The organism is Neobacillus sp. C211 (assembly GCF_051842875.1).
Taxonomy (GTDB): domain Bacteria; phylum Bacillota; class Bacilli; order Bacillales; family Cytobacillaceae; genus Neobacillus.
This window is the reverse complement of record NZ_JBPXRO010000016.1, coordinates 57672-115342: the sequence shown is the minus strand read 5'-3', so window position 1 is coordinate 115342 and position 57671 is coordinate 57672. Positions and strand designations below refer to the sequence as shown.

General features: G+C 38.4%; 57 protein-coding genes and 1 tRNA gene (2 of these 58 cut by a window edge). 44 read left to right on the top strand and 14 right to left on the bottom strand.

What is annotated here, in order from left to right:
- Positions 1 to 1451, top strand: partial view of a glutamate synthase large subunit gene (gene gltB, locus ACSU6B_RS16525; protein WP_410886838.1) — the 3' end only. It extends 3100 nt beyond the left edge of the window; 1451 of the gene's 4551 nt are visible here — the last part of the coding sequence; its start codon lies beyond the left edge, outside the window; the stop codon is at positions 1449 to 1451.
- Positions 1452 to 1467: 16 nt separating this feature from the next.
- Positions 1468 to 2952, top strand: a complete 1485-nt coding sequence (gene gltD / locus ACSU6B_RS16520) for a glutamate synthase small subunit (RefSeq protein WP_410886836.1) — start codon at positions 1468 to 1470, stop codon at positions 2950 to 2952.
- A gap of 236 nt (positions 2953 to 3188) precedes the next feature.
- On the opposite strand, the gene ACSU6B_RS16515 is transcribed toward gltD, so the two are convergent.
- The gene (locus ACSU6B_RS16515; protein ID WP_410886834.1) at positions 3189 to 4193 is read right to left on the bottom strand and encodes a DUF3231 family protein; all 1005 of its coding nucleotides are present in this window, start codon (positions 4191 to 4193) and stop codon (positions 3189 to 3191) included.
- Positions 4194 to 4443: 250 nt separating this feature from the next.
- Between ACSU6B_RS16515 and ACSU6B_RS16510 the strand changes: the two genes are divergently transcribed.
- The 8 genes from ACSU6B_RS16510 to ACSU6B_RS16475 all read left to right on the top strand — a co-directional run bounded on the left by ACSU6B_RS16510 (position 4444) and on the right by ACSU6B_RS16475 (position 8459).
- Positions 4444 to 4863 carry an RrF2 family transcriptional regulator gene (locus tag ACSU6B_RS16510; protein ID WP_215004494.1) on the top strand — a complete coding sequence of 140 codons (420 nt, stop codon included), beginning with the start codon at positions 4444 to 4446 and terminating at the stop codon, positions 4861 to 4863.
- Between the two features lie 119 nt (positions 4864 to 4982).
- On the top strand, positions 4983 to 5375 hold the full coding sequence (locus ACSU6B_RS16505; RefSeq protein WP_410886832.1) for an IDEAL domain-containing protein: 393 nt from the start codon (positions 4983 to 4985) through the stop codon (positions 5373 to 5375).
- Positions 5376 to 5447: 72 nt separating this feature from the next.
- Positions 5448 to 5762 (top strand): thioredoxin, encoded by a 315-nt coding sequence (trxA, locus tag ACSU6B_RS16500; RefSeq protein WP_410886830.1) that lies wholly within the window; start codon positions 5448 to 5450, stop codon positions 5760 to 5762.
- 108 nt (positions 5763 to 5870) lie between these two features.
- Positions 5871 to 6995, top strand: a complete 1125-nt coding sequence (locus ACSU6B_RS16495; RefSeq protein WP_410886828.1) for an NADH-dependent flavin oxidoreductase — start codon at positions 5871 to 5873, stop codon at positions 6993 to 6995.
- A 144-nt stretch (positions 6996 to 7139) separates the two neighbouring features.
- Complete coding sequence (locus ACSU6B_RS16490; RefSeq protein WP_410886826.1) at positions 7140 to 7460, top strand: ribonuclease E inhibitor RraB; 321 nt, start codon at positions 7140 to 7142, stop codon at positions 7458 to 7460.
- Positions 7461 to 7583: 123 nt separating this feature from the next.
- On the top strand, positions 7584 to 8117 hold the full coding sequence (locus tag ACSU6B_RS16485) for a hypothetical protein (protein ID WP_410886824.1): 534 nt from the start codon (positions 7584 to 7586) through the stop codon (positions 8115 to 8117).
- A complete protein-coding gene (locus ACSU6B_RS16480; protein WP_410886822.1) occupies positions 8101 to 8286 on the top strand; it encodes a hypothetical protein in 186 nt (61 codons plus the stop codon). The genes ACSU6B_RS16485 and ACSU6B_RS16480 overlap by 17 nt, the downstream gene beginning before the upstream one ends.
- Before the next feature lie 17 nt (positions 8287 to 8303).
- Positions 8304 to 8459: an ABC transporter substrate binding protein gene (locus ACSU6B_RS16475; RefSeq protein WP_410886820.1), complete on the top strand. Its 156-nt coding sequence runs from the start codon at positions 8304 to 8306 to the stop codon at positions 8457 to 8459.
- Positions 8460 to 8641: 182 nt separating this feature from the next.
- On the opposite strand, the gene ACSU6B_RS16470 is transcribed toward ACSU6B_RS16475, so the two are convergent.
- Positions 8642 to 8884, bottom strand: coding sequence for a glutaredoxin family protein (locus ACSU6B_RS16470; RefSeq protein WP_410886818.1), 243 nt, complete (start codon positions 8882 to 8884; stop codon positions 8642 to 8644).
- 562 nt (positions 8885 to 9446) lie between these two features.
- Here ACSU6B_RS16470 and sstT point away from each other — a divergent pair.
- Complete coding sequence (sstT, locus tag ACSU6B_RS16465; RefSeq protein ID WP_410886878.1) at positions 9447 to 10673, top strand: serine/threonine transporter SstT; 1227 nt, start codon at positions 9447 to 9449, stop codon at positions 10671 to 10673.
- Between the two features lie 341 nt (positions 10674 to 11014).
- A complete protein-coding gene (gene glnA, locus ACSU6B_RS16460; protein ID WP_410886816.1) occupies positions 11015 to 12379 on the top strand; it encodes a type I glutamate--ammonia ligase in 1365 nt (454 codons plus the stop codon).
- A 161-nt stretch (positions 12380 to 12540) separates the two neighbouring features.
- Here the strand turns inward: glnA and ACSU6B_RS16455 are convergent, their stop codons facing one another.
- Positions 12541 to 12774: an ABC transporter gene (locus ACSU6B_RS16455; RefSeq protein WP_410886814.1), complete on the bottom strand. Its 234-nt coding sequence runs from the start codon at positions 12772 to 12774 to the stop codon at positions 12541 to 12543.
- A gap of 244 nt (positions 12775 to 13018) precedes the next feature.
- Here ACSU6B_RS16455 and ACSU6B_RS16450 point away from each other — a divergent pair, with 244 nt between their 5' ends.
- From ACSU6B_RS16450 to ACSU6B_RS16430, 5 genes are all read left to right on the top strand, one after another.
- Positions 13019 to 14092: an NAD(P)H-dependent flavin oxidoreductase gene (locus tag ACSU6B_RS16450; protein WP_410886812.1), complete on the top strand. Its 1074-nt coding sequence runs from the start codon at positions 13019 to 13021 to the stop codon at positions 14090 to 14092.
- 143 nt (positions 14093 to 14235) lie between these two features.
- Positions 14236 to 15186: a ribose-phosphate diphosphokinase gene (locus ACSU6B_RS16445; protein ID WP_215006749.1), complete on the top strand. Its 951-nt coding sequence runs from the start codon at positions 14236 to 14238 to the stop codon at positions 15184 to 15186.
- Between the two features lie 272 nt (positions 15187 to 15458).
- Positions 15459 to 17021 carry an acyl-CoA synthetase gene (locus ACSU6B_RS16440; RefSeq protein ID WP_410886809.1) on the top strand — a complete coding sequence of 521 codons (1563 nt, stop codon included), beginning with the start codon at positions 15459 to 15461 and terminating at the stop codon, positions 17019 to 17021.
- Positions 17022 to 17172: 151 nt separating this feature from the next.
- On the top strand, positions 17173 to 18567 hold the full coding sequence (locus tag ACSU6B_RS16435) for an MATE family efflux transporter (RefSeq protein ID WP_410886807.1): 1395 nt from the start codon (positions 17173 to 17175) through the stop codon (positions 18565 to 18567).
- 85 nt (positions 18568 to 18652) lie between these two features.
- Entirely contained in the window at positions 18653 to 19573 is a 921-nt protein-coding gene (locus tag ACSU6B_RS16430) for a carbohydrate kinase family protein (protein ID WP_410886805.1), read from the top strand.
- Positions 19574 to 20018: 445 nt separating this feature from the next.
- On the opposite strand, the gene ACSU6B_RS16425 is transcribed toward ACSU6B_RS16430, so the two are convergent.
- Positions 20019 to 20105, bottom strand: a tRNA-OTHER gene (locus ACSU6B_RS16425).
- 162 nt (positions 20106 to 20267) lie between these two features.
- Here ACSU6B_RS16425 and purU point away from each other — a divergent pair.
- The 3 genes from purU (at position 20268) to ACSU6B_RS16410 (ending at position 22240) form a co-directional block, all read left to right on the top strand.
- Positions 20268 to 21167 (top strand): formyltetrahydrofolate deformylase, encoded by a 900-nt coding sequence (gene purU, locus ACSU6B_RS16420; RefSeq protein ID WP_410886803.1) that lies wholly within the window; start codon positions 20268 to 20270, stop codon positions 21165 to 21167.
- Between the two features lie 158 nt (positions 21168 to 21325).
- On the top strand, positions 21326 to 21532 hold the full coding sequence (locus ACSU6B_RS16415; protein ID WP_410886801.1) for a CDGSH iron-sulfur domain-containing protein: 207 nt from the start codon (positions 21326 to 21328) through the stop codon (positions 21530 to 21532).
- 285 nt (positions 21533 to 21817) lie between these two features.
- Positions 21818 to 22240 (top strand): SRPBCC family protein, encoded by a 423-nt coding sequence (locus tag ACSU6B_RS16410; protein ID WP_215006768.1) that lies wholly within the window; start codon positions 21818 to 21820, stop codon positions 22238 to 22240.
- 436 nt (positions 22241 to 22676) lie between these two features.
- Here ACSU6B_RS16410 and ACSU6B_RS16405 read toward each other — a convergent pair whose 3' ends face one another.
- Entirely contained in the window at positions 22677 to 23369 is a 693-nt protein-coding gene (locus ACSU6B_RS16405) for a diphthine--ammonia ligase (RefSeq protein ID WP_410886799.1), read from the bottom strand.
- A gap of 270 nt (positions 23370 to 23639) precedes the next feature.
- Between ACSU6B_RS16405 and ACSU6B_RS16400 the strand changes: the two genes are divergently transcribed.
- From ACSU6B_RS16400 to ACSU6B_RS16370, 7 genes are all read left to right on the top strand, one after another.
- Positions 23640 to 25019, top strand: a complete 1380-nt coding sequence (locus ACSU6B_RS16400; RefSeq protein ID WP_410886797.1) for a sigma-54 interaction domain-containing protein — start codon at positions 23640 to 23642, stop codon at positions 25017 to 25019.
- A 307-nt stretch (positions 25020 to 25326) separates the two neighbouring features.
- Positions 25327 to 26436 carry an iron-containing alcohol dehydrogenase family protein gene (locus ACSU6B_RS16395; protein WP_410886795.1) on the top strand — a complete coding sequence of 370 codons (1110 nt, stop codon included), beginning with the start codon at positions 25327 to 25329 and terminating at the stop codon, positions 26434 to 26436.
- A 122-nt stretch (positions 26437 to 26558) separates the two neighbouring features.
- A complete protein-coding gene (locus ACSU6B_RS16390; protein ID WP_410886793.1) occupies positions 26559 to 27551 on the top strand; it encodes an aliphatic sulfonate ABC transporter substrate-binding protein in 993 nt (330 codons plus the stop codon).
- 124 nt (positions 27552 to 27675) lie between these two features.
- Positions 27676 to 28473 carry an ABC transporter permease gene (locus ACSU6B_RS16385; RefSeq protein WP_098934136.1) on the top strand — a complete coding sequence of 266 codons (798 nt, stop codon included), beginning with the start codon at positions 27676 to 27678 and terminating at the stop codon, positions 28471 to 28473.
- Entirely contained in the window at positions 28474 to 29331 is an 858-nt protein-coding gene (locus tag ACSU6B_RS16380; RefSeq protein WP_410886791.1) for an ABC transporter ATP-binding protein, read from the top strand.
- A 78-nt stretch (positions 29332 to 29409) separates the two neighbouring features.
- Positions 29410 to 30732 (top strand): aspartate aminotransferase family protein, encoded by a 1323-nt coding sequence (locus tag ACSU6B_RS16375; protein WP_410886789.1) that lies wholly within the window; start codon positions 29410 to 29412, stop codon positions 30730 to 30732.
- A 241-nt stretch (positions 30733 to 30973) separates the two neighbouring features.
- Positions 30974 to 31573, top strand: a complete 600-nt coding sequence (locus tag ACSU6B_RS16370; RefSeq protein ID WP_410886787.1) for a class I SAM-dependent methyltransferase — start codon at positions 30974 to 30976, stop codon at positions 31571 to 31573.
- 124 nt (positions 31574 to 31697) lie between these two features.
- On the opposite strand, the gene ACSU6B_RS16365 is transcribed toward ACSU6B_RS16370, so the two are convergent.
- Positions 31698 to 31991, bottom strand: a complete 294-nt coding sequence (locus tag ACSU6B_RS16365) for a hypothetical protein (protein ID WP_410886785.1) — start codon at positions 31989 to 31991, stop codon at positions 31698 to 31700.
- Between the two features lie 207 nt (positions 31992 to 32198).
- Between ACSU6B_RS16365 and ACSU6B_RS16360 the strand changes: the two genes are divergently transcribed.
- A complete protein-coding gene (locus ACSU6B_RS16360) occupies positions 32199 to 32702 on the top strand; it encodes a hypothetical protein (protein ID WP_410886783.1) in 504 nt (167 codons plus the stop codon).
- Between the two features lie 69 nt (positions 32703 to 32771).
- Here the strand turns inward: ACSU6B_RS16360 and ACSU6B_RS16355 are convergent, their stop codons facing one another.
- The gene (locus tag ACSU6B_RS16355; protein WP_410886781.1) at positions 32772 to 33284 is read right to left on the bottom strand and encodes a CBO0543 family protein; all 513 of its coding nucleotides are present in this window, start codon (positions 33282 to 33284) and stop codon (positions 32772 to 32774) included.
- A gap of 217 nt (positions 33285 to 33501) precedes the next feature.
- Between ACSU6B_RS16355 and ACSU6B_RS16350 the strand changes: the two genes are divergently transcribed.
- Positions 33502 to 34224: a DUF2161 domain-containing phosphodiesterase gene (locus tag ACSU6B_RS16350; protein WP_410886779.1), complete on the top strand. Its 723-nt coding sequence runs from the start codon at positions 33502 to 33504 to the stop codon at positions 34222 to 34224.
- A 49-nt stretch (positions 34225 to 34273) separates the two neighbouring features.
- Here ACSU6B_RS16350 and ACSU6B_RS16345 read toward each other — a convergent pair whose 3' ends face one another.
- Together ACSU6B_RS16345 and ACSU6B_RS16340 are read right to left on the bottom strand one after the other, a co-directional pair.
- Positions 34274 to 35089: a cytochrome c oxidase assembly protein gene (locus ACSU6B_RS16345; protein ID WP_410886777.1), complete on the bottom strand. Its 816-nt coding sequence runs from the start codon at positions 35087 to 35089 to the stop codon at positions 34274 to 34276.
- Positions 35076 to 35585: a DUF2243 domain-containing protein gene (locus tag ACSU6B_RS16340; RefSeq protein ID WP_215006814.1), complete on the bottom strand. Its 510-nt coding sequence runs from the start codon at positions 35583 to 35585 to the stop codon at positions 35076 to 35078. The genes ACSU6B_RS16345 and ACSU6B_RS16340 overlap by 14 nt, the downstream gene beginning before the upstream one ends.
- Before the next feature lie 212 nt (positions 35586 to 35797).
- Here ACSU6B_RS16340 and ACSU6B_RS16335 point away from each other — a divergent pair, with 212 nt between their 5' ends.
- From ACSU6B_RS16335 to ACSU6B_RS16315, 5 genes are all read left to right on the top strand, one after another.
- A complete protein-coding gene (locus ACSU6B_RS16335) occupies positions 35798 to 35971 on the top strand; it encodes a hypothetical protein (RefSeq protein ID WP_410886775.1) in 174 nt (57 codons plus the stop codon).
- Between the two features lie 282 nt (positions 35972 to 36253).
- Complete coding sequence (locus ACSU6B_RS16330) at positions 36254 to 38437, top strand: malate synthase G (protein ID WP_410886876.1); 2184 nt, start codon at positions 36254 to 36256, stop codon at positions 38435 to 38437.
- A 174-nt stretch (positions 38438 to 38611) separates the two neighbouring features.
- Positions 38612 to 40552 carry an FUSC family protein gene (locus ACSU6B_RS16325; RefSeq protein ID WP_410886773.1) on the top strand — a complete coding sequence of 647 codons (1941 nt, stop codon included), beginning with the start codon at positions 38612 to 38614 and terminating at the stop codon, positions 40550 to 40552.
- Between the two features lie 186 nt (positions 40553 to 40738).
- Positions 40739 to 41797 carry a tartrate dehydrogenase gene (locus ACSU6B_RS16320; protein WP_410886771.1) on the top strand — a complete coding sequence of 353 codons (1059 nt, stop codon included), beginning with the start codon at positions 40739 to 40741 and terminating at the stop codon, positions 41795 to 41797.
- A 103-nt stretch (positions 41798 to 41900) separates the two neighbouring features.
- Positions 41901 to 42461 (top strand): hypothetical protein, encoded by a 561-nt coding sequence (locus ACSU6B_RS16315; protein ID WP_410886769.1) that lies wholly within the window; start codon positions 41901 to 41903, stop codon positions 42459 to 42461.
- Between the two features lie 138 nt (positions 42462 to 42599).
- Here ACSU6B_RS16315 and ACSU6B_RS16310 read toward each other — a convergent pair whose 3' ends face one another.
- Entirely contained in the window at positions 42600 to 44195 is a 1596-nt protein-coding gene (locus ACSU6B_RS16310; RefSeq protein ID WP_410886767.1) for an acetolactate synthase large subunit, read from the bottom strand.
- Between the two features lie 169 nt (positions 44196 to 44364).
- Here ACSU6B_RS16310 and ACSU6B_RS16305 point away from each other — a divergent pair, with 169 nt between their 5' ends.
- The gene (locus ACSU6B_RS16305) at positions 44365 to 45003 is read left to right on the top strand and encodes a hypothetical protein (RefSeq protein WP_410886765.1); all 639 of its coding nucleotides are present in this window, start codon (positions 44365 to 44367) and stop codon (positions 45001 to 45003) included.
- 247 nt (positions 45004 to 45250) lie between these two features.
- Positions 45251 to 45823 (top strand): DUF2062 domain-containing protein, encoded by a 573-nt coding sequence (locus tag ACSU6B_RS16300; RefSeq protein ID WP_410886763.1) that lies wholly within the window; start codon positions 45251 to 45253, stop codon positions 45821 to 45823.
- On the opposite strand, the gene ACSU6B_RS16295 is transcribed toward ACSU6B_RS16300, so the two are convergent.
- On the bottom strand, positions 45820 to 46656 hold the full coding sequence (locus ACSU6B_RS16295) for an SDR family oxidoreductase (protein WP_410886761.1): 837 nt from the start codon (positions 46654 to 46656) through the stop codon (positions 45820 to 45822). The two genes, ACSU6B_RS16300 and ACSU6B_RS16295, sit on opposite strands and share 4 nt — an antisense overlap.
- 117 nt (positions 46657 to 46773) lie before the next feature.
- Complete coding sequence (locus ACSU6B_RS16290) at positions 46774 to 46968, bottom strand: alpha/beta-type small acid-soluble spore protein (RefSeq protein ID WP_088087953.1); 195 nt, start codon at positions 46966 to 46968, stop codon at positions 46774 to 46776.
- Positions 46969 to 47355: 387 nt separating this feature from the next.
- Here ACSU6B_RS16290 and ACSU6B_RS16285 point away from each other — a divergent pair, with 387 nt between their 5' ends.
- Positions 47356 to 48474, top strand: a complete 1119-nt coding sequence (locus tag ACSU6B_RS16285) for an NAD(P)/FAD-dependent oxidoreductase (protein ID WP_410886758.1) — start codon at positions 47356 to 47358, stop codon at positions 48472 to 48474.
- Positions 48475 to 48565: 91 nt separating this feature from the next.
- On the opposite strand, the gene ACSU6B_RS16280 is transcribed toward ACSU6B_RS16285, so the two are convergent.
- Positions 48566 to 49261 (bottom strand): response regulator transcription factor, encoded by a 696-nt coding sequence (locus ACSU6B_RS16280; protein ID WP_410886756.1) that lies wholly within the window; start codon positions 49259 to 49261, stop codon positions 48566 to 48568.
- A gap of 145 nt (positions 49262 to 49406) precedes the next feature.
- Here ACSU6B_RS16280 and ACSU6B_RS16275 point away from each other — a divergent pair, with 145 nt between their 5' ends.
- From ACSU6B_RS16275 to ACSU6B_RS16250, 6 genes are all read left to right on the top strand, one after another.
- Positions 49407 to 50354 (top strand): alpha/beta hydrolase, encoded by a 948-nt coding sequence (locus ACSU6B_RS16275; protein ID WP_410886754.1) that lies wholly within the window; start codon positions 49407 to 49409, stop codon positions 50352 to 50354.
- Between the two features lie 30 nt (positions 50355 to 50384).
- Positions 50385 to 52028: a flavin-containing monooxygenase gene (locus tag ACSU6B_RS16270; RefSeq protein WP_410886752.1), complete on the top strand. Its 1644-nt coding sequence runs from the start codon at positions 50385 to 50387 to the stop codon at positions 52026 to 52028.
- 264 nt (positions 52029 to 52292) lie between these two features.
- Positions 52293 to 53375: an inorganic phosphate transporter gene (locus ACSU6B_RS16265; protein ID WP_410886750.1), complete on the top strand. Its 1083-nt coding sequence runs from the start codon at positions 52293 to 52295 to the stop codon at positions 53373 to 53375.
- A gap of 186 nt (positions 53376 to 53561) precedes the next feature.
- On the top strand, positions 53562 to 54476 hold the full coding sequence (locus ACSU6B_RS16260; RefSeq protein ID WP_215006866.1) for a ketopantoate reductase family protein: 915 nt from the start codon (positions 53562 to 53564) through the stop codon (positions 54474 to 54476).
- A 183-nt stretch (positions 54477 to 54659) separates the two neighbouring features.
- On the top strand, positions 54660 to 55286 hold the full coding sequence (gene yyaC, locus ACSU6B_RS16255; protein WP_410886748.1) for a spore protease YyaC: 627 nt from the start codon (positions 54660 to 54662) through the stop codon (positions 55284 to 55286).
- 112 nt (positions 55287 to 55398) lie between these two features.
- Entirely contained in the window at positions 55399 to 56076 is a 678-nt protein-coding gene (locus ACSU6B_RS16250; RefSeq protein ID WP_215006853.1) for a GntR family transcriptional regulator, read from the top strand.
- Between the two features lie 60 nt (positions 56077 to 56136).
- On the opposite strand, the gene ACSU6B_RS16245 is transcribed toward ACSU6B_RS16250, so the two are convergent.
- Positions 56137 to 56943: an aspartate dehydrogenase gene (locus ACSU6B_RS16245; RefSeq protein ID WP_410886746.1), complete on the bottom strand. Its 807-nt coding sequence runs from the start codon at positions 56941 to 56943 to the stop codon at positions 56137 to 56139.
- Positions 56944 to 57606: 663 nt separating this feature from the next.
- Between ACSU6B_RS16245 and ACSU6B_RS16240 the strand changes: the two genes are divergently transcribed.
- On the top strand, positions 57607 to 57671 hold the 5' end (the start) of the coding sequence (locus tag ACSU6B_RS16240) for a hypothetical protein (RefSeq protein WP_410886744.1). 1378 nt of this gene lie beyond the right edge of the window; only the first 65 of its 1443 coding nucleotides appear in the window; the start codon lies at positions 57607 to 57609; its stop codon lies beyond the right edge, outside the window.

Genomic DNA, 57671 nt, shown 5'->3' with positions numbered 1-57671 from the left:
GTGGTTATGACGGCGGAACAGGAGCATCACCAAAAACCAGTATCCAACATACGGGATTACCATGGGAGCTTGGACTTGCCGAAGCACACCAAACATTAATGCTTAATGGCTTGCGTGAACGTGTCGTCCTTGAGACAGATGGTAAATTAATGACTGGGAAAGATGTCGTAATGGCTGCCTTATTTGGGGCAGAAGAGTTTGGTTTTGCGACTGCACCGCTTGTCGTGCTTGGATGTGTCATGATGCGTGTATGTCACTTAGATACTTGCCCGGTTGGAATTGCTACACAAAATCCGGAGCTTCGTAAAAAGTTCACAGGAGAAGCTGATTACATCGTTAACTATATGCGTTTTGTTGCCCAAGAAGTACGTGAACTAATGGCTGAGCTTGGCTTTAGAACCGTTGACGAAATGGTGGGTCGTACAGATGTTCTGAAAATGAGTGACCGTGCAAAAGCACACTGGAAAGCAAAGGATCTAGATTTAACTCCATTGCTGCATCAACCTGAAGGAGTTCGTACGTTCAAGACTCCACAAAATCATAAAATTGAAGATTCACTTGATATTCAAAAAATCTTGCCGGCGGTTCAACAAGCATTAAAAGATCGAATTCCAGTGGATGCGAGCTTCCCGATTTCGAATGTGAATCGTGTCGTTGGAACAATCGTCGGTAGTGAAGTATCGAAGCGATACGGTGAAGAGGGGCTTCCTGAAAATACGATTACTCTAAGATTTACTGGGTCTGCAGGTCAAAGCTTCGGTGCCTTTGTTCCGAAAGGCGTGACATTAGAGATTTCGGGTGACGTAAACGATTTCCTTGGAAAAGGCTTATCGGGCGGAAAGTTGATTGTGAAAGCAGACGAATCTTCTAAACTATCGGCAGGCGAAAATGTAATCGCTGGGAATGTTGCCTTATATGGTGCGACAAGCGGCGAAGCGTATATTAATGGACGTTCAGGTGAACGTTTTGCAGTCCGTAATAGTGGTGTGAACGTTGTGGTCGAAGGAATTGGTGACCATGGCTGCGAATATATGACGGGCGGACGCGTTGTTATTTTAGGTGATGTTGGTAAAAACTTTGCTGCCGGGATGTCTGGCGGAATTGCGTACGTATTAGCTGACGATCAAGATGCCTTTAAGAAGTTATGTAACCAAGAGATGATTGAGATTGAATCTTTAACGAAAAACGATGCGAATGAACTTAGGCAAATGATTCAAAATCATTTCAATTATACGAACAGTGTAAAAGCAGGCTGTGTTCTAGAGAACTGGGAAAATCATGTGAGAAAATTTAACAAGGTCATTCCTAAGGACTATAAACGCATGTTGGACCAAATTCAGCAGCAAAAGGAAAAAGGCCTAACTGAAGAAGAAGCGATTATGAGTGCGTTTTTAGCCAATTCTTCCAAACAGAAAAATACACCTAAACAGCCAGAAGCTGTACTACGCTAAGAAAGGGGAGAGGAAGATGGGAAAAGCAACAGGATTTATGGAATACAATCGAGAAAAAGGAAAAGAACGAAATCCCCTTACGCGTTTAAGCGACTGGAAAGAGTATTCAGTTCCTTTCTCAGATGAAACATTAAGCAGACAAGGAGCACGGTGCATGGATTGTGCCACTCCTTTCTGCCATATAGGAATGGAAATTCAAGGAGCAACAACAGGCTGTCCGATTCATAATCTTATTCCAGAGTGGAATGATTTGGTTTATCGCGGCCGTTGGAAGGAAGCACTCGGCCGTTTGCTAAAAACGAATAATTTCCCTGAGTTCACAGGGCGAGTTTGTCCAGCTCCGTGTGAAGGTTCATGTACGTTGGCTATTACTGATCCAGCGGTAACGATTAAAAACATTGAGCAGGCAATTATCGATAAAGGTTTTGAAAGTGGCTGGATTACGCCTCGTATTCCAGTTTCACGGACCGGGAAGAAAGTAGCGATTATCGGTTCCGGCCCTGCAGGATTGGCCAGTGCAGATCAACTTAACCAAGCAGGTCACTCGGTAACGGTTTTTGAACGTTCAGACCGTCCAGGTGGATTACTTATGTACGGCATTCCAAATATGAAGCTTGATAAAGAAGTGGTAGAGCGCAGAATTAGCTTGTTACGTCAAGAAGGTATTGATTTTGTCACTAATACTGAGGTTGGAAAGGATATTACTGCCGAAGATTTGCAAGCACAATTCGATACTGTAATTCTTTGCACAGGCGCTCAGAAACAGCGTGACCTTGTAATTGAAGGCCGATCTGCGAAGGGAATCCATTTTGCGATGGAGTACCTGAGCAAATCGACAAAGAGTCTTTTGGATTCTAACTTTGAAGATGGCCAGTTTATTACTACTAAAGGCAAGGACGTCATTGTCATTGGCGGAGGCGACACCGGAGCTGACTGCGTGGCAACAGCCCTGCGCCAAAACTGCCGAAGTGTGGTTCAGTTTGGTAAACACCCTCAGTTACCTGAGACTCGTAATTCTGGAAATATGTGGCCAGCCTACCCTAATGTTTTTACTATGGACTATGCCTATAAAGAGGCAGAAGCAAAGTTTGGTGAAGATCCACGTCAGTATTCTATCCAAACCAAGAAAATTGTTGCGGATGAAAACGGCAACCTAAAAGAACTTCATACCATCCAAATGGAAAAATTGAGAGACGATGAAGGTCGGTTCTATTTTAAAGAAATACCAGGTACTGAAAAAGTATGGCCCGCTCAATTTGTGTTTATTGCGATTGGATTTGAGGGAACGGAGCAGCCGCTTTTAAGCCAATTTGGTGTAAAAGCTGCCAATCAAAAGATTGATGCAGCATACGGTGAGTACAGAACAAACGTAGAAGGTGTATTTGCTGCGGGAGATGCAAGAAGAGGGCAAAGCCTAATTGTCTGGGCTATCAACGAAGGCCGTCAGGTCGCACATGAAGTGGACCGTTATTTGATGGGAAAATCCTTATTACCTAAATAAATGTCGAGTTCGATCAAAGACCTGATTCATATCATTATTGAATCAGGTCTCTTTTTTATGAATTAAAGTATAAGTTCCTGCGGAATAGATGTTTATTAATTGACAATGTATATTATTTAAAAATAAAGGAGAAGTAGGAGATTTTTAAATTAATTAATCCAAAAAATAAAGAATGCACTTTAGAAAGAAAAAAACTAGCCTTTTTTAAGGTTAGTTTTGCTTTTCTAAAAAAATAATTATTTGGTTAATTGATTTCGATCCTCAATCTGTGGTGGCTCTTCCATCCAGCCATTTTTGATCAAAATCTTTCCCCCATCTTGAGCAAAAGTGAAAATATTTTTTGCATTTAAAGACATTTTAGCCGGCAAGTCACTCCGTAAACAAAATCCAGTGCCTAATGCATTACTTCCGAGCCCAAATGAAGCTAACAAATTGGTATTGTACATCATCAATTTGTCAGAAAATGGCGCAGTTTTTGACGTTGTTGCTTTTCCAGCATGAGTAGCTGGGGGCTCAATATAACTTTGGCGTAAGAATTCACCTAAATCTATTTCGATTTTTTTGGACAATTCCATTCCTTTGGTAAGATATTTTCGAACCTCTTTATCAGAAGCAACTTGAGCGAATCCAATCATTAATTGCATCCCTACAAGGTTAGTTTCAATTGCATGATGGATAAGAGAAACTTCAACAGTATTCAGGGATCTATTTTCACTAAACCAATTAAACCCATCCATATAATTTTTATCCTGTACAAAATTTACCTGTTTTGGCATTGATACAAAAGGTGGACGTACCAGTACCCCTTTTTCTAAAAGGAATTGAGTTGCTTGGCTGTTCATTGATTGTGATTCAGCTGTCATTCCGATAAATAAATCTTCAATATCCTTTCGATAGGACATGCCTGTGAATAGTGCATAAAGGCTCATTTCCACTTTAGTCATCAAATGTAAATACATAATATCGTACATAAAATCAAATAACTTTGGAACGCTTTTATATACATCGTTTTCTGTAAAACCAATTGGAATTACTGAGCCTTCTTGTTGAAAAATACTTTTAATCATCTCAATGTTTTTGGCGGCACCAGTATAATACGACTGTAACAGTTGTTTTCCTTCATGATCGGAGTGCTCGATAAAATGTTCCAATACTCTAAGCATCATGGTTTTTTCTTGATAAGCCATCCACAAATTTGCTAATTCTGATGATGTAATAGGTGCTTGGCTCGAAGTCGTCATGCTAAACCCCCCTAGTTTTATTATTATAATGTAACCATTAGGAAATTATTTTATGAAATGCTACAGTGTGCTTCTTCTAAATATTGAATAAAATTTATCCTGCATAAACTAAATTTTTTGATTTCAAAAAACTATTTTCGCGAATTTAATAGGTTATAGTGGAAATTATTAATATGGAGTTATTTTTTGTTGACTTTATAAACTGTAAATATTAAAATTACATTAATCTTCTTGAGGAGGAAGCATTAAAGTGAATAGTGATTTTACGATAGCCGTCCATAGTTTAGTCTATTTAGCTTATTTACCAGATCATATGGCTAGCAGTGAGTCAATCGCTACCAATGTTTGTACAAACGCCGCACGGATTCGGAAGATCATGAGCTGTTTGCGAAATCATGGATTTGTTAAGACAAAAGAAGGTATCGGCGGCGGCTATATTCTCGACTGTAACTCTCAAGAGGTATCATTGGCAGATATTTATCGTATAGTTTCACGCGGAAGCCTAAAACCAAACTGGTGCACAGGTGATCCGGAGCAAAAATGTGTGATATCGTCTAATACCCAGGTGGTTATGGATCAAATTTTCAATGATGCTGAATTGTATTTTGAAAAATATTTAGAGAATATAACCCTTAGTACTGTTTTAGAAAAAATTAAACATTGCACATGATTTAGTTTTTTCTTTTCTTTATACTGTATATTATTTTATTACAGTATGATGCGATAAAGATGATATACTTTTTTAAAAAACCAAACTGTAACTTTTTTTATAACATTTAAGGGGTGTAGATGACGATGGCCGATAACAATCGATTTGAAAATGGGGATTGGGTACATGGAAGGTCAAAAGATGGAGAACTGATTCAAGGGTATGTTGAAACCGTAGACTCTCACAAAGAAATGCTACAAATAAATGTGGTCGACAGTGACAATGAAAAAGCGATTGGAAAATCGATTTGGATCCTAAATAAACGAGCTGAAAAGCTGCCAGAGTTAACAGGTAGAAATGAAAGTGAGCTTTTAGCTTTAATAGATTTAGCTTTACTTTTTAAAGATGAGCAGTGGTTTATGGAATTATCGGCGAAATTAGCATCTAGTAAAAAAAATCAAGAAGTGCCTTTCAAGAAAACTGAATATCTAATCAGTGGAAACAGAATTAGGAATTTTGATGCAAAAAGGTAATTTTCATCTATTTGTCTGAGAGAACAACAATAAGTTTTTAAAAATATAAAAATTATATTGGAGGAAAAAATAATGGCTATTTCACACGTAACAGATCAAACTTTTGCTTCAGAAATGAAAGAGGGATTGGTGTTAGTAGATTTTTGGGCTCCGTGGTGCGGCCCTTGTAAAATGATTGCACCTGTGTTGGAGGAAATTGATGCTGAAATAGGTGATAAAGTTGGGATTATCAAACTGAATGTAGATGAGAACCCAGAAACAACACGAGCATTTGGCGTCATGAGCATTCCAACGTTGATTCTTTTCAAAGACGGTGTTGAAGTAGAAAAGGTTATCGGATTCCAACCAAAAGACGCTTTGACAGAATTAATTGTGAAGCACACTTAATATGGTAGGAATTTGCTTTGAACGAAACGGTAAACTATAGGATGAAGTTGTAGATTGGGCAAAGTAATTTCCAATTTAACATTAATGAACAAGGTGGAGGAGTAAAGCATGATGAATTTAAAATATGCACCATTATTTGAGTCATTTACGATAGGAAAGGGGATTCAATTAAAAAATCGCATGGTCATGGCACCCATGACCAATTTCTCATCAAATCCTGACGGGACCGTCTCAGATGCGGAGGTCAAGTATTATGAAAGACGATCCAATGGCGTCGGAATGGTCATTACAGCATGTACCTATGTGACAATGAATGGTAAAGGATTTCATGGTGAATTTGGTGGAGACCGAGATGAGATGATCCCAAGTTTGCGTCGTGTGGCATCAGCGATTAAAGAGAAGGGGGCAAAAGCGATTTTGCAAATCTTCCATGGCGGACGCCAGGTTCCACCTGAATTAGTAGATGGTGATGTGGTAAGTGCTAGTGCAGTTCCTTCAGAAGGTGCAGGAAAACCTGTACCCCGGGCATTGACTGAAACAGAGATCGAATCCATTATACACGATTTTGGAGAAACCACTCGACGAGCCATTGAAGCAGGTTATGATGGTGTTGAATTACATGGTGCTAATGGATACCTGATTCAGCAATTCTTTTCTCCTCATTCTAATCGTCGTGTAGACCGATGGGGTGGGACTCTTGAAAAACGTCTAACTTTTCCGTTAGCAGTAATTGATGAAGTAAAAAGAGTTGTTGCTGAATATGGGAAAGAGCCTTTCTTGGTTGGCTATCGTTTTTCCCCTGAGGAACCTGAAACACCTGGGATCACTATGGCTGACACACTCGCACTAATAGATACACTTGCAGAAAAAGACCTTGATTACCTTCATGTTTCATTGCAGGATTTCAGATCAACACCTAAACGGGGAGTTGAGGATACACGTTCACGTCTTGAAATCATTCAGGAGCGTGTAGGTGACCGAGTTCCAGTAATCGGTGTCGGTTCGATTTATACAGCTGATGATGCCTTAAAAGCATACGAAACAGGAGTCCCTTTAATTGCACTGGCACGCGAACTGATTATTGATCCTGAGTGGGTGCAGAAAGTGGAACAAGGTAGAGAATCTGAAATTGTCACCAAAATAAATAAGAATCATCAGCACGAACTGGAAGTACCAGATCCCCTTTGGCAGGCCATTATTCATTCTCCTGGATGGTTTCCGGGAGTAGAATAGAGCAGTTGATTACTTGCTAAACGAATAAAAGTAGCTTATCTAATTTGGATAAAATAAGTATCCGGTCAGCTTTCTGGTTTGTCGAAAAGAAATAAGTGAATTATAATGACAACAGTGAATGTACTAGAATTTGGAGGAAAAAGAATGAAATTTCCTAATGATGCTGATGGAGATGCTTTACGAAGTCTATATAAAGAGGAATTAGATTTTAAAAAACAACAATCAGTGGAATTTTTTGTGGCTGTGCCTGATCAAACAACAGGAGAAAAATTAACACAAGTACTAAAAGAAGAAGGATTCAATTGTTTCTTAGATCAAGACGACGAAACTGACGAGTGGGCATGTTGTTGCTCTAAAAGAATGTTATTAAATTATAATGAAATAATTAAAATCCAGAATAATTTAAATAACTTAAGCAAGCCACATGGTGGTTATTCTGACGGTTGGGGAGTTTTTGTAGATTAAAGGATTGAGTGAAGTCATCTTGGGTTTAGCGACGGGTGCGACCCATCTTGATGGAAATATTATTTAAAAAGACCTGACATGTTGCTGCATGTTCGGTCTTTTTAATTTTAGGATTTAATTTTTGTGAAATATTTCACAAAATGTTCAATAATAAGGCGGATAGGTCATGTTAGTAGCACTTATATTTTAGTATTGACGTGGATTACCATTGGATTATTATTGATTCCGCATCATATCTTGACAAAAATTGGTGCTTCGATTTTATTAGGATTATTTATTTATGTTACCATCCATCATGGCATTTTTTATATGTTAGACTACGGATTTTATGTAGCTATCATTGGTGTTTTATTAGTAGGAAATACAAAGCTGGAGCAGGCAGGGTTTCCATTTCTTTATCTAGGAAAAGGACTATCGCTGAGCTGGGTAGCTGTTGAAAAATGGGTTTACCCAGGTATGGCATTAGATATAATCACAAACCATCATGTACCTACATTTTGCTTTGAACCAGGATTATTTGTTGTGATTGCCGCATTTATAGAGTTTGTCGTTGGTTATTTATTGGTTGTCGGTATTTTAAATCGAGTGCTTGGTTTTGTAGTAACAGGGATTTTTCTCTCAACTACGTGGGGTATTATTGTTGCTTTCGGCATGTGAAGGGGGAAGTAAGGAAACTGGCAGACAGACAAAGGACAAAAACGAGAAAGTGTTGAAAATAGGCATTACGCAAATTGTCGAGCATCCGTCACTTGAATCTGCACGAGAGGGTTTTATCGCGGCTCTAGTGGAACATTCTCATCTTATGGATGTGACTATCACGATCTAGGCTACTCTACCGGTAAAATGGCTGTGGAAATTCTCAAAGGAAAGAAACCTAAAGAAATTCCAGTTGGCTTCCCGGAAAACCTTGAGCTGTTTATCAACAAAAAAGCAGCTAAGGAGGAAGGAATCACCTTAACAGAGGAGATGCTGAAGAACGCGAAGATAGTAGGAGAATAAAATCTATATTTCTTTATAACTGAGAGGTTCCTTTGAAAGGAAATATATTTCTCAAAAAGCACTTGCTCGTGTTAGTTAAAGGTTACCGTTTTGAAGTGCACGAATACAAATTGACTCACGAAATGGCATGCGAATTGACGCATGCCATTTTTTTGTTATATAACTTTAACTTATTACAGACATTAAACCCCAAATAATTCAGCGAATTTAGCTTGATCAAATCCTAGGATGAACTCTTCATTATCTTCGTCTTTGATAACAGTTACTGGTGTAGCAGAAGCACCTAGTTCAATAAGTTCTTGCAGATATTGCTCGTTTTTACGAATATCTTTTTCTTCAAACTCAATCCCATTTTCTTTTAACCATAGTTTTTCCGCATGACAAGGTGGGCACGTCTCTTGGGAATAAATAATTACTTTTTTCATTTTACGACCTCCACTTCATAATAGTCATTCTACACTGAATTCTCTTTTCGTGTGTAATTTATATTCTTTAGTTCAATATTCAGCTGAATATATATTTAATTAAACTCGAACATTTTTTAATATTTTTTTATTAACGTTCGTGTTTTATCTTAAAAAATTACTTGATTCATAGAAAATAATAAGTTAATATAGTCAAATAACAAACAATGTTAATGAGGTGGAAAAATCTTAATCTCAAGAAAAGAAGTGCGGCAGGATATTTAGTGAAAAATCACAGCAGTACAATTAAACTCATTACTATTACTCTATTTATTCTAGATAGATCAATTGAAAACCAGTTCATCAGATGTCACCCACATTTGGGAACAGTTGCTAATTTTTATTTTATACTGCATTTAACAAAAAATAATACTATTGTAATATATCTAAAAATTCATTATAATACTATTAATTAGAAAATAGTTTAGTTGATTAAGTGGAGGGTGACAATGCACATCTAAACAGACAATGAATGTTGCAATATTATCTTAAACAAGTGGGGGAATATATCTTGAAAAATCTAATGAAGAAGTGGAATCAGTTTAGTCTGGTAAAACAAATAATTGTAGGTTTAATTATTGGTATTATACTTGCTGTAACGATCCCAGAAGTAGCAAAACCCGTTGTGATATTAGGTTCTTTGTTTGTAGGGGCATTAAAAGCAATAGCACCAGTTCTGGTACTTTTCTTAGTTATGTCAGCCATCGCTCAACACAAGAGTGGTCACCAAACGAATATGAAGTCCATCATTTTCTTGTACCTTCTAGGAACCTTTTTAGCTGGATTAGTTGCTGTTATTATTAGCTTTATTTTTCCTGTAGGCTTAACACTTGCAAAGGGTGCTGAGGAGTTGGCGGCTCCTGGTGGTGTGGTAGAGGTACTCAAAACATTACTGATGAACGTTGTGGATAACCCAGTGAAAGCCATTTTTAATGGGAACTATATCGGTATTCTAGCTTGGGCTATAGTCCTTGGTGTGGCTTTGAAAAATGCCTCGGATACGACTAAAACAATGATTTCTAATTTTTCAGATGCAGTATCCAAAGTAGTTACATGGGTCATAAAGTTTGCACCATTTGGAATCATGGGCTTAGTAATAGAATCTATTACGACAAATGGAATTGAATCTTTACTAAGTTATGGAAAATTACTTTTAGTTTTGATTGGCTGCATGATCTTTGTGGCATTAGTTGTTAATCCAATCATTGTGTTTGTTGCCATTCGTCAGAACCCATACCCGCTTGTTTTTAAGTGCATAAGGGAAAGTGGTATTACAGCATTCTTTACACGCAGCTCGGCTGCAAACATTCCAGTCAATATGAGATTATGTGAAAAACTAGGATTAGATAAGGATACCTATTCTGTATCAATTCCACTAGGCGCCACCGTCAATATGGCTGGTGCAGCAGTTACGATTTCTGTTTTGACACTTGCAGCAGTCCATACATTAGGAATTCAAGTGGATATACCTACAGCAATCATCCTCAGCGTACTCTCAGCTGTTTGTGCTTGCGGTGCTTCAGGGGTTGCTGGGGGTTCTTTATTACTTATTCCTCTAGCATGCAGCTTATTCGGAATTCCAGCAGATGTGGCTATGCAAGTAGTTGGGGTAGGATTTATCATCGGAGTTTTACAAGACTCTTTTGAAACGGCGCTGAACTCATCTACAGACGTCCTATTCACAGCGACTGCTGAATTTAATAAAATGCGTAAAGAAGGAAAAAACATAGATATCCAAAAAGCATCATAATAAAGTGAAAACCCTCTATCAGCGGATAGAGGGTTTTTGCTTTATTATATGACTTATTTCTTATCCAAGAAAAATGGTCAAACTATTACATACTCTAATAGCCCGTGTTAAACATCTTTTTGTAATGAACATTATACATTTTTTTGTATATTTATAAATTGAAAAACCTATATTGATTGAAAAAACTTCCTTCTAATGCCTAAAATATGAAAACGCTTACTAAAAAAACAGCATAAATATTCAAAAAATTTACTAAAAAGGATTGTCAAACTATGTTTTTTCAAATATAATCTATTTATTGATGTAACAAAATATAACATGAAATTGCGAGGTAATATAACATGACAAAAACATTCATTTCAAACGCACCTGCAGTTGCAACAACTTTAGAACAAATTAAAGAAACGATTAACGAAAAAAGTGTTGAACTATTACACTTGCAATTTGTCGATATAGAAGGGATCTTAAAGCACGTTACGGTAACAGTTGAACAACTAGAAGATGTCGTAGAGGGTAAAATGATGTTTGATGGTTCTTCGATTAAAGGTTTTTCACCAATTAATAAATCGGACCTTTATCTACAACCAGATTTAACTACTTTTGCGGTTCTTCCTTGGACAGTTGAAGAGGGGTATGCGGAAGCACGTTTCTTATGTTCTGTTAAGAACCCAGACGGTACACTGTTTGAAGGAGATACAAGAAATGTGCTGAAGAAAACTGTGGATCGTGCTGCCGATCATGGTTACACCATTTCAGTTGGTCCTGAGTTAGAGTTTTTCCTTTTTAAAACGGATGAAAATGGGTATGCAACGCAAGAACTTAGTGATAAAGCAGGCTATTTCGAGCCATCTCCACATGATCTTGGCGAGCGCGTTCGTTTAGAAATTTACCGTGCCTTAAAAGCAATGGGCTTTACGATTGAAGCATCTCACCACGAAGTTGCAGAAGGACAACATGAAATTAACTTTAAGTATGCTGATGTATTAACGGCAGCTGACCTATCAACTACCTATAAATGGGTCGTCAAGACGGTTGCGAAGAAATTCGGATTGCACGCTACATTTATGCCGAAACCAGTATTTGGAATCAACGGTTCTGGAATGCATGTCAACATGTCTTTCTTTGAAGGAAGCGAAAATGCCTTCTTCGATCCTTCAGATGAGTTACAATTGTCGGAAAAAGCCTACCAATTTATTGCTGGTGTGCTAGAAAACGTGAAGAGCTTTACAGCTGTAACAAACCCGCTAGTCAACTCTTACAAGCGTTTAGTGCCAGGCTATGAAGCACCTTGTTATATCGCTTGGTCTGCTTCTAACCGTTCAGCGCTAATTCGTATTCCAGCCAAGAAAGGTTTGGCGACACGTGTGGAATTACGCTGTCCAGATCCATCCGCAAACCCTTACTTAACGTTTGCTGTTATTGCTGCAGCAGGTTTAGATGGAATCGAACAAGGATTAGAAGCGCCAGCTCCAATTAATGAGGATATTTTCCATATGACGGAAGAGGAAAGAGCCTTCCTGGGTATTGATAACCTGCCTGGTAGCTTAGCAGAGTCAATCAAAGCATTAGAATCAGGTGAGATTGCTGCTAAAACACTAGGAGAGCATGTATACAGTGAGTATGTCTCATTGAAGAAATCAGAATGGGATAGCTACCGTACAGCGGTTCACACATGGGAAATCGATAACTATCATACAAAATTCTAATTTAAAAAGCGGGACAACAGGCTGATTAAAGCCCTAGTTGCCCGCTTTTTTTATTTGTATACAAATAATGAAAAGAACATCCTCTAATAAGAGACTGTTATCCAGTACTGGTTTCTTGCACAAATTTATTATTCCAAAATGGATTAATCCTGAATGCTATTTCACTTACAGTGATGCCACGCTTTCTTGAATATGCATAATCCGCAGATAAGGAATGCAAGCAAGCCAATTAGAGCAATAAGGAAGTTTAGAACGGTAACAAATAAACCGCTTAGGCCGATTACTCCAAGCAAGATAGTCACCCAGCCCAATACTACAAACAATAACCAAATAACACCTGTTAAAAATCCAAGAAAAATCCCAAAAATGCCACAGGAACAATGGTTATGACCCATCTGATTTCACCTCCTGTCTATTTATGGTTGTTCGATATTAATGTATGCAGTTGCTTGACAACTTGTTTAAGCAAACACGAAAACGGGCTCAAAAAAGGCGCTAATAAAAAGTTTCTGACACTTTTGCACTAATTGTGTTTATATAGTAGTAGAGGAAAACGTTATTGGGATTGGGCCGAAAGAATACTATCCCTTCATACATAACGAATAATAAAATGGTATGTTAGGAGAAAGGAAGATTTCTATGCATTTAAACACAAAACTATGTGACCTACTGGATATTGCCTATCCAATTATCCAAGCCGGAATGGCTGGAGGTCCAACAACCGTGGATCTTGTTGCTAGTGTATCTAACGCTGGTGGGTTAGGAACTTTGGGTGCTGCCTATATGAAACCGGAGGAAATAAGAAAAGCTATCAGGGAAATTAAGGATCGGACAACAAAGCCATTTGCCGTGAACTTGTTTTGTACAAATTTGAAAGATCAAAATGAAGGAGTCGAAGAGTCACAGAAGGTACTTAATTACATTAGAGGGAAATTAGGGATCGAATTCACTGAACAACAAGTCGTAACGAACGACTTTTTTGAGGAACAGTTTGAAGTATTAATCGATGAAAACGTACCTATCATTTCAACTGCATTCGGTGTCCTTCCCAAAGATAAAATGACAGTCGCAAAGAAACATAAAATCATCATTACTACCATGGTAACAACCGTTCGTGAAGCGAAACTTGCTGAGGATAGTGGGGTAGATATCATTATTGCCCAAGGGAGTGACGCTGGTGGTCATCGAGGAACTTTTGAAATTGAAAAAAACACCCATGGTGCAGCAATCGGAACCTTTTCACTTGTTCCTCAGATCGTGGATGCTGTTACGGTGCCGGTTGTTGCTGCAGGGGGAATTATGGATAGTCGCGGCCTAGTTGCCTCATTAGCTTTAGGTGCGCAGGGGGTGCAAATGGGGACCGCTTTCTTAACGACCCTTGAGTCGGGAGCACATCCTGTATATAAACAATCACTAATCAACAGTACAGAAGAAAGTACGGTTATCACGAAAGTATTTTCCGGCCGTCCAGCGAGGGGAATCAACAATGCTTTTATTCAAACGTACCATGACGCCAATATCTATCCAGCTGATTTCCCAACCCAAAATACCCTGACAAATGATATTCGTAGAGAAGCAGCTTTGCAAAATAATCCCGAATATATGTCATTATGGGCAGGTCAGGCAACAAGACTATTACAAAATGAAGTATTCGCTGGTAAAATTATCCATGATTTAGTTACAGGTGCCACACGTTTACTATCTTTCAAATAGTTTGGGACAAACCATGCTTCTAAAACTCGTTGAAAAAAGAGTATGGATATTTCGAATTCCTACCATTGTAGCGTTGAATATAGTAAAATAAGTGAGGATTAAAAAATTAACTACAGAAATTGAAATAGTGTGGAGGATCTAAGGTGACATACCAACAAAACAAAAGATTTAAACTTTTTTCATTGAATTCAAATCAAAAGCTAGCAGCAGAGATGGCAGAGCTATTGGGCTGTGAGTTAGGCAAAAGTTCAGTATCTCATTTTAGTGATGGAGAGATTCAAATCCATATAGAAGAAAGTGTTCGAGGCAGTGAAGTATATATCGTTCAATCTACTTCCTACCCCGTTAATGATAATATTTTGGAACTCCTCATTATGATTGATGCCTTAAAAAGAGCATCAGTTGGAGTAATCAATGTTGTCATTCCATACTATGGGTATGGACGGCAAGACAGAAAGGCACGTTCGCGGGAGCCAATTACGGCAAAACTAGTCGCTAACCTTTTAGAAACTACAGGAGCAACTAGAATTCTTACAATGGACCTCCACACATCACAAATTCAAGGTTTCTTTGATATCCCTGTTGAACATCTATATGGTGTTCCAATCCTTGGACAGTATTTTCAGGAAAAGGGATTGGAAGATATTGTTATTGTGGCGCCTCATAACGGCAGTATCGGCAGAGCGAGGAAAGTGGCCAACCTATTACATGCTCCAATTGCTCTGATCGATAAAAGAAGATTTGAAGAAAATAGTGTCGAAACCACTAATGTAGTTGGTAATGTAGAAGGAAAAAATGTGATTATTATTGACGATTTAATTGATACAGGAGAAACTATTGCGTTAGCAGCTAAGGCACTAGCAGAAAATGGGGCTAAAGCGATCTATGCAGGATGTACTCATCCTGTTTTTACAGACAAGGCGATTGAAAAAATTGAAGCATCACCAATTAAGGAATTAGTGGTGACGAATACAATTCAGTTACCTGAAGATAAAGTCATTAGCAAAATCAAAACGATATCTGTTGCTCCATTGCTTGTAGAGGCAATCGATCGGATTCATAATGAAAAAGCAGTAAGTCCGTTATTTGAATAAGTTTATTGTTTGAAGCCAACTATATATTTTGTTGGCTTTTTTATTTGTTAGAGAATCTAGAAAAAGTTTATGACCAGATAATAAACCCTGGTATTGGGCAGGAGTTATAAATCTAAATAATTTACAATGATTTTTAAAATGATATTATTGTAAGAGTGAATATTATTTTAATAGCTTGTTTTAATACCAGATACTAATATCTTTGGGTATTTCTTACAGGCAGAGTTCCATAGGGAACCCACTAATACTATCAAGATTGGAGTTTGATTAAAGTGGAATTGAAATCATTGATCGCACCAGAACACTTTAATTTAGCAAGTGAAATCTCAAAGCATGCTTCAGATAAAATTGCCTTGCGATGGGAAAATGAACTTGGGGAAACAAAAACGATCTCTTATGCTCAGTTAATCACGAAAGCAAATAAACTTGCCAATGGGTTAACTAAATTAGGATTAGAGAAAGGTGATCGGGTTGTCGTAATGACCACTCGTCTCATTGAATCTTATGTCATCTACTTAGCATGTTTAAAGGCAGGGCTTGTCATTAGTCCTACTTCAGAATTGCTTCGGGCAAAGGATTTAGTTTATCGCTTAAATCATTCTGAAGCTAAAGCCGTCATTTCATATTTTGATTTGGTAAAAGAATTTGAAAATATTAACGAGGAAACACCGTTTTTACAATTTAAAATCGCGTTCGGTCAAGAAGTACCCAATTGGCTCTCGTTAGAAGCGTTAATCGAAGAGGAATCAGAAACCTTTATCGATGTAGAAACACTGAGTGAGGATTATGCTTTTTTAGCTTATACATCTGGGACAACCGGGCAGCCAAAAGGGGTTGTCCATAGCCATGGCTGGGGATATGCTCATTTAAGAATTGCCGCTTCAAAATGGCTGAATATTAGTGAAGAGGATCTTGTTTGGGCTACAGCTTCCCCAGGGTGGCAAAAATGGGTCTGGAGTCCATTTTTATCGATATTGGGTTCAGGGGCAACAGGTTTTATCTATCATGGCAGGTTCAATCCCCATAAATATTTACGGCTTCTTCAAAATAACAAAGTAAATGTTTTATGCTGCACACCTACTGAATATCGGATGATGGCTAAATTAGATGACCTTTCAAACTTCGATCTATCGCCTTTACATACTGCTGTTTCCGCAGGAGAGGCACTTAATCGTGAAGTCATCGATGTGTTTAAAAATCAATTTAACATCCTGATTCGGGATGGGTACGGTCAGACGGAAAGTACGTTACTGATTGCCAATTTAAATGTAGATGAGAAAAAATTAGGCTCAATGGGGCAGCCGCTGTTATCAGAATTTATTGAAGTGGTTGATGAAAATGGCCAACCTGCTCCTGTAAAGGAAGTTGGGACGATTGCGATTAGAAGCGATTTCCCAGCATTATTTAAACAGTATTATAAAAATCCCGAGACAACGGCGGCTTCCTATAATAATCAATACTTTTTAACGGGTGACCGGGCATTTAAAGACGAGGATAACTATTATTGGTTCCAAGGAAGAAAAGATGATGTAATCATCAGTTCTGGCTATACGATTGGACCTTTTGAAGTGGAAGATGCTTTAATGAAACATAAATCGGTGAAAGAGTGCGCGGTAGTCGCTTTACCGGACCCGATTAGAGGAAACATTGTCAAAGCATTTGTGGTATTGAAAGATGGGATTTCCGGTACAATGGAGCTAACCAAGGAACTGCAGGGATTTGTAAAAAAATTAACGGCGCCATATAAATATCCAAGGGTGATTGAATATATCGAGGCACTACCTAAAACAGATTCAGGAAAAATTCGTCGGATCGAACTTCGAATGCAGCGATAATAGAAAAAAGGCTAATTTGCGATTCTGACAGCCCTTGGCGAGAGACAAATTTAAACACTATACTCTCTTCCAATTCGTGGTATAATAATCAAAGTTCTTTTACAAATATTGTCGTTGAATTTCCAAAAATCCATTAAAGAAGTGTCGTGTAATGAATAAATTAGAACTGAATATTAGGCATAGAACGGTATCTATATTAGATAAGTATTTTACTGGCGAATCGATAGATTACAAGAAAATATTTGCAATCATCTTGCCCCTTTTTGTAGACCAGGCCTTTTTAATCTTAATGAGTTTATTTAATACAGCGATGATCAGTTCTGCAGGAGTAGCTGCAGTCAGCGCGGTGAGTATGGTAGATTCATTGAATATTTTCTTGGCCAATGTATTTATTGCTGTGGCAACAGGTGGTACCGTTATTGTGGCCCAATATAAAGGCAGCGGTAACTCAGCGATGGTGTCTAAAACAGCGACCCAAGCGATATCTGCCTGTACCATATTTTCAGTCCTAATCAGCGCTCTTGTAATTATTTTTCATACACCGATCCTAAACATGTTATTTGGTAAAGCGGATGCAGACGTGTTTCGAAACGCAAGAATTTATCTCATCGGCAGCTGTCTTTCATATCCGTTAATCGCGATCTTTCAAGCGGTGACGGGGGCCTTAAGAGGTGTCGGAGAGACAAAACCTTGCTTAAATTTATCATTAACCATGAATTTAATGAATACGATTCTAAATGTTATGCTTATTACGATTTTTAAAATGGGTGTGGAAGGACTCGTAATTTCAACGATTCTAGCACGAGTTTTGGGAATGGTTGCTTCATTAATTTATGTCTTAAAATATAATGAGACGATCCGTTTTCGGATAAAAAGCGCTTTCCGAATAGATATGTCTATTCTCAAGAAAGTGATGTTTATTGGTCTTCCGTTTGCTGCAGAACAGATATTTTTCAATGGTGGAAAACTGTTAACGCAAACGTTTATTGTTCAATTAGGCACCCTTTCAATGACGGTATATGCTATCGGTAATGCCATTGCTTTGTTATATCAAATCGGCCCAAATGCACTCGGCATTGCAATTGTTACGATTGTTGGGCAGTGTGTTGGAAGAAGGAATATAGAGGACGCTAGGAAATTCATTTATTCGTTGATTGGACTTTCCTCCATCTTCTTTGTTGTTGCAGATCTTATATTATTGCCATTGTTTCCGTTATTGATAAAATTGTTCAACCCACCTGATGAAATTGTTCCAATCATATTTACACTTATCCTGATATCTGCCATTGCCCAGCCAATCTTGTGGTCACCAAGTTTTATTATGCCATCAGCCCTACGAGCAGCTGGCGATTCGAACTTTACTTCGATTGCTTCTTTGTTGTCGATGTGGTTATTACGGGTAGTCCTCGGTTATATTTTAGGTATTACCTTAGGTTTTGGGATTATCGGTGTATGGGTAGCGATGATTGTAGAATGGGGTGCACGTGGAATCATCTTTGGATGGCGATTCAAAGGGAAAAAGTGGTACGCGCATAAACTTGTATAATAAATTCAGATTGAACCTCCTCAACATGCATTTGAGGAGGTGTTTTCATATAATCATCATAGATAATGTTTGAAGGAGGATCATCTTGGATCAACAAGGAGTTATTTCAATTGGAGAAGCATTTGTAGATTTTATTTCAATTGACCGAACCAATACCGAATATAAACAACTATTAGGCGGCGCTACTGTTAACGTGGCCGTCGGTACAAGGCGACTCGGTATCCAAGCTTATTATTTATGTAAACTTGGAACCGATGAAATTAGTCAATTTGTAGAACAAGAATTTAGGAAAGAAAATATCAATACTTCATTTTCTGTCCACTCACCGAGTAAAAAGATTTGCGGTGTCTATGTTCATATTAATGCAAGCGGTGAGCGGTATTTCCACACTTACGTCAACGACACTCCAGATGAAGTATTAACTGAAGACGAATTAAGAAGGGGAGTTTTTGAACAGGCGAAGATCTTTTATTTTGGATCAGGAACTCTCTTTCATGAAAAAACAAAAAAGACAACAGAAGCTGCGCTAAAATATGCCAAAGATTTCAGCAATATGATTGCTTTTGACGCTAATCTTCGTCTAAAGCGCTGGGTAAATGAGCAGCATTGTCGTCAAACAGTTTTTTCTTTCCTTAAATATGCACATCTAGTGAAGCTGGCGGAAGATGAGTTGAACTTTTTAACAGAAACAAATTCAATAGAGGATGGATTAGAAAAAATATCTAAATGGAAGATTCCCTATCTGTTTATAACGATGGGGAGCAAAGGCGCCTGTGCTGTGATAAATGGGAACAAAGTTTTCGTTCCTGCTCCAGCGGTAAATGCCATTGATACAACCGGTGCAGGTGATGCATTTATGTCAGCGCTATTGTATTGTTTTCACGAAAAAGGTATGCCGGTTAAACTATCTCAAATAAAAGAGTACCTTCAATTTGCAAATAGAATAGGAGCTGCAGCGACAACAGAAGTCGGCTCCCTATCTGCTAACTTTAACAATAAAATCTGAAGTGTACGATCAAGTTGAAGGTAACAAAACGCCACTAGTTGCTGAGTCCGATATTGATATGGACTCAGGTTTTTATTATTAGATGATATTAAATGTTATTGTTGATTTTTTTATGGAGATAAAATGGTAATAATTGGTTCGTTGGCTACAAAAATCTAATAAAAAAAGAATCCAATGAGGCCTATTGGCTACAAAAATCTGATAAAAAGTGGAAAAGATGAATCCAATGAGGCTTATTGGCTACAAAAATCTATTAAAAAGTGGAGAAAATGAATTCAATGAGGCCTATTGGATACAATAATTTAATAAAAACTCCAAAAATGATTCCAAGAACATTTATTGACAACTTCTAATCTGAAAAAATACCATAAGGAGAGGAGCTAGCCTAGTGAGGGAATTATTTTTATGAAAAAATAGAATCATGAATTTGGGAGGTAGTTTATATAGGACTTGGTGGGATTTAAACCCACAAAACACATTGCAACCTTTGTGTAAGGGCTGCAAGTTGCTCTATTCATTGAGCTACAAGTCCTATCTATAATATGTACCAAAAAGAAGTTATTATTCCTTAGTTATAACAAAATTTTTTAGTAAACTATGCTAATGTTGCGCAGTTAGCAATTTTCAAAATAATGATTAACTATTAACTCCATCTAATGTATAATATTTTCAACAATGATAGAGAGGAATTACCATGAACTCATATATAAAAGAACAAATTGAAGTGTTTCAAGAAAAAAATCAGAATCGTGGATGCCTATTAGTTAGCTGCCCAGATCAACCTGGCATAGTTGCGGCGATATCAAAGTTTTTGTTTTCCTATAATGCAAATATTATTGAATCCAGTCAGTATTCCACCAATCCTGAGGGTGGCACCTTTTTCATTCGGATTGAATTTGAATGCCCGGGACTAAAGAATAAAGCAAAGGACATGGAGACTCAGTTTGCTGAAATCGTTAAGGAGTTTTCGATGGAATGGAGCTTTACGCATGTTTATCATGTGAAAAAAGCGGCAATCTTTGTATCAAAAGAACTTCATTGTTTGCTCGAGCTTTTGTGGGAATGGCAAAGTGGAGACCTAATGGCTGACATAGCCCTTGTTATCAGTAATCATGAAACAGCAAGAGAGGTTGTCGAAGGACTAAACATCCCGTTTTATTACGTTCCAGCCAATAAAGATATTCGTGGACAAGCCGAAGCAACGCAACTTAAGCTACTAAAAGAGTATGAAATTGATTTTGTGGTATTGGCCCGATATATGCAAATCTTGTCATCGAAATTTGTCGAAGAAAATCCCAACAAAATTATTAATATTCACCACTCCTTTTTACCAGCCTTTGTGGGTGCAAGACCCTATGAACGAGCTTTTGACCGCGGTGTAAAATTAATCGGTGCTACTTCTCATTATGTGACCAATGACCTGGATGAGGGACCTATTATCGAACAGGATATCAGTCGGGTCGATCATCATGACAATGTGGACAGTCTTAAGAAAATTGGCCGTAGAATTGAAAGAAGCGTATTGGCTCGAGCGGTAAAATGGCATATTGAAGACCGTATTATCGTTCATCAAAATAAAACCATTGTTTTCTAGTAAATCCCTTTAATAGGGATTTTTTTCTGTCCAATCATTAGATTGGGCTATTTATGTGAGAGTTTTAAAAATGGTTAAATCCATTTTTTTTAATCAAAAACTAGGACTATTGGAAAGCATCGTGAATATATATTTATAAAACTAGGGGGATGTGGAATATGGATAATCAAATTAAGATTAACGATAATGGTCCACTAGCTGTAAGTGGGGATTTTCAAATCATGGATGCAGAAGGAAATGAATATCCGAAGAAGGCAAAAGTTTATCTTTGCCGTTGTGGACTTTCCAACAAAAAGCCGTTTTGTGATGGATCACATAAGAAAGGCGGATTTGAAAGCAGTCCAAGAGGGACTGACGGAAAGTAATGGTGTCAGGCACTACTCTTTCCAGGGTTTTGTAGCACTTTTGGATTTTGTAGGGTGCAGCCAGGATGGGCGAACACATCCTGGCTGTTTTTATTTTATCAAAAAGCAGCGTAAAACCCCTAGCTTTAGATATGGGGATATAAGCTGTATTTATATTCCAAGACTGTTTATTGCGGACATGGTGAATAGCTGATAATATATTATCAGGTATGTGTCACCATGAAGTATGTACGCCAAAGGAATTCAACTTAATAACTAAATGTATTATGAGAGGCGGTAACTAAAATGACAACAGGTAATAATGAGAAAATAACGGTAAAAGCAACAGTTCATGCACCAGTAGAAAAAGTGTGGGAATATTGGACAGAGCCAAATCATATAACGAAATGGAACAATGCTTCAGATGACTGGCACACGCCAATTGCTGAAAATGATTTAACGGTTGGCGGTAAATTTCTCACAAGAATGGAAGCAAAAGATGGCAGTTTTGGCTTTGATTTTGGTGGGATTTATGATGAAGTGAAATTAAATGAGGCTATTTCTTATACCATGGGGGATGGAAGAAAAGTTGATATTACTTTTAAAGGTCATGGAAATGAAACCCAGGTAATCGAAACTTTTGATGCAGAAACCACCAATTCAATTGAGATGCAACAAGCAGGATGGCAGGCCATTTTAGATAATTTTAAAAAATATAGCGAGCAATAATCAAATCGAAAAGATTGTTTTCAAGTGAATCGGATAGGGGTTCTAAAAGATCACAGCATTCATACTTTGAATAAAGGGAGAGAATCAGTTTAAGGCTGATTTTCTCCTTTTTTATTTTAGGCTTGTTGTTCTTATTGACATACGATATCCTTATGGAGTTTTATCTAAGGAAAATCTATTTTTTTGCGAATAAATCTAAAACTTGGTTAAAACGAATGGTAAACCGTCCATGACCTTCTTCTAGTTGAGTTCAGACGCTTAAAAGCTTCATTAGTAATCTTATGAAGGACAAATCTCTTGTTCCTGCGGCGCCCTTTGTCCATCATACGGCTTATGAAAGACAAATCTCTTGCTCCTGAGGAGAGTTTTGTCCTTCATACCACTAATAAAGGACATTTCCCTTGCTCTTTCTCTGTTCTCTATGGTACCAGCTTTTTCAACAATGTCGGGCACCACTCTCAATAAGTCGATAACTCCTAAATTCTAGTTTCTTTGTGGTTTCCAGCTGGATTAATTCTCCATGTTCCAATTGAATCCTCTTTGAAAATAATGGTCCATCATATACAAAGGTATGATATTCACCGGATTCTCCCATCGGACAAATAGTAGTCTGTTGAACATCCTGTAGGAACGATTCATCTATGATTCTACCAAGCCACGTGTCATCTAATACATCTTCCCGTACGCGGATCACGATTGCTTCATAACCAGAATGGACAAACTTATCCAATGATTGTAAAGAAGCTTCCTTTTTCATCCATAGTGGATACAGGGCATCGACATCTGCAGCGATAGCGACTTTTTCTCCCCATTCCCTGTGTTCATCTAAATATAGATCCCCGTAAGCTATTCCCGTTACATTATATTGATTTTTTAAGGAAAGCACTTCTTCGACAAATTGACTTGTATAGTTTTCGTATGTACATTCGATAAAATGAACAGGTAGGTTTAAAGCTTCACCTTGTAGTTTTATCATTTCTGTTCGCTCTCCATGGCCAAATGTTCGCCCAAGTTCTTTGGGAACAGTTGTAACTAAGCAAACAACCTCAAATCCCTGCGAAATTAGAGTATCCAAGGCCATGCAACAATCCTTTCCGCCACTCCAAGATAAAGCGATTTGTTTTTTCAAAATTCCCCATCTCCCCATTAATCACATTTTCATTGTTTGTAATAATGATATTTTATCATAAAGATAAACATACTGTTTTCTGTAATGGACATCAAAGGTAAAAGATTGTGTGATACTTGTTTGCATTATACAATTTTAAATAATTTATTCAAAAAAGTATAAAAATTGTCAATCATCTGATATAACTGAACTATCAAGAAATTTTACTGGTTTATTATTTATAAATGAATAATTTTTAATTAATTGGAATTCGAGAGGGGAGGGTTATTTGTGAATGATGAAATAAAAGTTTGGAATGAAAATGAAGCCATTCTTCATTCATTGCAAGACGATATTTTAGTGACTGATACAGATGGCATTATTTTGAAGGTGAGTGAAGCAACCGAAGGTATTTATAATATGAAGACAAATGAAATGATCGGCCGATCCGTTTATGAACTTGAAAAAGAAGGGGTTTTTACACCGATTTTGACGCCTTTGGTCATTAAAGAAAAAAAGAAAATTACCCTTGTCCAAACAACTAATAATGGCGATAAGTTACTTGTTACGGGGATTCCTGTATTCGATGCTAACAAAACGCTCGTCCGAATTGTCAGTTATTCACATGATGTAACAGAGTTACTTAACATGAAAAAATACTTAATTGACATCGAAGACGAAATGGAACGAGTAAAAAGTGAGCTTGAATTGCTGAGAAATCTTCAGTTTGATTCTGATGGGATGATAGCAACCAGTATAGAAATGAAAAAAGTCCTCCAACTCGCATTACAGGTAGCTGAAATCGATGTCAATGTGTTACTGCTGGGGGAAACAGGAGTGGGAAAATCACATATTGCTAAATTTATTCACAAGAAGAGTTCGAGAAAGAACGGACCTTTTATCGAGGTGAACTGTGGGGCCATACCCGAATCCCTTTTTGAGGCAGAGTTTTTTGGTTATGAATCGGGTGCATTCACAGGTGCAAATTCAAAAGGGAAGGTAGGGTTAGCGGAACTTGCTGAAGGTGGGACATTATTTTTAGATGAAATTGGTGAGTTGTCATTAGCAGATCAAGTGAAAATCCTCAAATTTATTCAGGAAAAGCAATTTTATCGTGTCGGTGGAACGAGGCTTCGAACCGTTGATTTCCGTATCCTAGCCGCGACAAATAAAAACTTAGAGAATGCAGTTGAAGAAAAAACCTTTAGACATGACCTCTATTTTCGCTTAAATGTGGTACCCATCACCATTCCGCCATTAAGGAAGCGGTCAACTGATATTATTCCGTTGATTGAACACTTTTTAGCGTTTTTTTCAAAAAAGTACGGCCGGGAGCGCAACCTTGATGAGGGTGTTATCCATCTGTTGTTAACACAAGAGTGGAAGGGAAATGTGCGGGAATTAATCAATTTAATTGAAAGACTGGTAGTCACCTCACCTAAACAGCTGATTGAAATTGAAAATTTACCTAATCAATTTCGAAAGCCTTTTCCTGATGTGACGTCAGTTGAAGAAACCAATCGCTCCTTGAATGAAATTCTTGAAAGCGTTGAAAAGCAAGTGCTAATAAAGGCTAGAAAACAATACAAAACAACGATTAACATGGCTAAAGCATTAGGAATCAGTCAACCATCTGTATTTAGAAAACTCAGAAAATACGAAATAGAATAAAGAGTGGCACGAAACTTGCACTATATTTTAGTAATGAGTGGACCAACCAAGGGAGATTTCTTAGCAAGGCTATTCCTTATAAGGAGGGCGATACGAAGGGAAAGCGGTTCCTTATTGCTTATATTTATACAGAAATAATAAACGTAAATATTCTCAAATAACATTGTAGATGTATTTTTATTTCAATTTGTGTATATTCAATTAATAATAGAATATTAGGAAAATATATTGACATAAAATTAACAAGTATTTATATTTAAGGAATATTATTCATTTTTAAATAACTTTAGTGGAGAAGGGGTGGATTATGAACGTAACAGTAGGACCAGCTCAATATATTAGAAATAAGGGGTTATTAGAAGAAGCAGGACCATACATAAAAAACTTCGGAAACTCTGCAGCCCTTATTGGAGGCCATACAAGTAAAGAAATTGTAGAAGTTTCATTACAAAAGAGTTTGTCTAAGCATGGGATTTTATTGAAGCATTCCTTTTGGTATGGAGGAGAATCTTCCGAATCGAATATCGATAGATTAGTAGTCGACTTAAGAGATGAAGAGGTCGATGTCCTCATCGTGGCAGGTGGAGGTAAAGCAATTGATACGGTGAAAGCCGTTGCTTACCGGCTTAACAAACCTTTAGTTGCCATCCCAACAATCGCCGCAACCTGTGCCGCTGCCACACCGATTACCATTCTTTACAGCAATGAAGGTGAATTTATCGGGATTGAACGGAAATCAAAAGCTCCTGATTTAGTCTTGGTAGATTCGGAAATTATCATGGAGGCGCCCGTTCGTTTTTTAATTGCCGGTATTGGCGATACATTGGCTAAATATTTCGAAACAAAATGCTCTGTGAAAAAAGCAACACCAACCGCCTTAAATCAGACGGCCATTGCGATAGCAGGTCAGGTGTACCAAACGTTGCTTCAAATAGGGAAAGAGTCTGTCAATGCTGTAAGAGCACAAACAGTGACAAAAGAATTCGAAAATGTGATAGATACCGTTATTTTAGTCAGTGGCAGTGTAAGTGGGTACGGCGGGGATGATTGCCGGACAGCTGGAGCGCATGCCATCTATTCCGGATTAACGATTTTCCCTGAAGTGCACCACACCTATCATGGTGAAATTGTTGCCTTTGGTATTCTTGCACAATTGTGTATGGAGAATACTAGCGATGATGAGTTGAAAACGTTAATAAGTTATTACCAGGAAGTAGGACTTCCTTTTACCTTAAAGCAAATGGGGATCACTAACTTAACAGATAGTCAGTGGAGAAGGCTTGGTGACATTACCGTTACTATTGAAGATATGGCAAATATGCCCTTTGAAGTCACACCAGAAATGGTGATTGAAGCTGTCCGCCGAGCAGATGAAATAGGAAATGGGATGCTAACTACTGGTGTTGCTGCACAGTAATGGTTCTTTATTCGTAGGCAGTCCATTTAAAAAAGAGCAACATGGTTGAAAAAACTTGATTCTATGAAGCTAGCTACACGAAAGAGAGATAATTTTTTTAATCAATCAAGGGGGAATTTAGGATGAAAAAATGGTTATTAGTTTTTTGTTCGTTGATGTTGTTATTCGCGTTAGCGGCATGTGGAAAAAAGGACGCGGCAAGTACTGTAGAAAATGGGAAGTCGTCTGAACCTTTGAGAGTGACATTGCCGACATGGACAGGATATGGCCCGTTATTTTTAGCAAAGGAAAAGGGCTTTTTCAAAAAGAATGGTATTGATGTGGATCTTTCCATAGTTGAAGGATTAGGTGAACGTAAACAAGCGTTAGCAAGCGGGAAAATTGACGGGATGGCAACAGCACTGGATGTGCAAGTTTCATTAGCAGCCTCTGAAATCCCAGTTCAAGTTGTTTGGTTATTGGATGATTCATACGGCGGAGATGGCATCCTTGTAAAAAAAGGAATTAATAGTGTGAAAGATTTAAAAGGGAAACAAGTAGCATTTGAAGTTGGTTCAACAAGCCATATGCTAGCACTACAAGCTTTAAAACAAGGCGGATTAACTGAAAAAGATGTGCAAGTTGTCCAAATGTCTGCAGGCGATGCTGGTGCAGCTTTTGCAGCTGGTAAAGTGGATGCAGCCGTAACATGGGAGCCTTGGTTATCAAAAGGAGCACAAGCAAACGGAAAGGTATTGTTAACAACCAAAGATCTATCAGGAATTATTGTTGATACCGTCAGCTTTAAAGAAGATGTCATCAAAAATCGTCCGAAAGATGTGGAAGCTTTTGTAAAAGCTATGGGCGAAGCAATGACTTACTGGAAAGAACATGAGAAAGAAGCCAACGAAATTATGGCGAAAGGTTTAAAAATTGACCTAAAAGAATTTGAAGGAACGGTAACTGGTTTGAAATTCTTTTCAAAAGAGGATAACGTAAAATTATTTGGCACGGAAAGTGCAAAAGGCTCCATTTATCAATCCACAGAAAATGCGATTTCGTTTTACAAGGATCAAAAACTACTTAAAACAGAGCCAAAAGCAGAAGATGTCATCAATCCAACTTTCCAAAAGTAAGAAATTTACTTGCTAAATTATTTTTGGATTTACTTTGATCAGCCTGACTCATGAGTTGTTTTTTACCCCTCATCAGTTAGGCTTTTTTTCAAAATAAAACGCATAAGAAAATAGGTGAGAAAAAATGATAGCAAAATTGTTTACTCCTAATAAAGAAATTCCAAAAATGTTTTATACTTCGGCTGGCTTCTTAACATTTATTATTTTTCTATTGATTTGGTCTGTACTTAGTTACGGACAGTTTGTTAATCCTTTATTCTTACCAACTCCCTCTGCTGTATTAGCAACAGCCGTCGATATGTTTATAAATGGTGAGATTCTCTCTGATATTGGAATCAGTTTTACAAGGGTTCTTTTCGGATTTCTAGCTGCTGCCATTATTGGTATACCTCTAGGGATCTTAATGGGATCGCTGAGGATTATGGAAGGAGCATTTGAACCGATCATCGGATTCATTCGCTATATGCCAGCATCGGCCTTCATTCCCTTACTTATTCTTTGGATTGGACTTGGAGAGACCGAAAAAATGAGTGTCATTTTCTTAGGAACGTTTTTCCAGCTGACACTAATGATAATGGACGTAACCAAAAATGTTCAAAATGATTTAGTCGATGTTTCCTACACATTAGGCGCAAAGAAGGTACAGGTGTTCACAAAGGTAATTCTGCCTGCTTCATTACCAGGTATTGTTGATACACTTCGGATTACATTCGGATGGGCGTGGACATATTTAGTGGTCGCAGAAATTGTCGGTGCATCTAGTGGTTTAGGATATATGATCATGCAGGCATCACGTTTTCTTCAGCCAGATAAAATCATCGTGGGCATTTTAATTATTGGTTTACTGGGGCTGATTACAGATATTCTCTTTAAAGCTATATACAAGGCTTCGTTTTCTTGGATGAGAAAGGATGGTTTTTAGATGGTTACACCTAGTTTAAAAGTTAAAGAGGTCGAAAAAATAGCGGAACCAAAACGGAGAGAATCGATTGTTTCGATAACAGGAACACCAAAGTTAGAAATCAAAGAGGTAGGAAAAGTCTTTAAAACCAAAAGCGGGGAAACGACCGCATTAGAAAAAACCACATTTTCGATAGAAGAAGGGGAATTTGTCACGATTTTAGGACCTTCAGGTTGTGGTAAATCAACTGTTTTGCGGATTGTCGCAGGTTTAGAAGATGCAACGTCAGGAAAAGTTCTTCTTGATGGGCAGGAAATCAATGGACCTGGACCTGATCGAGGAATGGTGTTTCAATCGTACACTTTATTTCCATGGTTATCTGTCAAAGAGAATATTACCTTTGGACTAAAGCTAAAGGGTGTTTCTCAAAAAGAAAGAGACGATATTGCAAGACACTACTTGCAATTAATCGGCTTAGAAGGATTTGAATCGCATTTCCCGATTCAATTATCAGGTGGGATGAAACAACGTGTTGCGATTGCACGGGCGCTGGCAAACGACCCGAAAATATTATTAATGGATGAGCCATTTGGAGCATTGGATGCCCAAACTAGAAACATTATGCAAGAAGTGCTCTTGAAAGCTTGGGAAGAGTCCAAAAAGACGATTTTATTTATTACGCATGATGTCGATGAATCGATCTTTTTAGCAGATTCCGTTTATGTGATGACTGCAAGACCAGGTCGTTTAAAGAAAAAGATCCCTATAACAATAGAGAGACCTAGAGATTTTAGTGTAAAAGCTACACTCGAGTTTGCCGAATACAAAGAAGAATTATTGTCGCTGATTCGAGATGAAAGTTTAAAAGCGATTAAATAACTCACGTCACTAAACTGATAATAATAGAAGAAACCCGTAATTTCGAGAGAAAAGGATTACGAATATGGAGGTCAATGTATGGAGAACAAATGGGATCACCTCGTGAAAAATATGCCAAATCGACTTGCACCTAGCATGGCGAAGGACCATCCAAATCTACCAGTTGTTAAAGAGGAAGGCTGCTATTACTTTGGAGTGGATGGAAAGAAGTATCTTGATTTTACATCCGGGATAGCCGTAACAAATGTTGGGCATCGTCATCCAAAGGTGGTTCAAGCCATAAAAGATGCAGCTGATGGATTAATGCACGGTCCTTCTGGCGTGATTATGTATGAGTCGATTTTACGTTTAGCGGATAAACTTGCTGAAATTTTACCTGGAGACCTTGATTGCTTTTTCTTTGCCAATAGTGGAACGGAAGCAATCGAAGGCGCTCTTAAACTAGCAAAATATGTGACGAAACGACCTTTTGTCATTTCCTTTACAGGTTGTTTCCATGGTCGTTCTTTAGGCGCATTAAGTGTGACTACATCTAAAAGCAAATATCGAAAATTCATGCAGCCATCCGGTCTTACCTATCAGGTTCCTTATGCAAATGTAAAAGAATGCCCAGAAGGTCTAGACCCTGAAGCATATGTTATCGAAAAATTAGAAAAAGATTTCGCCTCTTTATTTAGTCATCAAGTAACACCGGAAGAAGTAGCTTGTGTGATCTTAGAGCCTGTTCTTGGTGAAGGCGGTTATATTGTTCCACCGAAGGGCTGGTTAAAAAAGGTTCGTGAAATTTGTGATCGACATAATATTTTACTCATTTTTGATGAAGTTCAAACGGGATTTGGCCGCACAGGTCAATGGTTCGCAGCTCAAACCTTTGATGTAATCCCAGATATTATGGCAATCGCCAAAGGAATAGCAAATGGTCTTCCGCTTAGCGCGACGGTCTCTTCCAGTGAATTAATGAAACAATGGCCACTCGGAAGTCATGGGACAACGTTTGGCGGAAATCCAATTTCATGTTCCGTTGCACTAGCTACCTTGGAAGTAATGAAAGAGGAAAACCTACTTGAAAACACTCGAAACATGGGAGGCTATGCCGTTGGGCAGCTTAAACGAATTAAAGAACGTCACCCTGTTATTGGCAGCATCCGTGCGGTTGGCTTAATGATTGGGATTGAAATCATTGACCCAGTGACAGGTGGACCGAATGGAGAAGGATTGTTAAAAATTCTTGATCTAGCCCTTGAAAAAGGTGTTTTATTCTATTTATGCGGAAATCATGGAGAAGTTATTCGAATGATTCCTCCGTTAATCGTTACAAAGGAACAAATTGATGAAGGGCTTCAAATGCTTGATGAAGCATTATCGGAGTATGAAGCGACATTGATGCAGCTAGTAAAATAATAATCAGCAAACAGAATGATAAGCGTTGAGATTTTTCTCTCATCGCTTTTTATTTTGTCTCATATAATCAAAATAGTTTATTATAAATATATTATGTAAACAAATATATATTTAAGAAGAGAAAATTGTACAAAGATATTAGCTGAAAAATGGTATACTGTTATTTATTTAGTATCAGGAAATGGGTGTTAAAATAAATATATCTGATTCCTTTGTGGTTACTTGTTTGGAGTTGAAAATTTTGAGTCGTTTATTTGCAAATTGGTATGATTTTTTTATGAATCCGTTAGAGAAAAAGAAGTTTAAGAGGATTCGCAAGGAACTTCTTTCTAAGGCAACGGGAAGTGTCCTAGAATTAGGGTCGGGTACAGGAATTAATTTTCCTTTATATGAATCTGCAGAAACAGTGACTGCGATTGAACCAAGTCAACATATGATTGAGCGGTCCTTATCGAAACATAAGCAATCACTAGTCCCAATAGAAATCGTGCAGGCAAGTGCAGAAAAACTGCCTTTTGGTGCGGATACTTTTGATACTGTAGTGGCAACACTTGTATTTTGTACGATACCAAATCCGGAAAAAGCCATTTTAGAGTTGAAACGAGTGTGTAAGCCTGAAGGGAAAATTCTTGTATTTGAGCATGTTAAGATGCAAAATCGTTTTTTAGCTTCACTCCAGGACTGGCTAACTCCAACTTGGAAAAAAATCTGTGATGGATGCTGTTTAAATAGGAATACCTTAGACTTACTAAGGGCTCATGATATCTCAATAATAAAAGTGCAAAAATATTATCGTGATTTATTTGTTTTTGTTGAAGCCAAAAATAATAAGAAAGCATAGTTTTTTCAAGAGTCTCCATATTGGAAGGCTGGCTCTAATGTTGTCTAAAAACAACATTGTTGAGTCAGCCAGTCTCGTTTTCTTATCTTTTATTGATTTAACGCTCCTGGGTCAACCCCCAAATTTAATCCTTGATTTCAACATTCCCATTGTCATCAATTTCGATAGTTGTATAGCTTTTGAAGACGTCCATGTTGGTGATTTCATGTTGAACGACGCTGGCAAAGCTCTCCATGTAAGGCTTGTACACCTCAGGGTCTTTGACGAGATGATAAAAATTCACTCTTTTTCCATCTTTCATATCCGTCATCCTTAGTAAAAATCGGTCGCCAAATTGCCCTTTAAACCAACCTCTTGCTTCCTCATGACTATTGAATTTAGACATTTGGTTAGGATCAATTGTAAGATCTTGATGCATTAACTCGTTCACCTCTTTCCAATATATTGCCTCTTCTAATATTCCCCATTGGCATAAAAATTATTGTGTATTAAATGTTTAAATTAAAATTCAACTGTCACTTCATTTATATGGTAAATTTAAAGAGTGAGAATCAATATTACCGCTATAAATTAGGCATAGTTTCTATTAACTAATAGATGAAACAAATGTATGGAGGAAAGGTTTATGGTAGTTGTAAAATCAGTCACAGTCGATGGTGAGAGTATCTATGTATTTAGAAACGCGGTCTACATCTTTGAATCGAGTTCGGGTATTACCTTAGAATTAAATCTGATTGTCAGTGAGGTTGTTGTTAAAAAATACAAAAACGTGGAAAACCTAATAGTTGAGATAGAATTTGAAGATGGTAGAATCATAAATTCCATTATGCATGTAAAAATTCTGAGTGGCGGCTTGCCGCAACTTAATTTATTCTGCGAGCTCGATGATATTCAAGAATATCAAGATTTTGATCGGGTAAACGAAAATGATTCTTGGTTTCCGAATATAGAGGATGGCATTACTATAGAAGAAATAAGAAAAGTGGAAATGCCAAATGAGGATGTTGGTTTAAAACTAAATTTGCCAATCGACCAGGTCGAGTGGTTAAAAAAACAAAAAAAGAAAAGCTTAAATGAAATTTTTCAAGAAATGATCTATGAATTTTGGGAAAAACAAGAATCGAAATGATTTTGGGGTAGTCGGCACACTTCCGTCTGAAAAAGGACAGACGGAAGTGTGCTGAAAGCCGTTATAAAATTACTTCATTTTGACAAGGGAAACATCAAAGACTAAACATAGAAAAATAGCAAAGATTGCTGAAAAGATAAGGGCGAGGATAGGTCTTTTAAAATGGATTCGAATAATTAAGAACATAACAATTACGAATAATAGGGACCATAATAAATTCCAATGATGGTGGTAGGTAATAGATCCCCCCTTCACCGCTACATATTCCAAAATAATATAGGCGCATGTAAAAAAGGCGATGTAAAGAGATTGAGAGAGGACGCCTTTTCTAAAAGGATATTTGGAAAGGTAAACCCATGTCGAGAGGGGCATTCCAATCAAAGTTAATAACAAAATCGGAATCATAGCAAACTGTACCCCATTTGGTTCCATTTGCCAAAGTTGATATTTATAACAAAGGAGTTCATATAATGCCTCTCCAAGGGAAGCAAAAAGCATCGTAGGATAATAGGCCTTCCAATTTCGATCTGCGAACTTAAAGGCAACAATTATCCAAATAACCGAATAAATGATGGCAATCATGAGGTACACTCCTAGAAGTTAATAAATACTATATTTCCCAAAAATAGATAGACCATCCATAGGTGAGCATAATAAAATTTTTAAATTCAGTAATAAATTCTACAAATCATATAAAGAATTAAGTTCTTTCATCGGTGAAACATCCTTTTCCAAAAAGAAAAAATGGGTTACATTTGTAAGTATGATTCTAAAGGTTTGCATTGGGTGGTGATACCGCGTGACGGAAACAAAAAAGCTGCAAGAGATAGATTTATATAAGCCCATTCAGACCTATTTTTTACGTGAAGGGTATGAGGTTTACGGGGAAGTGAAGGACTGCGATATTGTTGCAGTGAAAGATGAAGAGTTAGTTGTCATTGAATTAAAACTCACCTTAAGTGTGGATTTACTAATACAGGCGGCCAAACGTCAGCGGATTACGGATAAAGTTTATGTGGCGATACCGAAACCGAAGCATCGTTTAAATTCTAAACGGTGGACAGAAAAATGCCATTTAATTCGCAGGCTGGAGCTGGGATTGATTGTTGTTTCGAGCCCAGGAAAACGGGGAAGGTCAGAAATTATTTTCGAGCCCACTCCATTTATTCGCCGCAAAAACAAACGCAAGCGAGATTCTATTATGAAGGAAATTAACGGCCGGAGTGCGGACTATAATGTGGGCGGCAGTAATCGAACCAAGATTATGACAGCTTATAAAGAAAATTGCATCCAAATTGCGTGTTACCTAGAAAATTTGGGTCCATTGTCCCCGAAAATGTTAAATCAATTGGGATCTGGAAAAAATACTTCCTCGGTCCTTACTAAAAACTATTATGGTTGGTTTGAAAGGATCAGACGAGGTATCTATGTAATAACTGAGAAGGGGAAAGAAGAAATCAAGGAATATCCAGAGTTGATAAATTATTATTTAACTAGTTTAGGCGACGACCAGGTTACTTAACTGCTACTACCTAAAAGGCTGCCCCAAAAATTACTTGGGACAGTCTTTTTTACTCTTTATGTTCAAAATATACTTGGGTCGTTCGCGGTCGTGTTTCTTTGAACCATTGATAACAAAAGATAGTGATCAGTATCAAGTCAATGGCATCTCCACCATAATACATAAGCAAAGCGCCCGTTTTGGCTTGGGCAACGGGAACTCCCATTGGCGGATGAGCATAAATATATTTTGAAAGAATGCCGTGGCATGCCAAGGCGATGATTAATACGCTCGAACGGAATAGGTTACTCGTCCGGTGTGGGTGGGGATCCGTATAAATAAAGGCTGCTGTGAAAAAATAGCCCGCAAGGAATACATGCAGGTGGACTACACTGTGAAGTAGTGCGTTATGTTGCATCGTTTGATATAGGCTAGTTGTATAGAGGACCCAAAGGCCGCTGACATTTAGGAGTGAGGCTACAATAGGATTACTGATGAATCTGATTGGGTTGCTTTTTATAATACGGGATAAGAGCCGTGCTTGCTTTACGTTTAATGTTCGCAGAATTAGTGTCATTGGGGCGGCCAGGACCATAAGAAGCGGTGCCAGCATCCCGAGCAGGAGATGGCCGAGCATATGTGACGTGAAATCTTGATGGGAACGAGCGGCCATAGGTCCTGAAATAGCAGCTAAGGAACAGGACAATCCTCCGATCCACAAGACCATTCGGAAAAACCGCCATGATTTTTTCCGTTTCTTAGTTAGAATGACTGCGCAGAGATAGATCACTAATGCCATAATAAACGGCAGTGTTAAAATCAGTTGAGGAACCAATTCATGGATTTCCATTTTAGAACCATGTTGGATGTGATTATGTATGTGCATTTTCTTTGGAGACTCCCGATGGTTTATATCTCTTATTCATACGAACGAGGAGGACGATGCCTAGAATAATCATCAGAACAGAGGTTGTGTACCACACCATGTCGTAGGGTAGGATATTTACTTGATAGCGTATTTGGTGAAGTCTCATCAGTTTATGTTGGATGGTTCCATCATATAATTGGAATCCTCCAGCCCCAAGCAATACACTGCCCAACCACCTCGGTAGCAGCCATCCACTACGGCGGCGAAGGTCGGCAACCATAAATAATGATCCAACTGTAGCAAACCAGCTAAACGCATGAAAAAATCCATCGGAGACTAGTCCAATCGCAGTCGTAGATCTATCGTAGAAATGATGCCAATGCAGTAATTGATGAAAAATAGTTTCGTCTATAAAAGCGACCAGTCCAATGCCAAACAGAATACCAGACCAGAGATTTCGACTTATGTATGAAGGGAAATTCTTGTGATTAGTAATCTTATTTTTCTGTTCCATTTTCTTCTCCTTTATCCAACTAATTCTTCTGCATTTCAATTTACCCTAAATGTATTAACAATAAACAGGTTTCCAGAAGAGTGCTGGTCCTTAATGTTATCTTATTGAGTTGATAGCTAAAATGGGTGGATAAAAATTCTTATTTTTAATTTCTCCTAAATTTGTCAAGACTGTTAAGCATAGGGCGATAAAGATAGGAAGGAGACTTTTTTATGAATAAACCTTTTGAATACCAGGAAATCTTCTATAACGAAGTCATCTATTTTTTAGAAACGAAATGGAAGCGTCGACTAAGTGATCATGAGAGGCATGTACTGATTGAAGGATATCGATTTGGCAGAATGATTGAAGCTGAAAATGAAATCAAAATCCTTTCGGCTAAGTAATTAAAGATTTTAAAGTGAAATAGACTTCTGGCAGCATCTGACGGTAATTGTTGCTGCCATTAATCACATTTTTTGCGGATAATGAATTAAAAGATAACTTTGTATCTACAAGGTTTTTTCTTGTTTTAATTATTGTATAATAAAGGAAGCGCTTCATATTTTTTGGCGGAGAGGAGAAAGGGGGTAAAGGTAAATAAAGATTCTTATTTGTTCATTTTGAATAGAATCACAGATTACTAAGTGGTTGTAAAAGTTTAAGCTACATAAGGGGGAATTTGAATGATGTCAAACTATGTAAAAATAGGTAATCTTCAAGTAGCAGATGTACTTTATCAGTTTATTAACGAGGACGCTTTACCTGGAACTGGCTTGGACCGCGAAAAGTTCTGGGCTGATTTCGAGACACTCTTTGCTGATTTGACACCGAAAAATAATCAGCTATTAGCTCGAAGGGATGACATTCAACATCAAATCAATGCCTGGCACCGAATAAATAAATCCTTCCACTTTGAAAATTATAAATCATTTTTAAAGGAAATTGGCTATTTAGAGTCTGAGGCAGCAGACTTTCAAATTACTACTGAAAATGTCGATGAGGAAGTAGCCCTAAAAGCAGGACCGCAGCTTGTCGTTCCTGTTGATAATGCCCGCTATGCCTTAAACGCAGCTAACGCCCGGTGGGGAAGTCTTTACGATGCATTATATGGGACGGATGCAATAAGTGAAGACGGCGGGGCTCAGCGAATAGCTGGCTACAATCCAGTTAGAGGGGAAAAAGTAATTGCTTTTGCAAGAGAGTTTCTTGATCAAGCCATACCACTTAAACAATTTTCCCATAAGGAAGCTGTTAAATATTCGGTTGTGAATGGGAGATTAGCAGTTTTACTTCGCAACGGCTCAACCAAAGGGCTTTCAGATGAATCCAAACTATCAGGGTATCAGGGGAATCCAGAAGAACCTTCCTCCATTTTGTTTAAAAATAATGGGCTCTATTTTGAAATCCAAGTCGACCGCAGCCATCCCATTGGTAAAACAGACCTAGCTGGCGTTAAAGATATTTTCATAGAGTCGGCATTAACCACGATTATGGACTGTGAAGATTCCGTTGCCGCCGTTGATGCGGACGATAAGGTATCTGTTTACTCCAATTGGCTCGGATTGATGAAGGGGGACTTGACGGCTGCTCTAACTAAGAATGGAAAGACGATCACGCGATCTCTCCAGCCTGATCGACAATATACATCCCCATCAGGTGAAGAATTCGCCTTAAAAGGGCGATCGCTTATGTTTGTCCGTATTGTCGGCCATTTAATGAAGAGTCATGCCATTCTTGATAAGGATGGGAACGAGGTACCAGAAGGGTTAATGGATACGGTACTAACCAGTTTAATTGCCAAGCATTCTCTTTTGACGAATGGAAAATATCAAAACTCGTCTAAGGGGTCGATCTATATCGTAAAGCCGAAAATGCATGGATCCGAAGAAGCGGCGTTTGCAAACGAAACGTTTAATCGTGTGGAGGACATGCTTGGACTTGAACGGAATACGCTAAAGATTGGTGTGATGGACGAAGAGCGCCGGACGTCTTTGAATCTGAAGAATTGTATTCGTGAAGTCAAAGAACGAATCGTATTTATTAATACTGGTTTCTTGGACCGAACTGGTGATGAAATTCATACGTCTATGGAAATCGGAGCGGTTATTCGCAAAAACGAAATGAAATTTTCGACTTGGCTGCAAAGCTATGAAAAATCCAATGTTTTTATCGGACTCGCCACTGGACTCAAAGGCCGGGCCCAGATTGGTAAAGGAATGTGGGCGATGCCGGACCTGATGGCTGAAATGCTCAAACAAAAAATCGGCCACCTGCAAGCGGGCGGGACGACTGCATGGGTTCCTTCTCCTACCGCTGCAACCCTGCATGCCCTTCATTATCATCAGTTAGATGTTTCTAAGGTGCAGGATGAGTTGTCGAGGGATATTCAGGATTTAAGAGATCAGATTTTAACGATCCCTGCTGCCGAAAATACCAACTGGTCCGCTGAGGAAATTCAGCAAGAGCTTGATAACAATGCCCAGGGCATTCTTGGCTATGTCGTTCGTTGGGTAGAAATGGGCGTTGGCTGTTCGAAAGTACCAGATATTAATCATGTGGGCTTGATGGAGGACCGTGCCACGCTAAGGATTTCTAGCCAGCATATCGCAAACTGGCTGCACCATGGAATTTGTACGAAGGAACAGGTTCTAGAAACATTAAAGCGGATGGCGAAAGTAGTGGACCGTCAAAATGAAGGTGACCCGGCTTATCGTCCAATGGCCTTAGATTATGATCAATCTGTTGCATTTCAAGCAGCGTGCGACTTAGTATTTAAAGGCTATGATCAGCCAAACGGCTACACTGAGCCGATTTTGCATCGTCGCCGTATTGAAGCCAAAGCCAAATGGAGAGTCGAGCACCACAATTAATAGTGCCAAAATCAAAAGCAACTACATGGTTACAGATGTAGTTGCTTTTTTTTGATGAATGAAACTGTCAACATAAGGAAAAATACCTTTGATACATTACCTTTTAAGGAGTGAAAGGAATGAGTAATATGGAACACAAGGAAACTTTACTAATGTTGGAAAGAAGCGATTAGGATGGAAGAAAGCCACAAAGCAGGAGCCTCTAAATCTAAATTCCTAACTATTATAAAGCAATCGATGGCAGTGAATAAGAAGCCATTTCCCTGGCTAAAGGCATTTTGTGCAGGTATTGCTGCAGCACTCCCTGTTATTATTGGATTATTGTTTGGTAATTTAGAATATGGATTGTTAGCTGGGATGGGGGGCTTTACCTATCTTTATGTATTTAATATCCCCTATGCTCAGCGGGCAAAAAAGCTAGTTTTTGTCATTCTTGGCATGTGTTTGGTCTCAGTATTAGGGACACTATCTGCTCCATTTCCGCTTGCTATTGCCATTTTAATGGGGATCATTGGAGCAGCTGCTATTTTTATTTTTGGTGCATTACGAATAACGGGACCCTCTGCCATCTTTTTTGTGTTGGTTTTTTCGATGACTACTGGGATGCCAATCCAACCAGAGCTTGCCCTGTTACGCGCCGCTCTTGTCTTTCTTGGTGGAACCCTATCGTGGATGATTGCCATGTTTGGCTGGTTCTTCAATCCACATGGCCCAGAAACAGGGGTCGTCCAAAGAGTTTATTTGGAATTGGCTGCGTTTCTCGATTCCGTTGGTACAAATAAATTTTCTGTTTCGAGACACCGAGTTATGTCCGTTTTGAAAGAAGCTGATGAAACATTGGCAGCAGGGTATATCCCTTGGCGAGCAACGGATCTCTTTAATCGTTTATACGTATTAAACGATCATGCCAATCAAATATTTTTGTATGTCCTTGAAAATTTTTCAGATAGTCATTCCAACTTCCCACCAGAATTGGGTCAAACTATCCGGGAAATGGCTCATTCACTGGACCATAAGAAAAAGGGAGAAAGTTTTTCAAAAAAAATTCTTCAGCCTTCAGTGATGGATGAAAAGGTGGCTCAATTATTTACAATCGTTTATGATGCGGATGCCATTATGAATGAACCAACATCTAAAATAAATCAAACGATTCGAATTTCCAAACCTTCCTTTAAGACTATTTTTTTGGGTGCCTTTGATAAACACTCGATTGTTTTTATTACGGCGATACGATTCGGCGTTATTACGACCATTGCTGCGATTATTGCCTTTCAGTTTGCATTTGTACGGTCCTATTGGGTCCCTTTATCCTGTGTAGCTGTTTTGTCAGGCTCTACCATTGTTGCGACCTATCATCGTGCCATACAAAGAGGATTGGGTACCATCCTTGGTATTTTAATTGCTAGTTTCATTCTTGCTATGCACCCAGATGGTTACATTATTGCTTTTTTCGTTTTACTATTGACGTTTATTACGGAACTTTTTATTGTAAAGAATTATGGATTGGCCGCCCTATTTTTTACACCGAATGCATTATTAATGGCAGAAAGCACGAGCCAGGGAAGTTTTAGCTTTTCCTATTTTGCCTCGGCCAGATTAATTGATGTGTTGATCGGAATTAGTATTGGTCTCATCGGTGTATGGTTAGTAGGGAGATGGTCAGCCTCTAGTGGATTGCCACATTTAATTACAAAAACCATCCGAAGTCAGGCTCAATTTTTGATCATCCTCTTTTCAGATCAAGGAGAAGGTTTTATTGCTTCGGAGAGTAGAGAATTAAGAAAAATGCGTACGAATATTATTAATTTAATTACGCTATATACTACAGCTGCAGGCGAGATTCCGGTTAATCAAAAAGCAGTGGAATACTACTGGCCGGTAATCTTTTCGATCGAGCATTTAGGATATTTACTAGAAAATTGTTCAAAAACCGAAGAACGTCCAATTCTATCAGATGAAACACTTTCCCAATTGCTTTATATTTGTGAAACGATGGCCAATGCCACCGCTCGAAAACGTTCGCCTTCTTTAAAAACTGTACCTAACATCCAAACATTTCCTAGCATTCAAAGTGAAATTATCAGCCTGCAAAAGTCGCTTCAAATGGAAGGTTGAGTTTCTGTAAAAGTAAAAGTAAAAGAAGGGCCAAGAGCGATGTGTGCAATAAGTGACTATAACAAAAATTTATTTCATATTTCTGTGTATTTTTATATTTTAAAAAAGTGTTATGATATTCATGTAATGTAAAAATATTCATACGATCTGTCGACTGAATCGATACTAATTAAAGGTGGTGGAAAGATGAAGAATTTAAAAATTGCATCTATACCTGGGGATGGAATTGGAAATGAAGTTGTACCTGCGGCAATTAAAGTGTTGGATACATTAGCAAATATCCATGGAGGCATTAAGTTTGAATTCACCCATTTTCCGTACGGTTGTGAATATTATTTGAAAAATGGAGCAATGATGGCCGCGGATGGACTTGAAAGATTAAAAGAGTTTGATGCTATTTTACTTGGGGCCGTGGGTAACGCCAAACTCGTTCCAGATCATGTTTCACTTTGGGGACTTCTCATTAAAATAAGACGAGAATTCGAACAGGTTATTAATATTAGACCTGCGAAAGTACTTAAAGGTGTGAAATCGCCGTTGATTAACCCCAAGGACTTTGATTTAATAGTCGTCAGGGAAAATAGTGAAGGAGAATACAGTTCAGTTGGCGGAAGAATCTATCAAGGCGAAGATGAAATCACCATTCAAAATAGTATTTTTTCGAGAAAAGCAACGGAACGTGCGATGCGTTTTGCTTTTGAACTAGCATTAAAACGAAATAAGCATGTAACGAGCGCGACAAAGTCTAATGGAATTGTCTATTCGATGCCTTTCTGGGATGAAGTTTTTAAAGACGTATCAAAGGATTATCCAAATGTTGATACAGATTCGCAGCACATTGATGCCTTGGCTGCCTTTTTTGTTACCCATCCCGATAAATTCGATGTGATTGTGGCAAGTAATCTTTTTGGCGATATATTAACCGATTTAGGGGCGGCAATTATGGGAAGTATCGGGGTTGCGCCAGCCGCCAACATTAATGTAAATGGAAAATATCCTTCGATGTTTGAACCGGTTCATGGGTCTGCACCTGATATTATTGGGAAAGGCATCGCAAATCCGCTAGGTCAAATTTGGACGGCCAAAATGATGTTAGACCATTTTGGAGAAGAGGAACTTGGGATTTTATTACTAGATACTATTGAAAACGTCACCAATGAGGGCATCTTAACACCAGACCTTGGAGGAAGTCATTCAACAGAAGAAGTAACAGAAGAGATTATTAGGAAGTTAATAATAAACTAATATATTATCGTTTCAATTTCTAATTTTAATTACGCATCGGTTCCATCACCAATAAATATTAATATATTGTATGAAAAGAAATGCAAAAACCGAGGTGGAACCGATGTATTTGTTCAAATCAATTTCGGATGATATTCATTCAGCGCAATTAGTCTTCAAACAAAATTCTAAAACAAAACGCCTTGTACTAGCTGCACTATTTGCTAGCATTGCAGCTGTACTCCAGGCAGCAGGTGGTTCTTTACCTGTAATGGGCTTCTTTATCAGCCCTTTTGCGACCGCTCCCATTCTATTCTGTTCGATCCTCTCCCTTCCACTTGGCGCAATGTCCTATTTCCTTACCAATCTATTGCTTTTAATCCTTCAACCTAGTGAATTAATTATCTTCCCCTTTACCACTGGCTTGTTAGGGCTGGGGACAGGAATTGCTTTCTATTTTCTCAAGAAAAGAATAAGCATCATTGCTTTTGGGGCTACTTTTTTAACGATTGGAATAATCAACCTTTTATATGTTTTCAAATTCCCAGTCTTGGGTCCAACCGTTTCTGGTTCTTTTTCCATTCTAACAACAGGCAGTATTTTTTTGTTTTCTTGCTTTTATAACTGGATTTGGGTTGTTATTGGGTTAACATTTTTAAAAAGGTTTAAGAAGTTTATAAACTAGCAACCCTCCATATCACACCTGTGTTAGGAGCAGCCCCTATATTTGTTCCTGGTGGTTTAAAGATTCCAAAGTTGGTAATGTACATTTCATTCCTATCTACTTATTCAGATGGGAGTAGTCCATATTCCAGGTTCGGGGTCAATTTTGCATGGCAACTTCGATTACAACGATTTCCTCTAGGGGCTGCAGCTCCTCTTTGAGGATGTTTTCAAATTCACCGAGGGTGCTGGCTCTTATTCCTTTAATACCGAAGCTAGCAGCTAAATTAACAAAATCCGGGTTCTGGAAGGTGACTCCGTAGTTTTCTCCAAACATTTTGTTCATTTGCTGAACCTCAAGTTTTAACATTGAGTCATTTAAAACAATAATGAGGAATGAGAGTCCTAGACGTTTGGCCGTCTCTAATTCTGCAAAATTCATGAGCGCGCCTCCATCACCAGTAATACAAATAACGTCGTCATCTGGACAAGCCAGTTTTGCTCCGATGGCACCTGATATGGCAATTCCCATTGAAGCTAGACCGTTTGAGATGAGTAACTGGTTTGGCATTTTGGGCTGATAGGTACGGGCGATTGAAACCTTATGGGAACCGACATCAGAAATCACAATTGTGTTCTCTGAAGTAAGACTTTCAATACTATGGAGAACATTCTCAATTGTATAGGGCAGTGTGCTGGAGTCTGGCTGATCTTGGTCGATTTGATAAGCAGTCTTTATTTGTTCTTTAAGTTCCCCAGAAGGTACCCAGGATTTGGTTGGGAGCTCTGATTGATTAAGCATTTGGATTGTCATCTTAATGTTCCCGACCAACTCAACCCCAACAGGGTAATATTCATTTATTTCGGCAGGTAAAGTATCGATATGTAGAACCGGAAGTTTCTTTTGATTCCAGTCTTTCGGAAGTTTTTCAACAAAGTCGAAGCCTATAACAATCAGTAAATCTGCTTCCTCAATGCCTGGTAAAACTTCATCGTTTTCATTAAATCCAAACGTAAAGAAATTCAGCGGGTGTTCCTTCGGAAGCACACCTTTTGCCATAAAACTGTGGGTAGCAGGAGATTGAATGGTATTGATAAAGTTCACCAACTCAGGGTATGCCTCCTGCCTGATTACTCCGTTTCCAATGATAATAAAGGGTTTTAGGTGTTTTTTAATAAGCTGGGTTGCTGCTACAAGTGCCTCATTTACTGGGACACTTTCAGGCAAAGATGTTACTGGCAAAGGCTTTCCAGGAATCATTTGAGTGGAAAAGTTCTCCGGTATCGTAATAGCGACTGAACCCGGTTTCTCCATTTTTGCCACTCTGAATGCTTTTCGAATAATTGCGGGGACAGTCTGGGATTCCTTGATTTGGGTGCTCCACTTTGTTGTTGGCTCAAACAATTTAGCTATATCTATATATTGATGTGATTCATTATGGTGACGTTCCACACCAGCTTGTCCAATTAATGCCACCACGGGTGAATGATCGAGCTGAGCGCTGGCAATACCAGTCAATAAATTTGTTGCTCCTGGACCCAGCGTCGATAAACAAACGCCGACTTTTTTTGATAATCTACCATATACATCGGCCATAAAAGCAGCCCCTTGCTCGTGCCTGACATTTACGTATTGAATTTGTGTTGATTTTGATAATGAATCAGCAAGATCGAGTGTCTCTGTCCCGAAGATCCCAAACACATATTCCACACCTTCGTTTTCTAAACAATGGACGATTACATCTGTTACTTTCATCTGATCCTCCAAAAAACCTTGATTTTTATCCTATGTTTTCTATGGTTACCGCTGATAGGATTTTTTAACCTCCCGCTAAAAAAATTGCCTAAGGAAAGAAGCAGCAGACGTTAGGTTATGGTAGTGTTTCAATTAGAAGAAAATATTGGATGTAAATAGGTGATAAATAATGAATGAAAAACAACAATATGTCTGGTATGCAAGTTATGGCTCTAATATTAATGTCGACCGATTCTTATGTTATATTAAAGGCGGTCAGCCTGAGGGATCAGCCCAAATTGAGATAGGATGTAAAGATCCTTCCCTACCAGTAGACGAGTCAACCTTCACCATAGACCTGCCCCTTTACTTCGCCAAAGAAGCGGCTAGATGGGAATCTCAAGGAGTAGCTTTTATCGGATTGAACCAAGACAAAGGAAACCAAACCTATAGTAAGAAATATCTAATTACGGGCGAACAGTTTCTAGATGTCGTCAAACAAGAAAATAATGGACTAAATTTTGAGATTGATTTACATGAGGTTAAACAGAAGGGCTCAAAAGTATTCCACCGCGATTCCTGGTATGGAAATATACTGTATTTGGGAGATGAAAATGGTTTTCCCATTTACACCTTTACAGCCCCATGGGATATTAATGAAGTCGAGTGGAAGATCCCTTCCACTGCCTATTTAAAAACTATTATTAAGGGATTATCAAAAAATTATTCAAATAAAGATATCTTCGCTTATTTTCAAAGCAAACCAGGCATTAAAGATCAATTCACTGATCATGAATTGACTCTTCTGTTAAACGGCCGTGAAAGGTGATTTTTTCTTACCTTTCACGACTTATTTTTATCAAGTAAGGAATAATAAGAACATTCATTTTAAATGTCGAACGATTATGAGAGGAAAATTTATCCTTGGTAAATTGTGAATTCATTTACAATTCACAATTTAGACCTTAATTATTCTATTTTTAGTGTTATGATAATGGTAATGGTACTATCGAGTTGAAACCTCGAATTACTTGGAAGCTGTTTATGAAAATCTGTCGAAAAAAGGAAGTTTTCCTATGAACATAAAACCTAAAAAACATAATATCTTTCAACGAATTGGACGAGCTTTTAAGTTGAATTTTATCAAACTGTTACGTTCTCCCGGTGGAGCGAAAAAAGTTTCCTTGGGATTTGCGATTGGCTTTGGTTTAGAAATGGTCGTTCTATCGTCTGCATCCCTTATTTATATTGTGTTTTTACCGATGGTCCGGATAGCTAAAGGTTCATTGCCTGCAGCAATCATCGGAAATGTCATTGGAAAACTATCCTTTCTTCCTGTTCTTCTTTTCCCTTTTGCCAAGAAAATTGGTCAACTCATCTATCCATTTAACGGGCAAATCGGTCATAAGACACCATTTTCGTTTGAACAATTATTGCAAGGGGATTTCCGAGGCGTTGTCAGTCTTCTTTATGGCGGAGTCCATGTGTTAATTGGAATGACTATTTTTGGAATCGTCCTTGGTGTCATCTCGTACTTCCTTGTTCATTATTTTTACGAAAAAGAAAAAACGAAAAGACTTACGAGAATTCGTGATAAACAAGCATCTCGAAAAAATCCTCTTATTATCATCGATGCTGCTAATAATTAAGGTTTTAGTTTCTTTAAGATGATTGATTCTAAAAGCTTCCACGGCAAGAAATTTTTAATGGTAAGCATATTCTTTACACCAGCCCCGATTGGATACCGGAGGTCAGGTGATTTCGGCTGCGAGGCAATTTGTGCAGCCAGTTTGGCTACCTCGATTGGATTGCCATGGCCAGCTTTTCCACCTTCAATTTCATATAACAGGCTCTCCTTATAGGATGCGTACGGGGACTCGGCATTGACCTCCATCCCATCCACGCTTGCCCAAATATTGGTTTGAAAGGATCCAGGCTCAATTAAGGATACATCAATCCCAAATGGTTTAAGTTCCAGTCGTAAGCTTTCGCTGTAACCCTCAAGTGCGTGCTTGGATGCGACATATGCAGATAATCCTGGGAAACCGAATCTCCCGCTGATACTGCTCATGTTAATAATCCTGCCTTGTTTCTTTGCCCGCATTAATGGAAGGACTGACTGTGTTACGGCGATCAATCCGAAAAAGTTGGTTTCAAATTGAAGCCGATAATCCTCGATTGAGAGCTCTTCACTAAAACCTCCAAGTGCAAATCCCGCATTGTTGACTAACACATCTATAGGGGGATATTTCTCCAATTTGCCTTGAAAAAGATGAATGGATTCCGTGGAGGTAACATCAAGCGGGAGGACATGAATGAAATTTTCTACCTGGTTTTCTTTTGCAAGTTCTAGTAGGGGCTGTGCTTTGTTTACATCTCTCATCGTTGCAATCACTGTAAATCCTTTTAATGCCAGTTCAATCACAGTTAACAAACCGAAGCCGCTTGAAGATCCTGTAACGATGGCTGTTTTTTGTGTCATGATGGTCTCCTTTTCTTCCTTTTCTTCTATTTAAACTTAAAATAGAGAAGTTTGTATAGCAAAATGGAAAAAGGCTGCCCCAAAATACTTGGGACAGCCTTTTTTTGCAATCACCTGTTATTGATTTTGATGATTTTGAAGGGTTTGTTCAGCATAAGCGACAAGACGTTTCGTCATTTCGCCTCCGACTGAACCATTTGCTCTTGCGGTCGTATCAGCACCAAGTTGAACTCCAAACTCGTTGGCAATTTCTTCTTTCATTTGATCTAAAGCATTGTCTGCTCCAGGAACCAATAGTTTGTTTCTAGCCATGATACATCACTCCCGACGAAGTTTTTTTGAGCAATGAAAAATTGCTCGTATATAATTTAACCGATTTTGTTCCATTTAATTATAAGTTGGTCCTTTTGAATAATGAAAGCTAAAATTATTAATGCCATCAGTAGTAAATTCTTCCGCCTTTTGCTAAAATACGCTATCATGGGGAACATTACACTTATGGTTTAAACATTATTTAATAAAGCGAGTGATGTAATTATGATAGAATTCCCCAAAAATCTTTATTGTGAAAAGTGCGGTAAAGAAACAGAGCACATGATACGCGAAGATGCTTTAGAAATAGAATACATTTGTACAGAATGTAACAATGAACAAGAAATCATTAAGTCCTTTTTTTAAAAAGTGCGGAAAAGGTGTATTATGCAGAAAATCGTGGTGATTGGAGCAGGAATTCTCGGGGCGTCAACTGCGTATCACCTTGCCCAATTAGGGGCAGAGGTGACTTTAGTGGATCGTATGGATCCCGGGCAGGCCACTGATGCCGCAGCGGGGATTGTTTGTCCTTGGCTTTCACAGCGGCGAAACAAAGCATGGTATCAGTTAGCAAAGGGAGGAGCTCGTTACTATCCAGAATTAATTGCTCAATTGGAAGCAGATGGCGAGAAAGAAACTGGCTATCAACGGGTAGGGGCAATTAGTCTTCATAAAGAAATGAGTAAACTCGAACAAATGGCTGAACGAGCACTGAAACGAAGGGACGATGCACCCGAAATTGGGGAGATAACCATTCTTTCACCTGCTGAAACAAAGCGGCTTTTCCCGCCGTTATCTGAGGAGTATGGGTCTGTTCATGTTAGTGGGGGAGCACGGGTAAATGGAAGAGCATTACGTGAGTCATTAATCCGCGCCTCAATCAAGCATGGAGTTACTTTCATTTACGGGAATGCCTCCCTAGCAATGCAGGGAAACAAAGTGGTTGGCATTATACTTGATGATTCAACATTTTTAGCGGATCAGGTCATTGTTACGGCAGGTGCATGGTCTAAGGAGCTTTTACAGCCATTAGGAGTTCATTTTTTAGTCAAACCACAAAAGGCACAAATCATCCACCTTGAGTTGCCTGAAACAGATACGAGCCAATGGCCGGTTGTTATTCCACCCCAAAACCATTACATTCTTACCTTTGATAATGGCCGGGTCGTCATCGGCTCGACTCATGAAAATGAGGCTGGATTTGACAATCGTGTAACGGCAGGAGGAATCCATGAAATATTAGGCAAAGCCCTAGAAGTAGCACCTGGATTAGCTGCGGGTACGTATCTTGAAACGAGAGTCGGTTTTCGACCGTTCACCCCTGGCTTTTTGCCTGTGATTGGGGCTTTACCTGATTATGAAGGAATCTATTTAGCTAATGGATTAGGGGCTTCAGGATTAACGAGTGGACCGTATCTCGGCGTGGAACTAGCAAAGTTTGTTTTAGGAAAACAAACAGAGATTGACCTGAGTTGCTATAAAGTAGCCCTGGCACTTGATGAGTAATAAAAAGAGCACCCACTTGGGTGCTGATACTCCAGTTTATCTAATCTAATCTAAGGTAAGTTACTTCGAGAAATAAAGCGCTCTCAAAAAACTACGAAAGTATTCCTCTCCGGAAAAGCTCTCCAATTGCATGGGAACGGTTTTGAACGCCAAGCTTTTTAATTGCCGTTTTCACATATTGTTTTACCGTTAATTCGCTGATTTCCATCGAATCGGCCATTTCCTTTGTGCTTTCTCCCCAGCCAATTCTCCTCATAACTTCTAGTTCCCGCTTACTTAATACTTGCGGGTCTTCCACACTATCGAATTTTTCGAGAAACTTTCCGACTTCTTTGCCATAAAGGGTTAATGAGACAAGATGTTTATCATCAATTGAAGATTCTTTCACGAACTCATTTGAGCAAATATATCCAATAATAACCGATCGGTAACAAATAGGTACAACTACAATCGAACTTACACTTGAAGAAGTTATGTATTTACTACTTGTTTGCTTTAGATACTCAATACCAGAACAATACTTTGCTTTCTTCTCATTAATGGCTGAGTAAATGATCGGCAGGGAACGGATATCATCCCGAATATCCCCAATATGGACCATACCAGCAGATGACAATGAGATGATTCCTTCACCAAGAAACCCTAACGGAGAAAATCTAAATAAATAGGCATTCATGACAGGATAAAGGTCCATGTATACTTCGAGAATTTTATATAATCTTTCTTCGTGGCATGTGGCTTCCTCTAAATCGTGAATTCGATGCTGTAAGGTATACTGAGATGTCATATTATCATCTCCTTTATAGGGATATAGCACATCTAAAATTGGGAATATTCAAATTATACAAAAAATTATATCCTTAAGATACACTTTTAGGAAAATCTTTTCTTTAAAAGTTGAAAAATTCCCAATTAGGAAAGGAAGATGTTTTTTGGCCAATTTAGACCCGCAAGCAAAAGCTTATTTAGAAATGTTCAGCCAGATGCCATTAATCCAGTCATTAGATGCACAGACAGTAAGAGAAATGTTTGCATTAGCCCCTCCCGTAGAGGTAGAGCTGGCCCCGCTTGCGAAGATAGAGGACAGAATGATTCCTGTCTCCGATGACGCTGAGATTAAGGTGAGAATTTATACACCGGAAGGTCAAGGACCATTTCCTCTATTTGTCTATTACCATGGCGGTGGATGGGTAATTGGGGATCTTGAGACAGCAGACCCAAGTTGCCGAATGATTGCTAATCGAACTGGCAGAGTAGTAGTTTCTGTCGATTATAGGCTTGCACCTGAATATAAATTTCCAATCCCTGTAGAGGATTCCTATGCGGCATTAAAATGGGTTAGTGAACATGCTGTGGCAATAAATGGAAACGATTCCAATTTAGTTGTTGGCGGTGACAGTGCAGGTGGAAATCTTTCAGCCGTCGTATCGTTAATCGCCAAAGAACAAAATGGTCCAGACATCTCTGCCCAGGTTCTTATTTATCCTGTAACTGCCCTCGGGTACGACACCAAGTCATATCAAGAGTTCCAAACTGGATTTGGTCTTGATAGAGACTTAATGATTTGGTTTGGGAATTATTATATTAACTATGATGAGGATACAAAAAATAAATATATTGCTCCATTATTGGCAGAGGATTTAAGTAATCTCCCGCCAGCCTACGTTATTACCGCAGAAAATGATGTCCTAAGGGATGAAGGTTTAGCATATGCTGAGCGTCTTAAAGAAGCAGGGGTCAAGGTTGAAACGATTATCGAATCAGGTTTAGTACACGGTTATTTTACGAATATGGCGGTGTTTCCAGAGCGAATTAAAGAATCGATTTCTAGATTTGCCAAGTTTTTAAGTGAAATTGACCAAAAAGTCGGCAGGGTTTAACGATAATATTAGATGCGGGAGGTAGGAATATTGAAATCTACTAAACAGTCAAATCAAGTTGCCAACTACGACGCTGTTGTTATTGGGGCAGGGTTTTCGGGATTGTATACGCTTCATCGCTTACGTGAGGCTGGTTTCTCTACCCGTGTTTTCGAGGCGGGTGATGGTGTTGGCGGTACATGGTATTGGAACCGGTATCCCGGAGCACGCTGTGACTCGGAAAGCATCTATTATAACTACACTTTTTCAGAAGAACTCTATAAGGAATGGACCTGGACTTCCCGATATCCTGAGCAGCCGGAAATACTAAGTTACCTAAATTTTGTAGCAACCAAGTTTGATCTCCGTCGTGATATCCAGTTTCAGACTCGTATTTTGGCTGCCCATTATAACGAAGAGAGTAATAGATGGATGATCCATTTAAACGATGGAAGTAGTGTTTCAGCGAAATACTTCATCACAGGAGTGGGCTGCCTTTCTGCTGCCAATGTACCAAACTTTAACGGGATCGATAATTTCAAGGGCAAGTGGTATCATACTGGACATTGGCCGCACGAAAAGGTAGATTTCAAGGGTAAGCGAGTCGGAATTATTGGAACTGGTTCAACTGGCGTCCAAGCCATCCCAGTCATCGCTCAAGAGGCCGAACACCTTACCGTTTTCCAACGAACTCCACAGTATTGTGCCCCAGCGAGAAATCATGCGTACGACCCGGAGTATATCCGGCAGGCTAAAGAAAATTTCAGCGAGATAAAACGACAAATGCGTGAATCCCAGGGGGGCCAGCCAATGGTACCACCTACTAAGTCAGCGCTGGAGGTTACACCTGATGAGCGAGAGCGTGTATACGAGGAGGCATGGGAGAAGGGTGGATTAGGCATTTTTACTGCCTATTATGACCTGCTTATTAATGATGCAGCCAACGAAACGGCTGCCGAATTTATCCGCTCCAAGATCCGTAAGATTGTCGATGACCCTGAGGTGGCCGAAAAGCTTTTACCAAGTTATTTTTATGGTACCAAACGGCCAATCATTGACACGAATTATTACGAAACGTATAACCGTGAAAACGTCACCTTGGTAGACGTGAAGAAAGCACCGATTGAGGAGATTACTCTAAAAGGGATCCGGACCACGGAAGCGGAATATGAACTGGACGCGATTATTTTTGCCACAGGATACGACGGAATGACTGGGCCTTTATTGAAGATTGATATTCGGGGTAAAAACGGGGTGTCACTGAAAGAGAAATGGGCTGGGGGAGCACAGACGAGGACCTATCTAGGGATTACAAACGTTGGTTTTCCGAACATGTTTATGATTACTGGTCCTGAAAGTCCTTCGGTGCTGAGTAATATGCCTGTCTCCATTGAACAGCATGTGGAATGGATTGCGGATTGTATTGAGTATATGAATAAGAATGGTGTGGAAACAATTGAGGCGACTATTGAGGCGGAAGAAGCTTGGAGTACCCATTGCAGAGAAGTAGCCGAATCCACGCTTTATACTAAAACTGACTCATGGTACACAGGGGCGAATATCCCAGGCAAGCCGCGTGGTTTCCTGATTTATGTAGGCGGAGTCGGCGCCTATCGCCAAAAGTGTACCGAAATCGCTGCTAAAGGGTACGAGGGATTTTCATTAAAGAGTTCAACTAAGACAGCATCACATTAGTGGATGTATGAATCTAAATTACTACAAAAAAAAGAGTCTTCGGACTCTTTTTTTAATTTTCAAAAAATGAGTTTTAAAAATAGTAAAAAGTTATTTTTTGAAAATTTGAAGACATCTGAAATTATTGATTGATTAATGTGGTTTGAAAATGTATAATAAACAAAATACTAAATTATTCCTACCTGAATAGTATGAATTGAAAGTTTTAAAATTGGTTGCGTGTCTACCAGTTTAATAGATAGGGTACATAAGGAGAGATTATACATGGTTTGGACGTCTATTGCTTTTATTATTGCCTTTTTCTTTGCGATGAATATTGGAGCAAGTGGGACGGCAGCATCAATGGGATCGGCCTATGGTGCAGATGCCATTAAGAGTAAGCGCTTGGCCATGATTTTGGTTGGGTTAGCAGCTTTTCTAGGTGCTGTACTTGGTGGTGGGGAGGTTGTGAAAACCATTGGCGAGGGAATTATTCCTTCCAATCTCCTAACGATTAAATTAGTCGTCCTTATCCTTGCAGGAGCTACGTTGACATTGTTTATTGCAAATCTGTTAGGGATCCCTTTATCGACAAGTGAGGTTACCGTTGGATCGATTGTAGGTGCTGGGATCGCTTTTAAAAGTTTATATATAAATAATCTTTTGGTGATTGTTTTCTTCTGGGTGTTAGTTCCAATCGTTTCATTTCTGATTACCTTTGGACTTGGAAAGTTGATATCCGCTGCTGAAAAGCGTTGGGTCGGTTTAACTAAGAATGGAAAATGGAAAAAATGGCTGGCGATATTTTTAGTCATAGGGGGCTGTTTAGAGGCCTTTTCAGCTGGGATGAATAATGTAGCAAATGCCGTTGGCCCGCTAGTAGGGGCTGGGATGATTTCAACGAGTAAAGGAATCTGGATCGGCGGTTTATTCGTTTCAATCGGAGCTATTTTACTAGGGAGCAAGGTACTTGAAACGAATGGGAAGAAAATCACCAGACTTTCCTTGCTAGAAGGGAGTGCGGTTTCCTTTACAGGAGGAACCCTCGTTATTGTCGCATCACTGTTTGGGTTGCCAATTCCTCTCACCCAAGTAACGACTTGTGGAATATTAGGTGTGGGTGCCTCACAAAAGGGGTTTGGTATTTGGCAAAAATCAGTCATTCAAAGGATTCTAAAAGTCTGGCTAATCTCACCTTTAGCTTCGCTTGTTATTTCTTATATCCTGATTAATCTCTTAGTTAAGATTAATATTTATAATATTATTATCATTGTAAGTACATTGATCGCAACCGTGGGTGTGATCAGCCTTTCAGCGACCATTCGCAAGGAAAACAGTACCATCCATGATGATGGGGGCGGAATATAAGTAATAGATTTTGCTGGTTAAAAACTCTGTTGGGAATCTATTTCAACAGAGTTTTTTAATTTCATTAATAAAATACAAGTAGTAAAATAGATTTGTGAAAGCCTGTTTACATACTATTTAGTTGCAAAATCAAAATACAAAATTCGCAAAAAGCACTTTTTCAATATGGAAGGAATGAAATGCGTGATGGAGATAAAAAAGGTATCGATCATTGGTTTAGGTGCATTAGGAATACTTTTTGGACATCATTTATCAAGGAAAATGCCAAAAGCAGATTTACGAATTATTGCTGACCGGGACCGAATAACCAAATATAAAAATGAACACGTCTATTGTAACGGAGAACGCTGTGATTTCACTTATCTGACACCTGATGAAAGATGCGAGCCAGCTGATTTGCTCATTTTCACGGTGAAATATAATGGTTTAAAGGATGCGATTCAAGCAGTAAAGAATCACATTGGTGACCAGACGATCATTTTATCGGCTTTAAATGGGATTTCCAGTGAGGCTGTAATAGGTCAGGCATATGGGCATGAGAAAATTTTATATTGTGTTGCCCAAGGAATGGATGCAGTTAAAGTGGGGAATCAACTCACATACGACCATATGGGAATGCTTTGCTTTGGTGAACAAGAACCAGGGTTCATTTCCGAAAATGTTAACAGTGTCGCGGCTTTTTTTGAAAAAATGGCAGTTCCCTATGAGGTCGATACCAATATGGTTAAGAGACAATGGGGGAAGTTTATGTTAAATGTGGGAGTCAATCAAACCGTAGCTGTCTTTCAGAGCAACTATGGTGAGATTCAACGAGAAGGAGAAGCAAGAGAGATGATGATTGCGGCGATGAGAGAGGTAATCACGTTATCTGAAAGAGCAGGCATCCACTTAACCGAAGCAGATTTAGCCTATTGGTTACGTGTATTAGCAACCTTAAGTCCAGATGGTAAACCATCCATGGCTCAAGATGTCGAAGCCAGACGTCCAAGTGAGGTGGAGCTGTTCTCCGGAACTGTCCTAAAAATGGCAGATAAATATGGGATCTCAACTCCAATAAATAAAGAACTTTATAATCGAATTAACTTAATTGAAAGTATATAAAGTGCCTGACTCCCACTGCAATAAAGTTGTACAATAGTGGGGGTCAGGCACTGTTTTGTTACAAAATGGTGAACTCTAGAGTTCTTTTATGTGATTTTTATTTGCAGGATTATGGCAGGTTTTACACTAGGTATCATAAAATAAAAGAAAACGTGTATAAACTACAACTTGAGAAGAGGGTTGATGTTTATGTGGCCTTTTGACGGCAAGAAAAAGACGACTGAGAAGGCAGAAAGGTCATGCTATGTTTCCGTTAAAGAGACTACAGAGGGAAACGAGCTAATTGATATTGTCACTAAACTCAAAGAAGTCCTTAGTAGCACCTCGAGGGAAGTCATAATTTTGTGTGTGGGTTCAGACCGTTCCACAGGAGACTCACTAGGCCCGATTGTCGGGACGATGTTAACAGAAGCAGACATTCCTTTTCCGGTTTATGGAACCTTAGAAAAACCAGTTCATGCCTTAAATATAAAGAAAATTCTGAAGGACATTTATCAAAAATATAATCAACCATTTATCTTGGGTATTGATGCTTGTTTGGGGGATGAACGACAAATTGGGTTTATTTTTTTAAAAGAAGGTTCTTTAGTACCAGGCATGGCGGTTAATAAATCTTTACCTAGTGTAGGTGAATACCATATGAAAGCTGTGGTTAATTATCTAGATTCATTAGCACCTGCGCAATCCTTAAATAATACGAGATTATTCACTGTCGTGAAGCTGGCCGAAGTTATGGCAAAGATTATTACGCAAGCAGTCTTAGGGGAACCCTCAACTTGCAAAAGACCTATTGAAACTATCCAAAGATGAAAAATTTAAAATTATTTCCCACTCCCTTGGTAAATTCAACCATAGTATTTGATGTTTACAATTAGAGTAAGTTATAATTGGTACAATGTATACCTAGAAAGAAGGAGAAACCGTGGGGAATAATTGGGCAGAGGAAGATCTATTGTCTTTACGCGAAAGGGTCTTTATTCACATTAAAGATCTCATTTTAGAAGGTGAATTTAAAACGGGTGATCGTTTGGTGGAACGGGAACTGGCAGAGCGATTGAATATCAGCCGAACACCCATCCGTGAAGCGTTGTTTAGATTAGAATCGCAGGGGTTTGTAAAAACCGTTCCAAGAAAAGGTGTTATAGTTGCAGATATTTCAGATAAGGAAATTATTGAAGTATTTACGATTCTTTCCTCACTTGAGGTTTTGGCAGCAAAATTAGCTGCTCAAAAATTAGACGATGAAACCAAAAGTAAGTTTGTCGAGTACTGTAAAAAAGTAGAAGTCTGCTTAAAGGATAAGAATGATAATGATTTCTCTAATTTACATGGTGAATTGAATCATCTATTATACAGTTCAGCAAAAAATTCGAAACTATATGAAATACTAAGTGGGTTGTCAGATTATATTCGGGCATTTGCCAAGACAGGTTATAAAAATCCAGGCCGACCGGTGCAGTCGATGGAAGAACATTTACGAATTATGGAAGCCATTATCAATCAAGAAATAGAAATGGCTGAGTATTTGACGAAGATTCATATTGAAAATTCTCGAAAAGCATATATTGAGGCTGTTAATCAAGGGAAAAAGAATAAATAAATAAATAAATAGAAAAACTCCATCCGCTGGTGGAGTTTTTCTATTTCTATCTGGATGTTATTAAAGTCCGATGACGATTGAGGTGGTTAGATTTTGTAATACCTTTGCGACACTCATTGCCACAATAGGACTAGATTTAGGATTTTCCTTAAAAGGCTTGTTTTGAATCGTTATTTCCATTTGACCAAAAAAGCCTTTCGCAACAATTGTGTGTGTATTCATTTGAATCGTCGGGTCCACAAAAACTTGGACCTTCGTTTCTTCGAATCCAATACCAGCAAGACTTAGTGCCGCGGAAACATTTACGTTTTCAGGGAATAATTTTGCAGCGTTTCTGGCATTACCATCAAAAACACATAAAGGTTCAGTAATTGTTTCTAAATCTACTTTCTCCTCCGCAATCGTCCCATACCAACTTTTTGTTGGCTTCCTTGTAATTAAGGTTATTTCATCGATTTCACCCAATACCCCAGCAGCGATCCGATCCAAACCTGCGATGGCAGCAGATGGAATAATTATTTGTTGATTGTATTTAGTTGCGGCCGCCTGTAATGACTCATAAAAGTCTATGTTAGCTAAAGCACCGACAGAAAGGATGACTAAATTACTTCCTGAGGAAAGGGCTTTTTCACCGTATAGTTGGAGGGCATGATGACCGGCTGCTTCAATAATGATATCTAAATCTTGGTTAAAAAAAACATCTTCATTAGTAGTTACTGTACATTGACTAGGTGGATTGCCTAAAGGACCTAGTGGGGTTCTAACCAAAAGGGCTTGAAGGGCAACATCGCCCGCATGTCCTGACTCAATTAACTCGCTAATACTCTTTCCAAGCGTTCCATATCCAATGATACCTGCTCTAAGCATATTCATTCTCCTCGGATTAAAATTTTTATACTAATGAACTATAAAGTTACCAATCTATGTATTAAAAGTTCTTTGTATACCATATGCCATCAATTTTCTACATTTTAGCCGATTCGAATCACAAAAGCAATAATAATATTATAAATTTATATAAACTTCTAAATTTTCAAAATTGTTTGCAAAGATAAGAGAATAATGGTATATTATTTTCAACCTTATAGTAAACAAGGTGTACATAGTGAAAAGAAAGGGGTTGATCATAATCATTCCTAAAGAATCAAACTACATAAAACGCAACTTAGAGTGTTTGCACTAGTTTTTCTTTGTTTGTAGATTGAATGATTTAGGAACTAGAAAATGTTCTGATGTAAAAGAACTTTCAACTTAGTGTTTTGGTTGTCATGTAATTCCGTAAAAAATTTATAAATATTTGGTATACAATCTACAATATTCAAAATATTATCTCTTCGATTTATTCTTTTAATGGAATAGCAATTGTTTATCTTTATAGGAATAAGAAAAGCAAATCAGAAGTAGAGGATATACACCATGATAACCATCCATTTATAACTAATATTCCTCTCCTAAGGTCCTTTTCCAATAATTAAGGAAATCTTTCGCTACAATCGTTTTAAAAATTTTTTAAAACAACGGAGGGGAAATATGGAATTAACAGCAGCTCATTGGGTTTATCTAGTTGTCACTGTAGCCGTAATTATTATCATGCT

What these genes read in the sequence shown, in the direction of transcription:
- yyaC (WP_410886748.1), top strand. Translation starts at nt 54,660, where the DNA reads ATGTTTATGTGGCCTTTTGACGGCAAGAAAAAGACGACTGAGAAGGCA.
- gltD (WP_410886836.1), top strand. Translation starts at nt 1,468, where the DNA reads ATGGGAAAAGCAACAGGATTTATGGAATACAATCGAGAAAAAGGAAAA.
- ACSU6B_RS16390 (WP_410886793.1), top strand. Translation starts at nt 26,559, where the DNA reads ATGAAAAAATGGTTATTAGTTTTTTGTTCGTTGATGTTGTTATTCGCG.
- ACSU6B_RS16305 (WP_410886765.1), top strand. Translation starts at nt 44,365, where the DNA reads ATGAATGAAAAACAACAATATGTCTGGTATGCAAGTTATGGCTCTAAT.
- ACSU6B_RS16385 (WP_098934136.1), top strand. Translation starts at nt 27,676, where the DNA reads ATGATAGCAAAATTGTTTACTCCTAATAAAGAAATTCCAAAAATGTTT.
- ACSU6B_RS16245 (WP_410886746.1), bottom strand. Translation starts at nt 56,943, where the DNA reads ATGCTTAGAGCAGGTATCATTGGATATGGAACGCTTGGAAAGAGTATT.
- ACSU6B_RS16315 (WP_410886769.1), top strand. Translation starts at nt 41,901, where the DNA reads ATGTATTTGTTCAAATCAATTTCGGATGATATTCATTCAGCGCAATTA.
- ACSU6B_RS16285 (WP_410886758.1), top strand. Translation starts at nt 47,356, where the DNA reads ATGCAGAAAATCGTGGTGATTGGAGCAGGAATTCTCGGGGCGTCAACT.
- ACSU6B_RS16360 (WP_410886783.1), top strand. Translation starts at nt 32,199, where the DNA reads ATGGTAGTTGTAAAATCAGTCACAGTCGATGGTGAGAGTATCTATGTA.
- ACSU6B_RS16280 (WP_410886756.1), bottom strand. Translation starts at nt 49,261, where the DNA reads ATGACATCTCAGTATACCTTACAGCATCGAATTCACGATTTAGAGGAA.
- ACSU6B_RS16455 (WP_410886814.1), bottom strand. Translation starts at nt 12,774, where the DNA reads ATGGGTCATAACCATTGTTCCTGTGGCATTTTTGGGATTTTTCTTGGA.
- ACSU6B_RS16395 (WP_410886795.1), top strand. Translation starts at nt 25,327, where the DNA reads ATGAACGTAACAGTAGGACCAGCTCAATATATTAGAAATAAGGGGTTA.
- glnA (WP_410886816.1), top strand. Translation starts at nt 11,015, where the DNA reads ATGACAAAAACATTCATTTCAAACGCACCTGCAGTTGCAACAACTTTA.
- ACSU6B_RS16340 (WP_215006814.1), bottom strand. Translation starts at nt 35,585, where the DNA reads ATGGAACAGAAAAATAAGATTACTAATCACAAGAATTTCCCTTCATAC.
- ACSU6B_RS16310 (WP_410886767.1), bottom strand. Translation starts at nt 44,195, where the DNA reads ATGAAAGTAACAGATGTAATCGTCCATTGTTTAGAAAACGAAGGTGTG.
- trxA (WP_410886830.1), top strand. Translation starts at nt 5,448, where the DNA reads ATGGCTATTTCACACGTAACAGATCAAACTTTTGCTTCAGAAATGAAA.
- ACSU6B_RS16325 (WP_410886773.1), top strand. Translation starts at nt 38,612, where the DNA reads ATGGAAGAAAGCCACAAAGCAGGAGCCTCTAAATCTAAATTCCTAACT.
- ACSU6B_RS16375 (WP_410886789.1), top strand. Translation starts at nt 29,410, where the DNA reads ATGGAGAACAAATGGGATCACCTCGTGAAAAATATGCCAAATCGACTT.
- ACSU6B_RS16410 (WP_215006768.1), top strand. Translation starts at nt 21,818, where the DNA reads ATGACAACAGGTAATAATGAGAAAATAACGGTAAAAGCAACAGTTCAT.
- ACSU6B_RS16265 (WP_410886750.1), top strand. Translation starts at nt 52,293, where the DNA reads ATGGTTTGGACGTCTATTGCTTTTATTATTGCCTTTTTCTTTGCGATG.
- ACSU6B_RS16320 (WP_410886771.1), top strand. Translation starts at nt 40,739, where the DNA reads ATGAAGAATTTAAAAATTGCATCTATACCTGGGGATGGAATTGGAAAT.
- sstT (WP_410886878.1), top strand. Translation starts at nt 9,447, where the DNA reads ATGAAGAAGTGGAATCAGTTTAGTCTGGTAAAACAAATAATTGTAGGT.
- ACSU6B_RS16260 (WP_215006866.1), top strand. Translation starts at nt 53,562, where the DNA reads ATGGAGATAAAAAAGGTATCGATCATTGGTTTAGGTGCATTAGGAATA.
- ACSU6B_RS16335 (WP_410886775.1), top strand. Translation starts at nt 35,798, where the DNA reads ATGAATAAACCTTTTGAATACCAGGAAATCTTCTATAACGAAGTCATC.
- ACSU6B_RS16330 (WP_410886876.1), top strand. Translation starts at nt 36,254, where the DNA reads ATGTCAAACTATGTAAAAATAGGTAATCTTCAAGTAGCAGATGTACTT.
- ACSU6B_RS16490 (WP_410886826.1), top strand. Translation starts at nt 7,140, where the DNA reads ATGAAATTTCCTAATGATGCTGATGGAGATGCTTTACGAAGTCTATAT.
- purU (WP_410886803.1), top strand. Translation starts at nt 20,268, where the DNA reads ATGAACTCATATATAAAAGAACAAATTGAAGTGTTTCAAGAAAAAAAT.
- ACSU6B_RS16380 (WP_410886791.1), top strand. Translation starts at nt 28,474, where the DNA reads ATGGTTACACCTAGTTTAAAAGTTAAAGAGGTCGAAAAAATAGCGGAA.
- ACSU6B_RS16345 (WP_410886777.1), bottom strand. Translation starts at nt 35,089, where the DNA reads ATGCACATACATAATCACATCCAACATGGTTCTAAAATGGAAATCCAT.
- ACSU6B_RS16450 (WP_410886812.1), top strand. Translation starts at nt 13,019, where the DNA reads ATGCATTTAAACACAAAACTATGTGACCTACTGGATATTGCCTATCCA.
- ACSU6B_RS16475 (WP_410886820.1), top strand. Translation starts at nt 8,304, where the DNA reads ATGGCTGTGGAAATTCTCAAAGGAAAGAAACCTAAAGAAATTCCAGTT.
- ACSU6B_RS16505 (WP_410886832.1), top strand. Translation starts at nt 4,983, where the DNA reads ATGACGATGGCCGATAACAATCGATTTGAAAATGGGGATTGGGTACAT.
- ACSU6B_RS16470 (WP_410886818.1), bottom strand. Translation starts at nt 8,884, where the DNA reads ATGAAAAAAGTAATTATTTATTCCCAAGAGACGTGCCCACCTTGTCAT.
- ACSU6B_RS16515 (WP_410886834.1), bottom strand. Translation starts at nt 4,193, where the DNA reads ATGACGACTTCGAGCCAAGCACCTATTACATCATCAGAATTAGCAAAT.
- ACSU6B_RS16415 (WP_410886801.1), top strand. Translation starts at nt 21,326, where the DNA reads ATGGATAATCAAATTAAGATTAACGATAATGGTCCACTAGCTGTAAGT.
- ACSU6B_RS16495 (WP_410886828.1), top strand. Translation starts at nt 5,871, where the DNA reads ATGATGAATTTAAAATATGCACCATTATTTGAGTCATTTACGATAGGA.
- ACSU6B_RS16355 (WP_410886781.1), bottom strand. Translation starts at nt 33,284, where the DNA reads ATGATTGCCATCATTTATTCGGTTATTTGGATAATTGTTGCCTTTAAG.
- ACSU6B_RS16290 (WP_088087953.1), bottom strand. Translation starts at nt 46,968, where the DNA reads ATGGCTAGAAACAAACTATTGGTTCCTGGAGCAGACAATGCTTTAGAT.
- ACSU6B_RS16300 (WP_410886763.1), top strand. Translation starts at nt 45,251, where the DNA reads ATGAACATAAAACCTAAAAAACATAATATCTTTCAACGAATTGGACGA.
- ACSU6B_RS16435 (WP_410886807.1), top strand. Translation starts at nt 17,173, where the DNA reads ATGAATAAATTAGAACTGAATATTAGGCATAGAACGGTATCTATATTA.
- ACSU6B_RS16365 (WP_410886785.1), bottom strand. Translation starts at nt 31,991, where the DNA reads ATGCATCAAGATCTTACAATTGATCCTAACCAAATGTCTAAATTCAAT.
- ACSU6B_RS16295 (WP_410886761.1), bottom strand. Translation starts at nt 46,656, where the DNA reads ATGACACAAAAAACAGCCATCGTTACAGGATCTTCAAGCGGCTTCGGT.